This window comes from Vibrio sp. 1180_3 (assembly GCF_029478545.1).
Classification (GTDB): domain Bacteria; phylum Pseudomonadota; class Gammaproteobacteria; order Enterobacterales; family Vibrionaceae; genus Vibrio; species Vibrio aestuarianus.
This window is the reverse complement of sequence record NZ_SJFM01000005.1, coordinates 57672-115342: the sequence shown is the minus strand read 5'-3', so window position 1 is coordinate 115342 and position 57671 is coordinate 57672. Positions and strand designations below refer to the sequence as shown.

Below are 57671 nucleotides of genomic sequence, written 5' to 3'. Positions count from 1 at the left end.
TAGTTAACAGCCACGTTAAACTTTCGACCTTGCGCCACTAACCGCTTACCACGAATATAACGTGCCAGCTTATCTCCTTCAATCGTTGCTGAAGTTAAAACAATACGATGTGTTTGCTGCTGATTAAGCAATGCAACTAATAGATCGGTATCCCAGCGGCGTTCATGAAATTCATCAACCATGACCACCTTGAAATCATGCAATTTATTTTCAGCAAACCAACGTAAAGCCACACCAGGTGTTACGAATACAACTTGTGTATTGGCATCGAAATACTGCTCTAACTTGATCGCATAACCTATCGTTTTACCTACAGGTTCATTATGTTCATTGGCCAGAAAACTTGCCAACGAGGTACAAGCGATACGCCTTGGTTCAATCACTAGTACCCTGCCTACATGTAATGACCACAAAGGCAAACGGGTCGACTTCCCTGATCCCGTTTCTGCTTCAACGACTAAATGCTGAATGAGTAGCTCAGATTTGAATGACTTTTCTAGCGTATCAATAGGTAAAAATTGCATGTAAATAAGAGTCTGAAGACATTTGTTGAGGATTATATACTCAAACAACTTGAAGTAGGTGCAAGATAACGTTTTGTCCCCTTTAGTTCAGTATTCTGCGTTATGTATCATGGCCCATCTATTTACAATATCATGAGTAAACCGTTATCATTTTCGAGTCTCCTCTCCACCCTATAATAGGCTTACAATGAATAACGACAAACGCCCTCTTTATATTCCCTATGCTGGCCCTGCTCTACTCAGTACCCCACTGCTCAATAAAGGCAGTGCATTTAGTGCTTCAGAGCGCAGATCGTTCAATTTAGAAGGGCTGCTTCCTGAAACAACGGAAACCATTCAAGAACAGGTGGTACGTGCCTATCAGCAGTACTGCAGTTTCGAAAGTGATATGGACAAGCATATCTACCTACGCAATATCCAAGATACCAATGAGACACTTTTCTACCGTTTGGTACAAAATCACATTACTGAGATGATGCCTATCATCTATACACCGACGGTTGGTGCCGCATGTGAAAATTTCTCGAATATTTATCGCCGTGGACGCGGTTTGTTCATCTCATTCCCAAATAGAGATCGTATCGATGACTTATTAAATAATGCCGCTAACCATAACGTGAAAGTCATCGTAGTGACCGATGGTGAACGCATTCTAGGTTTAGGTGACCAAGGCATTGGCGGCATGGGAATTCCGATCGGCAAACTGGCACTTTATACAGCATGTGGCGGTATTAGCCCAGCTTACACACTGCCGATTGTTCTTGATGCTGGCACCAACAACCCACAACGACTTGCAGATCCTATGTACATGGGGTGGCGTCATCCGCGAATTACTGGTGCAGAATATGACGCTTTTGTGGAGGAGTTCATTCAAGCGGTACAACGTCGTTGGCCTGATGCTTTGATCCAATTCGAAGATTTTGCACAGAAAAATGCCATGCCACTGCTTGAACGTTATAAAAACCGCATTTGTTGTTTCAATGATGATATCCAAGGCACCGCTGCAGTTACCGTCGGTTCATTATTGGCAGCTTGTAAAGCGGCAGGCAGTCAGCTATCAGAACAACGTATCGCCTTCTTAGGCGCAGGTTCTGCTGGTTGTGGTATTGCGGAAGCGATCATCGCGCAAATGGTTTCTGAAGGCATTTCAGATGCACAAGCGCGCTCTCAAGTTTACATGGTGGATCGCTGGGGTCTATTACAGGAAGGGATGCCTAACTTACTCGACTTCCAACAACGTCTAGTACAAAAAAATACCGATACAAAAGATTGGGTGACTGAAGGCAGCGGCTTCTCACTTCACGATGTAATGCGTAATGGTAAACCAACCGTTTTGGTTGGCGTCTCTGGTGCCCCTGGTTTGTTCAGTGAAGAAGTGATCACTGAAATGCACAAACATTGCCCACGCCCGATCATTTTCCCATTGTCCAACCCAACCAGTCGCGTAGAAGCAACACCGAACGACATTATTCGTTGGACAAATGGCGAAGCCTTAGTTGCTACTGGCAGTCCGTTTGATCCTGTTCAGCACAATGGTAAAACCTACCCGATTGCGCAGTGCAATAATAGCTACATCTTCCCAGGCATCGGCTTAGGTGTGCTAGCGGTTAACGCTAGCCGCGTCACCGATGAAATGCTGATGGAATCCAGTCGTGCACTAGCCTTGTGCTCACCACTGGCACTAAACGGCCACGGCGCATTGCTTCCACCACTAGAAGCAATCCACTCAGTTTCTAAAAAAATCGCTTTCGCTGTCGCTAAAAAGGCAATTGAACAGGGTGTTGCTCTTGAAATCTCTGACGATGTATTAGAAAGTGCCATCGAGCAGCATTTCTGGCAACCGACCTATCGCCGTTATAAACGCACAGCGTTCTAACTGATAAGCAATTCGTTGCATTATCCAGTTGCAGGTTAGCGACAAGTAAACTACTGCCCCAATCACTAAACCAACGCTGTGATTGGGGTTAGCAAGCGCAACATGCCTCGCTACAACTTCAATGAGTAAGGGAAACGCACTGCCGAGCAAAACGCTAGCGGCTTTATTTGTGAATCAATATGATGAATTTTTTGGCCCCTGCAGGGCACTATATTGCTCCCTATCTGGGTGAGATTTCTACAGCCTTCATCGCCTGTTTATTGGTGATGCTAGGCTCGGATATCAACGCTTTTATACGTCGATTAATGCGCAATCAGCACTTTGTTGTACGTACATTGGCATTTATATTGATTAACGCCTTTGGTTACGGTTTGATCATTATCAAAGCAAGCCCTTACCTTGCTCAGACACTTTCAAAGTTAGAACAAGGCATGATGTTTAGCATTGTTATGTTATCTTTTACTGTTATCGGAATATGGGCGCAAAGGAACCGTCAAATTTAGTGTTAAACTCTTCCCTCTCACATAAACTCCAGCATTTTTGGAAAAAATATCTTTCCAAACCACTTCGTTATGCATCTGTTTTATTGATTTTGCTATGTGTAGGCGTTGTTGGTATCGATCGCTGGGTAAGCTGGCAAGCGTCTGAGCAAATTTTGACTGACCAGTCGCAAGTTGGTGAGTTCCAAGTCGCGGTTGTACTTGGAACCAGCAAATATTTGGGGAAAATACTCAATGAATATTATACCCACCGCGTAGAGGCGGCAATTTCTCTCTATGATCAAGGAAAAGTTAAAAACTTCTTACTGAGTGGCGACAATGCCCACCGTTCATACAATGAACCTTGGACAATGAAACGTGACTTATTACGAGCGGGAGTTCCAACTGAAAATATCTACTTGGACTATGCTGGTTTTCGAACCTTAGATTCCATCATACGAGCGAAGCGTATTTTTGAAACCGATAACTTCTTAATCATTTCTCAGCAATTTCATTGTGAGCGCGCGCTATTCATTTCGAACCACCATAACATTAACGCCCAATGTTTAGCCGTGTCTGGCCCGACCAATAGCTCTGGTTTTAAAGTGAGATTACGCGAGGTTTTTGCTCGAACAAAAGCTTTCTTAGATCTCTATATCATCCATACACAGCCAAGGTTTCTGGGGCCTAAAGAACCAATCATTATTGATGATTCCCACGCTGACGGAGCGCAATTCATCGATAACAACTAACTCGCTTCTCGTTGTACAAGCCCGTAGTTAATCTCAACACGATTACGCCCTTTGTTTTTTGCTTGATACAAAGCATCATCAGCTCTGGCAATCATTTCAGTGATACGTTCGTCCCCCATCATCGCAACACCAATACTGCACGTTAACTTATCACCATGAACCCAAAGGTGTGCTTCAACTCTGCGCCTTAATTTTTCAGCTCTAGCACAAGCTTCTTGGAGCGAAGTGTCAACGCAAAATACAATAAATTCTTCCCCACCCCACCGAACTAAGCGATCTTTTTCCGGAAGAATACTCATTGTTACCATGGCAAACTCTCGCAAAATATCGTCTCCGGTCGTGTGGCCATAGCTATCATTGACACGTTTAAAATGGTCAATATCGATGTACAACATACAAAATTGAGTATCAGACCAACGCACCTTGTGTGCGTACTCATTTAACCACTCTCGAATCCCATTGCGGTTTAACGCACCGGTCAAAGAGTCGCGATGGGCCATTTCGGCAAACTTAATATTTTGAGAACGAAGTGTACGGTTAATAATTTTTAAATGCTCTTGGCGCTGTAGTGCAAGTTGGGCCTCATGCCGACTTTTTCGCATCTCATTGAGTGAAATAGATAAACCAACCAACATCCAAAAGCTCAATAAAAATAGAAATAGATGCTCGCCGTTAACATAAGCGCCGATAAACTCCACACTATTGACGTGCATCTCATAATGGCCGAGTTCACTTCCAGACCCTGTAGCAAACTCAATTTTATTCACATTACTAAATTCGGGCGCAGAATGTTCAATACCAATGCGGTTATCCACCAACCACCACGTCATGACTTGAAGGTTTTCCATCGGAATTTCAATCTCACCTTTATCCCCAAGTGAAAACTCTAACCCATTGTATTTATGTGTATATTCATTCTCAACGGTTGAATATTCATGATTAAAATTTCGCAGATAAAAACGTATCGCAGGAGGAGAGGCAGATTGACTGTACGTAAAATCAATACTCAACCTAACGGTGTGATAATCAGACAAATCCAAACCGACCCGAGGATCATCATTAGCGTGAATAGAAATCCCACAATAAGGCCACTGGTAGCTACTTGGTAACAAATCACAACTAAGATGTGCTTGCCCATTTTGAATACTTAGCTCAGATGTCGATAGCCCCCCATCAAACTGATCATTTGTTGGATGAAAAGAGTATTGAGAGGGTGTGATTTTTAGTATCTTTTGATCACCAATAGCAAGATATGTCACTACCATAATGACCGTTAAGAGCATCAATCCGACCAGAAACCTGGGGAAAGCCGTCATGTAATTACCCCCTAACAATGTTTACGCCACCTTCATTCCTTGAAGGTTAAACATTGTCTTTACTTTTTTTGCTCAATGAAAAAACAGTAACAATGTCTTGTTTTTAATACATTGGTGCCAAAATTTCTATGTTTAATTGACTTTTATCATTCCATTTTACGACCAACTTCAACAAACACTTATTTAGTTAACGCTTAATTAAAATCAATCATGGTGTAAAACAGCCCCGCCAAAGCCAACTATTTTTCTGTTAGAATGACTCAAACTAACAATAATGAGTATATGTCATGTCTCTCTTAGCGACAGGTACACTGAAGAAATTACATTCTAGCCTCAATGATCATGTTTATTATCAACTACCAGTGGGCGATAAACTGATTGGCCTCAATCAATTCATCGGCCAGTCATTAACACTCACTCACACGGGTAATATTTATTGTTGTTCATGCGGCAAAAAAACCAAGAAAAGTTATTCTCAAGGGCATTGTTTTGTCTGCATGAGAAAACTCGCTAGTTGCGATATGTGCATCATGAAACCTGAAACCTGTCACTATAATCAAGGAACTTGTCGTGAACCTGAATGGGCAGACAAAAACTGCATGGTTGACCACTATGTTTACCTATCTAATACCTCCAGTTTGAAAGTAGGGATCACCCGCCACACGCAAATTCCAACACGTTGGATTGATCAAGGTGCAACGCAAGGGTTACCAATATTCAAAGTGAAAACGCGTTATCTTTCAGGTTTGATTGAGGTAGAGCTTGCAAAACATATTGCTGATAAAACAAATTGGCGTGAATTACTGAAAGGTGATGGTGAGCCCATGACTCTTGAAACTAAATTTGCCCAGTTACTTCCTTTGATTGAGGACAAAATTGCGCAACTAAAAGTGCAATTCGGTGAAGATGCGATCCAAACTTTGGATGAGAATATAACTGCTATCAAATACCCGGTAGAACAACATCCGAAAAAAATAGCCTCACATAATTTTGATAAAAACCCTGTCGTATCCGGCGTTTTACAAGGCATCAAAGGTCAGTATTTGCTGTTTGACACCGGCGTAATCAACATTCGTAAATTCACCTCATATGAAGTTGAGGTTTCAAACTAACATTGCTTCTATTTAAAGAAAACCTCATTCGCTGAATGAGGTTTTTGACTCTCTTTAATCAAACGTTGATAACACAGCAAATAGTCGGTCTATTTCCTCTCGTGTGTTGTAATGCATAAAACCAATACGCACAACACCACCGCTTTCTTCCAGACCAAGCTGACGTACTAAACCTAGCGCATAAAAGTGCCCATTCCATACACAAATATTATGCTCACCCAAGGTTTTCGCTATGATCTCAGGATGATGATGTGCAAAGCGAATAGCAAAAGTTGGTGTGCGTAATTGGCTGTCAGCTTTATCAAAACCGTATAACGTAACTGACGTTAATGCCCGCAGTTTATATAAAAAATACTCGCTTAATTGACGCTCATGCTGATTATATTGCGCAAAACTCTCGACTAAACGCTGTCTGAGAGTACGGCGTGGATCGCCCCATTGAGCCAAATATTCCACCGCAGCAATAACGCCAGCTAACCCTTCAAAACTCTGCGTCCCGGTTTCAAAACGGCCAGGACCAATATTAGTGGCAGGCTCTACTTTGTAAGGTTTCAGCGCGTGTAACCAATGTGAGGAAATGTAGGCGATCCCTACATGTGGTCCAAAAAACTTATATGCTGAACATGCAAGAAAATCGCAGCCTAAAGCCTGAACATCAATCAAATGGTGAGGAGCGTAATGAACGGCGTCAACATAAACCATTGCTCCCACTTGATGCGCAGCGTCAATAACGCGCTTTACATCGACTATCGAGCCTGTCGTGTTTGATGCATAAGTGATCGCAACTAATTTAGTTTTACTATTTAGCAGCGAAAGTAGATGGTCGATATCCAGCGAGCAATCACCTTCATCAACTTTGGCCTGATGAACGATAACTTGTTTATCTTGCGCGGCTTGTTGCCAACTAGAGACATTCGAGTAATGGTCTAAAGCGGTCACTATCACTTCATCATTAGGTTGCCAATCACGGCTAATGGCGCGGCTAAGCTGAAATGTCAGAGAGGTCATATTCGCACCAAAGACAATATTCCCCGATGATTCAGCATTAAGCAAAGCTTGTGCAGATTCACGTGCTTGCTGCATTAAATCTGTCGTGTTTCTACTAGAAAAAAAATGCCCACCTAAATTGGAATTAAAGTACCCCAAATATTGAGTCATTGATCTTAATACAGTGCGAGGAACTTGAGATCCACCGGGTCCATCTAAAAAACAGACTGGCTTGCCGTTATATTCTTGAGACAATGCATCAAACTGTGATCGAACCTTTTCAGGAGTGAAGGTCATTTTTACCACCCTTTGCCGTTAATACAAACACATCCATGTGACCTTCCTCACCATGTTCAATAGAACGAATTGGGCTGGCGTTGTGCCACAATTTACTGTCAGCAAGCATCGCAACTTCACCATTATCTAAAATCTTACGAAAGAAAGGAGCCTCATGACTGTCGTTATACAGCATGATTTCACCGCCCACGATGTTATGGCGATTTATGCCAACCAAAGCGATATGATCAAAACCATCTTGATGAACCCCTTCTGGAGCAACTTGTGTTTCATCATAAACCGCTGAAATGCGAATTTGGTGAATTTCAATTTCTTGCCCATTGGGCAATCCATTAGATTGAACGAACAGAGTACACACTTCATTCATTGCTGGGCTTTGTAGTGTTGAGGGCAAAATAGGATCAAAATGGCGAATCACGTTGCCTTGAAAATGATTGATTTGATCCGTTTGCATAAAATCGTGCTTATCCAGTGCTTCAACTTTTCCATCAATCAATCGAACCACCGAATAACGACGTAAACGGTATTGTCCGTCCGCATGTTCTGTATGAGGCAGTTGAGCAAACGATGGCGCTAATTGTTGAATCGCCTCTTGGCTCAATCGAGTAATATGTAGGGTGTTTTCGTGTGCGTTTAACATCATCGACTCCTTAATGAAAGCACATACTTCCAATCTTTATTTAACAATAAATTTACATAAAGGATACGTTGAAATATTACAAATTCAAGATATAGCGAACATTAACTCCGACAACTTAGTCAAATAAAAAATATAAAACCAAAAAACCACTATATATTGGCCATAAAAACCAAAAAGACAGTATTCACTATTGATTATTTAGACAAGGTCACTAGATTAAGATTTAAATAGATAAAAATCAGTCGGTTAATAACCATTTTAAATATGGAAAGTCTAAAACTAAAATGAAGAAGGCATGGTGCAGAGCATTGACACGGAAACAGTATAATGAACAGAAACGCTCCCTAGCAACTTGACGTTACCAGAGTACGGACTGAGCGTTCATTGCCCATCAACACAATATATCTATGTTGATGGGGATTCACTCATTCAAATAAATTAAAAACCTAAAGATTGGTAAGCTTGATGGATTCCTTCGATCAACATTTGAGTACCAATAACAGCCAGTATCAAACCCATCATTCGTGTTACTACGTTGAGTGCACTTGGTCCAATCGCTTTAACAAAGCGTTCACCAAACAAGAAAAGTATACAGGTTAATGCACACAATAATCCGAAAGCGATAATAGTGACAACGGTTTCAGCAACGCCTCCTTCAGTTGCGAAGTTCATCGCTGTCGCAATAGTGCCAGGGCCTGCCAAAATAGGCATAGCCAAAGGTGAAACGGCGATCCCTAGTGCGACATCTTTATCTTTCTGCACCGCTTCTCCGGCCTTTTATTCATCATGATTTGGTGAAGATTCACCTTGTAGCATACGATAGCCGATCAAAAATACGATCGCTCCACCAGTAATGCGCAACGCATACAAAGTGATACCAAACATATCAAAAATGATTTTTCCTGATATCGCAAAAATCGACACAATAATGAATGCAATAAACACCGATCTAAATGCTATCGATTTAACGGTACCTCTATCGTCGCCACTGGTTAGCCCAAGAAATATCGGTGTATTTGCTATCGGATTCATGATGGCAAAAAAGCCCATGAACACTGTAATAATGTGGATAATTAGCTCTTTCATTGGCAACCTTTTAAATAAGCGTTAAAAGTTAATTTGATGTGCCAAACTAGAAAGCCGAACATTTCAGAACAAATTCTAATTTTTAGTATCAAATACAAATAAGAAAAGACAAGTATAAGCGCCACCATGCATATGTCTACCGAATACCCTTAGTCTAGGTACGAAGACCACTGTGTAAGTTCTTTCCCTAAGATTAGTTTGTACAATACCTTGAGCTTTTTGGTAAATCATTGCATCAGTAAGGTCATTAGACATTCCAAATGTCTCTAGGCATATAACTATTTATTTCTAAAAACCCTCTTGTTAATTCTTTTATTACCCATACATATTCCCTACAATCGAATCAAATTTTTCGAGCATCTTCGATACTGGAGCGCACATGAGCGACGTAAAACATTGCAAACTTCTTATTCTTGGTTCTGGTCCTGCAGGCTATACCGCAGCCGTTTATGCGGCTCGCGCTAACCTTAATCCAGTTCTCGTTACCGGTATGCAGCAAGGTGGCCAGTTAACGACCACTACAGAAGTTGAAAATTGGCCAGGAGACGCCGAAGGCCTCACGGGCCCTGCTTTAATGGAACGAATGAAAGAGCATGCCGAGCGCTTCGAAACTGAAATCATATTTGACCACATCAATGAAGTGAACTTATCACAACGCCCATTTCAGCTAAAAGGTGATAGCGCACAATACAGTTGTGATGCTCTTATTATCTCAACCGGTGCATCGGCGCGTTACCTAGGTTTAGACTCTGAGGAAGCCTTTAAAGGACGTGGCGTTTCAGCGTGTGCAACCTGTGATGGTTTCTTTTACCGTAACCAAAAGGTAGCGGTTATCGGTGGCGGTAATACTGCCGTAGAAGAAGCACTGTATCTGTCAAATATTGCAGCTGAAGTACATCTTATCCATCGTCGTGATTCATTCCGCGCAGAAAAGATCCTAATCAACCGCCTGATGGATAAGGTTGAAAACGGCAATATCATCCTTCATACCGACCGAACACTAGATGAAGTATTAGGCGATGATATGGGTGTAACTGGTGTTCGTTTGAAGCATACACAATCTGATGAAACGGAACAGCTTGATGTAATGGGGGCATTTATTGCTATTGGCCACCAACCAAATACTGAAATATTCAAAGGCCAACTTGAAATGAAAGATGGCTATATCGTTGTAAAATCAGGTCTTAACGGCAACGCCACACAAACCAGCATCGAAGGTGTTTTCGCCGCTGGTGATGTAATGGACCATAATTATCGTCAAGCCATTACCTCTGCAGGTACTGGCTGTATGGCCGCTCTTGATGCAGAACGTTATTTAGATGGCCTAAACAATAAGTAAACAAAAGGTTATTTTCCAGTTTTATAACAAAACCCTACAGCCCAGTGGTATATCCACTGGGCTTTCTTTTGTATACTAGCGTCCTTCCGTTTACATAATAATTATCATTAAGCCTTCGAAATGGATAAGAAAAAACAACGTAGCTTGAATAATTGGCTCAAACAGCAGAGTAAACTAGCAAAACGCTGGTTAATGATCGCTGTCAGCCTTGGCGTACTATCAAGTGTGTTTTTGCTGGCTCAGGCCGCACTCCTCGCCTCCATTCTGCATCAACTGATTATTGAACATGTCGATAAAGCAGATCTCATTCCCTATTTCCTTGGCTTAGTTGCTACTATCGCGATCCGAGCCGCTTGTGCTTGGGGACGTGAAATTGCCGGTTTTCGCTGCGGAGAACAGATCCGCATTTATATCCGTCAACTCATTTTAGATAAACTACGCGAACTTGGCCCTGCCTATATAAAAGGAAAGCCTGCTGGCTCATGGGCAACGTTATTGCTCGAACAAGTAGAGGATATGCAAGATTTCTTTGCTCGATATCTTCCGCAAATGTCACTGTCAGTACTGATTCCGTTCATTATCCTTATTGTGGTATTTCCCGTTAACTGGGCTGCTGGTTTAATTTTCCTCATCACCGCACCATTAGTGCCGATGTTTATGGCATTGGTTGGCATGAAAGCGGCGGACGCCAACCGCAAAAACTTTAAAGCACTGCAACGTTTGTCTGGGCATTTTTATGATCGCCTACAGTCAATGACAACGATCCGCTTGTTTGATCGCACCCAAGCAGAAACCGAGCAGCTCAGAGGTGCATCCGAAGTATTTCGTACTCGCACCATGGATGTCTTGAAGATTGCTTTTCTATCCTCAGCGGTATTGGAGTTTTTTACCTCAATTTCCATTGCTATTACTGCGGTCTATTTTGGCTTCAGCTTTATTGGTGAATTGAATTTCGGCTACTACGGAACCAGTATTACGCTCTTTTCGGGGCTATTTATCTTGATACTCGCACCAGAATTTTACCAACCACTGCGCGACTTAGGTACCTTCTACCATGCAAAACAACAAGCCGTTGGTGCTGCGGAAAGTATTGTCGAGTTTTTAGAAACCGACGTGAGTAAAGTAAAATCAGGCGATCACATTTTAGACGATGTAAAACATATAGAAATCACAGCTCGAGATCTCGAAGTGTTCAGCCCTGAAGGCAAAAGGCTGGTTGGCCCGCTTTCATTTACCCTTGATGACCAAACAACCACGGCGCTAGTTGGCCCAAGCGGTGCAGGAAAAACCAGCTTAATCAATGCAATTCTTGGCTTTATGCCCTATCAAGGAAGTTTAACTATCAATGGCATTGAACTGAGTCAAATTAATCACAGCAGTTGGCGTAAACAGATCAGTTGGGTCGGACAAAATCCGCTTCTATTACATGGGACCATTTACGAAAATATCACACTCGGTCAAAACGACTTAAGTGATGATAAGGTTCGAGCGGCCTTAGAGAATGCTTTCGCTGCTGAATTTGTAGATAAACACGGTCTTGAATACGCTATTACCGATCGCTCTGGCGGCTTGTCTGTCGGGCAAGCTCAACGTATAGCACTCACACGCGCTATGCTGCAAAACGGTAACTTTTGGTTGCTTGATGAACCGACAGCCAGTTTAGATGCGCGCAGTGAACAGTTAGTGATGAAAGGTTTAAATAGCCAAATTATCGATAAAACCGCATTGATGGTGACACACCAACTTGCACCGCTAAAGTCGGTACAACAAATCTTGGTGATGGATGATGGAAAGATTGTTCAAAGCGGTGATTACACCTCGCTCAGTCAACAAGCCGGGTTATTTGCCGATATGCTGTCAGCTAACCAAGCCTTAGATGAAAACAATAAGGGGAACCTTGATGCGTGAACTAATCCCTTATCTAAAACTGTATAAAAAACACTGGTTCGGCTTATCGCTGGGAATGCTTCTTGCCTTCTTAACCTTGTTTGCTTCTATTGGTCTATTAACTCTTTCGGGTTGGTTCTTATCCGCAGCAGCAATTGCAGGCTTAACCATTGCCCGAGAAACCTTTAATTACATGCTACCCGGCGCGTTTGTGCGAGGGTTCGCGATGGGCCGAACCGCAGGGCGTTGGGGAGAGCGAGTCGTAAGTCATAATGCAACTTTCAAACTGCTAACCGATCTACGTATTTTCTTTTTCCAAAAGCTTGCTCCACTTATCCCTGGGAAAGTATCTAATTTAAGAGATGCCGACCTACTCAACCGCTTAGTGGCAGATATTGATGCCATGGATCATGTCTATTTACGCTTGATCAGCCCCGTCACCGTCGGCATTTTTGGTATTACAGCCCTCACCGCTTTCCTATGTTGGTTTGACCTACAGTTAGGTTTAATACTCGGAGCAATTTTACTGACGCTGTTATTAGTCTGGCCTGTATTATTCTATAAATTGGGTAAACGCAATGGTGCAGAGTTAACGCAGCATAAAGCAGAACTACGCATTACGACATTGGATTGGCTGCAAGGTTATAGTGAGCTGACCTTATTTGGTGCAGAAAACCGTTACCGTGAAGCGATTCTTTCAGCACAGAATAAATTACTCGCCAACCAGTTTGCCAACGCCCATTTCTCGGGGCTTGCACAAGCTTTATTGATGCTGGCCAATGGCTGGACGTTAGTATTGATCATTTGGCTCGCCGCAGATGGCGTCGCAGGAAACCAACCCGATCCAATGATCGCTTTAGTCGCTTTTGCAACCATGGCAAGCTTTGAGCTGCTAATGCCAATAGCCGGTGCTTTCCAGCATTTAGGTCAGACTTTAACTTCAGCACGTCGTCTAAATGATGTCACTTTGGCAGATCCAGAAGTTCAATTTCCAACTAAAACTACTTCTCATAGCGGCCAATTTGATATTGAGTTTTCAAACCTAAACTTTCACTACCCTGATGGTGACCAAAGAGTATTAAACAATGTGAATTTGCATATTCCCGCAGGTCATCGTGTGGCAATTGTTGGCCAGACCGGTTCTGGGAAATCAACATTAATGCAACTGCTTTCTCGCTACTGGGATCCTCAGCAAGGTGAGATTGCGATTGCAGGTACACCACTTAAAAATTGGAATGAAAGTGATCTGAGAAAAGCCATCAGTGTCGTTAGCCAACGGGTTGACGTGCTTAATGGTACCTTGCGTGACAATTTAGCGATGGCCGATCCAACAGCCAATGATGAGCAACTAGCACATGCATTAACACAAGTCGGATTAACCAAACTACTTGAAGACCAGGGTTTAGATGCTTGGCTTGGTGAAGGTGGTCGTCAACTTTCTGGTGGTGAGAAGCGTCGTATCGGTATTGCTCGTGCATTTTTGCATAATGGTTCGATTCTGTTATTGGATGAACCGACAGAAGGTTTAGACAAACAAACGGAACAGCAAATCACCGCGTTATTTAAAAAATACTTTGCCAACAAGACCGTCATTTTCATTACCCATCGCTTAGTCGAGTTAGAATCAATGGATGCGATCTGTTTGATTGAACAAGGGGAGATTGTTGAATATGGCAGCCACCAAGCTTTATTAGCTCAGCAAGGTCGTTACTATCAACTCAATCAAAGTTTGTAAGGGTGAAGGCTTGGTGATCCAACAATCACCAAGTTCTGAAATAAGAAGACTTACGCTTTAATCAACAATCCCAAAGCTACCAATAAAAATCCCGAGCAAAGCTCGGGATTTTTAAAACTTCATTATCTCAATGTAAATATTAAGACTGGCGACGAGGTGCTTTCGCCTTACCTGCTGGGCTGCGACCATTGGGTTTGCGTCCACCTTGCTCTGCACCGCTATTGCGCGTGCTTGATGCAGGTTTACGACGACCTGTTGTGGTCCCATTGGTTGTACGAGTACTTTTCGGCTTACCTGTTGTCGTTGTCACGCGCTCTTCATGACGTTTAACAGCACGACGAATCTTCTGGCTACGTGAGCGTTCACGTTTACGCGACGTGTTGTCTTTACTTAGATCAAGCATCGTTTCTTTTTCAGGACGCAGTTCGACCAGTTCACGCAAGTAGTTGACATCTTTAAGATCAAGCTCTTTCCAACCACCACGAGGTAATTTCTTATCAAGGTAGATATCACCATAGCGAACACGTTTCAAACGGCTGACGGTTGTTTCTTGAGATTCCCATAAACGACGAACTTCACGGTTACGACCTTCGTTGATAACCACATAAAAAGTATGGTTCATACCTTCACCACCGGCATAAACAATATCTTCGAAGCGAGCCATACCATCTTCAAGTTGTACGCCCTTTACAAGGTTACGTACTTTTTGCTCGTTCACTTCACCGAAAACTCGCACCAAGTATTCACGCTCAACCTGACGGCTTGGGTGCATCAAACGGTTAGCCAATTCACCATCGGTAGTAAACAGCAATAGGCCAGAAGTATTGGCATCAAGGCGGCCAACAGAGATCCAACGAGAACCACGAATTTTTGGTAGGCGATCAAACACCGTACGTCGGCCTTCTGGATCATGGCGGGTACACAGTTCACCTTCAGGTTTGTAATAAGCTAGAACACGACACACCACTTCTTCTGGCGCTTTGACTGACACAACATGCCCATCAACTCGCACTACAGCGCTGTCATCTTCTAGGCGTTCGCCTAACGTAGCTACCTTGCCATTAACACTTACGCGCCCTGTTCTAATCAACGCTTCTAACTCTCGACGAGAACCATGACCTGCTCGTGCTAAAACTTTTTGTAACTTTTCGCTCATTTATTTACCTTTGTGTCGTCTTCACAGACGTCGAATGAAAAAATGCGACCCCAAAATCGCGGCCGCATAGTATCTCAAATTCTACGTCAAAAAGCACCCGTTTTGATTATCTACTCAAATGGTGTTGGATCACCAGCCCCAACACGAGTAATTACCATTTCATCATCGCTAAAATCAATTACTGTCGTCGGTTGTTCGCCTAAGTAACCACCGTTTAATATTACATCGACAGCATGTTCTAGACGATCGCGAATTTCTTCAGGATCAGACTCTGTATGTGTGTTCCCAGGCAGAATGAGTGATGTCGACATCAGTGGCTCACCCAATGCTTCCAATAAATCTAAAGCAATACGGTTATCCGGAACACGGATACCGATAGTTTTACGCTTCGCGTTCATAAGACGACGCGGGACTTCTTTGGTTCCTTTGAAAATAAAGGTATACGCGCCCGGTGTATTGTTTTTTAACAGACGAAAAGCGGTGTTATCGACACGAGCATAAAAAGAGAGCTCAGATAAGTCGCGGCACAATAGGGTGAAATTATGCTTATCATCAAGGCGACGAATTTGGCAGATACGCTCTAAAGCTTGCTTATTCTCTAGCTGACAGCCTAGTGCATAACCTGAATCCGTTGGGTATACGACAACACCGCCATTACGGATAATAGCAACCGCTTGGGTGATCAAGCGCGCCTGTGGGTTTTCTGGATGAACGTAAAAAAACTGGCTCATTGTAATTCCTCATTATCGAGTCTCTCGACTCTATCTATAGGGTTTAAACCCCAATCTTTCCAGACAGGTTCGACTCCAGAAGGCAACCAAAGGTTTCGCCCCAATTCCATCCACGGTGAGGGGTAATGAAAATCACTGCCTTGAGAAGCTAATAGTTTGTATTGTATAGCATAATCCGCCAAATTGCGTCGTTCTTGTTGCGCTTGTTGTGGTTGTGCCACTTCCATTGCATCACCGCCGGCTTCAACGAATGCGGTAATTAGGCGCTTGAGCCACTTGGTCGTCAAGTCATATCGCCCCGGGTGAGCCAACACTGCCAGCCCTCCGGCACCGTGGATCGCTTGGATCGCATCATTCATTGAACACCAGTTAGGCGGTACATAGCCTGGCTTGTCACGGGTAAGAAACTTTTTAAACACTTGCTGCATGTTTTTGGCAAACCCTTGCTCTACCAACCATTTGGCGAAATGAGCGCGGGTTATCGGAGCTTCCCCAGCAATCATTTGTACTTCTTCGAGTACCCCTTCACGAGTTGATTTTTGTAAGCGGTGTGCAATCAGTTCAGCACGTTTAACACGGTGGTTCTGCTGCTGCTCTATTAAAGCCACCAGCGGGGCAGATTTAGGATCGACATTTAACCCTACAATGTGGATGTCTTTATTCTGCCAAACGGTCGAAACTTCAATACCATCGATAAGTTGAATAGGTAGCTGATTCTGTTCGATATAGTCATGAGCCATGGCTAACGCATTGATGGTATCGTGGTCAGTAATGGCGAGTACTTCGATATCAAAGCTCAACGCCCTATCAATCAACGCTTGCGGAGAAAGTCTTCCATCAGAAAAAGTAGTGTGACTATGTAAATCAATTCTCATAATTTCAATTTGCCGTTTTTAAGGCTTGACTTTTCATCTCGGTACTAGTTAACTAGTACACAAATGCAAAGTACATATCTAAGGTTGACTATGTTACAAGAATTTAACCAAAACCATAATCACAATTTAAGCGCAGTTTCTGCTGAGCTCGATTGGTGGCGCACTTGGTCAAGTTCTTGGTGGGCTCACGTGTACTTTTAAAAGTAAACCACATATTCACGAAGCCCGCTTACATCAGCGGGCTTTTTATTTTGTCGGACAACTCACATTCAACTGAACAATAAAACAGCAAATCGCCTAAAACGTCGATTGGGTCATGAAAAGGATTGTGCGAGTATGAACGACAGGAACTTAAAAAATCATGAAGGATGTCTTGTGAACAAGGCCATTGAAATTAAAAAGTTAGGACGTATTGAATTGCTGAATACTTCAGTTCAATACACGCAGGATCCAACACGTCTTTTCCATTCACTTTGTGAATCAAAAACAGATTGTTTATTGCTTGAATCAGCAGAAATCGATTCAAAACAAGATTTAAAAAGCCTACTGCTGATTGATGCCGCTGTACGTATTATATGCTTTGGTCACGTTGTCACCTTTCAGGCATTAAGTGATAACGGGCAACATCTTATTGAGCACTTGCACCGTAATATCAAAGCGGACATTACACATCGTCTTCAAGGAGATACATTAACTCTCGAATTTCATGCTGCGTGCGATACGTTAGATGAAGATTCGCGCTTACGTGAAGCCTCTTCTTTTGATGCGTTGCGCCTTGTTCAGCACAGCTTTGACCTCACCAACCAAGATAAACACGCTCTTTTTCTTGGCGGCTTATTTGCCTACGATTTGGTGGCAAACTTTGAGCCACTTGGTGATGCAGCAGCGACAAACCAATGCCCTGACTATGTGTTTTATGTAGCTGAAACTCTGATGGTCATTGACCACCAAACCGAAGTTTGTCAGTTACAAGCCAGTTTATTTGAACCCACAGATGAAGTTCGTGTCGCTCTGAAAGCACGTTTAGCGGCTATTGCTGAGCAAAGCCTTGCACCAAAGCCGCTGCCTAAAGCAAAAACAATTGCCAACCTTGATGTCGTGCCTAGTGTCACTGATGAAGCCTTTTGTAATACCGTTCGTGATTTAAAAGAATACGTGGTGAAAGGCGATATCTTCCAAGTAGTGCCGTCACGCCGTTTCACGCTGGCTTGCCCTTCCCCGCTTGCCGCTTATAAGCAATTAAAAGAGAGTAACCCAAGCCCGTACATGTTCTACATGCAAGACGAACGCTTTACTCTCTTCGGAGCCTCTCCTGAAAGTGCATTAAAATACGCAACAGAAACCAACCAAATTGAAATCTATCCCATCGCAGGCACTCGCCGCCGCGGAAAACGCCCTGATGGCAGCATTGATTTTGATCTAGATAGCCGCATTGAACTTGAATTGCGCTGCGATAAAAAAGAGAACGCTGAACATATGATGCTGGTCGACCTTGCACGTAATGATGTCGCACGCATTTCTCAAGCAGGGACAAGGCACGTGGCCGATCTATTAAAGGTCGATCGCTACAGTCATGTAATGCATCTTGTGTCACGCGTAGTCGGTCAATTAAGAGACGATCTCGATGCACTGCACGCCTACCAAGCTTGCATGAATATGGGCACGCTGACTGGTGCACCAAAAATTCGAGCCATGCAACTGATTCGTGATGTAGAAAAAGCTCGTCGTGGCAGTTATGGCGGTGCAGTTGGCTACCTGACTGGTGAAGGCGATCTCGATACCTGTATTGTCATTCGTGCCGCTTATGTCGAAGATGGCATTGCGCAAGTTCAAGCTGGTGCGGGGGTTGTTTATGATTCAGACCCACAAGCAGAGGCTGATGAAACACGTGGTAAAGCTCAAGCCGTTATTTCCGCGATTCAAGCGGCACATAAGGAGTAGTCAAAATGGCTAATATTATTTTTATCGACAATTTTGACTCATTTACCTACAACCTTGTAGACCAGTTTCGCTCTTTGGGCCATAACGTGACCATTTATCGTAACAATATTGCTGCGCAAAACATTGAACATGCGGTTAATCAACTTGAAAATCCGGTTGTTTTACTCTCTCCAGGACCAGGAGCGCCCTCGGAAGCTGGTTGCATGCCAGAGCTTATCCAACGTTTAAAAGGAAAAGTACCGATGATTGGCATATGCCTTGGTCACCAAGCGATTGTCGAAGCGTACGGCGGTACCGTTGCAGGAGCCGGTGAAATCATCCACGGAAAAGTATCGATGATGGCACATCAAAACCATGCTATTTATCAACAGCTTCCATCACCACTAGCCATTGCACGCTATCACTCATTGGTTGCAACTCATGTTCCTAGCTCACTGACAGTAACCGCAGAAGTTGATGGACTAGTGATGTCTGTTGTACAAGAACAAGACAAAGTGTGCGGATTTCAATTCCATCCCGAATCTATTATGACAACACATGGCGCAACTTTGCTCGCCAATGCCATCGATTGGGCTTTAGCAGAACAGACAATTTAACCGGATTGAAAAGGACTTTTTATGGAACAGATCATTAATAAACTGTATGCCCAGCAGTCACTATCTCAAGCAGAAAGCCAACAGCTATTTGACGTCATCATCCGTGGTGAGCTTGATCCGATCTTAATGGCCGCAGTACTAACGGCATTAAAAATTAAAGGTGAAACACCACAAGAAATAGCTGGTGCAGCCAAAGCCCTGTTGGCAAATGCCTCACCATTCCCAAGACCAGATTACGATTTTGCCGATATCGTCGGAACTGGTGGTGATGGCTCAAATACTTTCAATATCTCTACCACTGCCGCTTTTGTCGCTGCTGGTTGTGGAGTGAAAGTCGCGAAACATGGTAACCGAGGTGTATCGAGTAAATCTGGATCTTCTGACCTTCTTGACTCATTCGGTATTAACCTTGCGATGAGCACGGAAGATACCCGCAAAGCAATCGATGATTTAGGCGTGGCTTTCTTATTCGCACCGCAATATCACGGTGGCGTTCGCTATGCGATGCCAGTACGTCAGACGATGAAAACACGCACCATCTTCAATATATTAGGACCACTGATCAACCCAGCACGGCCCAATATTGAATTGATGGGTGTTTATAGCAAAGAACTGGTTCGCCCCATCGCAGAAACCATGTTACAAATGGGTTTAAAACGTGCAGCAGTTGTGCACGGCAGTGGTTTAGATGAAGTCGCTATTCATGGCGAAACGCTAGTAGCAGAAATACGTGACGGTGAAATCATCGAATACACCCTTCGCCCAGAAGATTTTGGGGTCGACAGCTACCCACTTGAAGCAATTAAAGGCGGTGAGCCTGCGGAAAATAGAACCATTATTACCAACCTACTGACAGGAAAAGGCACTCCAGCTCAATTGGCTGCGGTTGCTGTCAATGTAGCTCTACTGCTTCGACTTTTTGGTCAAGAAGACCTTAAGGCCAATACAGAACAAGCTATAAAGGTGATGAATTCGGGCAAAGCCTATGAGCTTGTCCAACAATTAGCGCAACGAGGTTAAGCCAAATGTCTGAGCAACTCTCTGAACATATTTCAACGCAACATACTCAGATGGCTGAAGTGTTGGCAAAAATCGTCAATGATAAATACCAGTGGGTGGCACAACGTAAAGCAGTACAACCACTGGCAAGCTTTGAACACTTACTGACTCCTTCAGATCGCTCTTTTTATCAAGCACTCGATACAGGAAAAACCGCATTTATTTTAGAATGTAAAAAAGCATCACCATCTAAGGGATTGATTCGTGAAGATTTTGATTTAGATTACATCGCTTCCGTTTATAACGAGTATGCCAACGCGATTTCTGTTCTAACCGATGAAAAGTACTTCCAAGGTGATTTTGAGTTTTTACCGCGTGTTCGCTCACAAGTAAGCCAACCTGTTATCTGCAAAGATTTCATGGTTGATACGTATCAAGTCAATTTAGCTCGCCATTATGGCGCTGATGCTATCCTATTGATGCTTTCGGTGCTCGACGATAGTCAGTATCAAGAGCTTGCAAACCTAGCTCATGCTCTTGGGATGGGCATTCTTACCGAAGTCAGCAATGAGGAAGAACTTCACCGCGCGGTCGCATTAAAAGCGAAAGTGATTGGTATCAATAACCGTAACTTGCGTGATCTTTCTACCGATCTCAATCGCACTAAGCAACTCGCACCTTTATTGCCCAAAGAAACCATCATCATTTCTGAATCGGGAATTTATACCCACCAACAGGTGCGCGACCTCGCCCAATATGCCAATGGCTTTTTAATCGGTAGTTCGCTAATGGCTGAAGACAATTTGGAACGAGCTGTTCGTAAAGTCACATTGGGTGAAAATAAAGTGTGTGGCTTAACTCACCCAGACGATGCAGCTAAAGCCTACCAAGCAGGGGCTGTATTTGGCGGATTAATTTTTGTGCCACAGTCAAAGCGGTGTATCGATGTTGAAACGGCCAGTTCAATCATCAACAGTGCCCCTTTGCATTATGTGGGTGTTTTCCAGAATCATCAATTTGAATACGTCGCACATACTGCATCAACACTCGCACTGCATGCGGTACAGTTACATGGCGATGAAGATCAAACTTATATTGATTCATTAAGAACGGCCTTACCAGACAACATCGAGATTTGGAAAGCTTATGGCGTAAGTGATCATTTACCGACTTTCATTGAGCATAACGTTGATCGCCACTTACTCGATGCCAAAGTTGGCATGCAGTCTGGCGGAACTGGAACCAGTTTCAATTGGCAACTGTTGACCAATATCAGAGATGTCATGTTAGCGGGTGGGATATCTGCAGACAATGCCCAGCACGCGGCCAGTTTTGGCTGCTTAGGGTTAGACCTAAATTCCGGAGTAGAAAGTGAGCCTGGAAAAAAAGACCTGCACAAGCTGACCCAAGCTTTCAGCGAGATTAGAAATTATTAATAACACATTTATTACCGTTGAATCGCTCAGCGGTAAAATAGAATAAGGAATACAATTATGGCTAAGCTCGATGCTTATTTTGGTGAGTATGGTGGTCAATATGTGCCACAGATTTTAGTACCCGCTCTCGATCAATTGGAACAGGCTTTTATTGATGCACAAGAAGATGAGCAATTTCGCTCAGAATTTATGTCTCTGCTTCAAGAATACGCAGGCCGCCCAACTGCACTAACCCTGACTCGCAACTTGGTTAAAGGGACTAAAACGAAACTGTACCTCAAACGTGAAGATCTACTGCACGGCGGCGCACACAAAACCAACCAAGTACTAGGCCAAGCACTGTTAGCTATGCGTATGGGCAAGAAAGAGATCATTGCTGAAACCGGTGCAGGTCAACATGGTGTAGCAACAGCACTAGCATGCGCATTACTCGGTTTAAAATGTCGTGTCTACATGGGAGCAAAAGACGTGGAGCGCCAAAGTCCCAACGTGTTTCGTATGAAACTCATGGGGGCAGAGGTCATCCCTGTTCACTCCGGTTCTGCCACCCTAAAAGATGCATGTAATGAAGCTTTACGTGATTGGTCTGCCAGTTATGAAACAGCTCACTATTTATTAGGCACTGCCGCAGGCCCTCACCCGTTTCCTACCATTGTTCGTGAATTTCAACGTATGATCGGCGAAGAAACTAAGCTGCAAATTTTAGCACGTGAAGGTCGACTACCAGATGCAGTGATTGCCTGTGTTGGTGGTGGTTCTAACGCCATCGGTATGTTTGCTGACTTTATTGAAGAAAAGGAAGTACGTTTGATTGGTATTGAACCTGCGGGTAAAGGCATTGACACCGACCAACATGGCGCACCACTAAAGCATGGCAAGACTGGTATTTTCTTTGGAATGAAATCTCCACTAATGCAGGACGAGAATGGCCAAGTTGAGGAATCTTATTCTGTATCCGCAGGCCTTGATTTCCCATCGGTCGGTCCACAGCACGCATATCTCCATTCAATTGGTCGTGCTGAATACGACAGTATTACCGATGACGAAGCATTAGAGGCATTCCAAGCCATTGCACGTAACGAAGGTATTATCCCTGCGTTAGAATCGTCACACGCTGTCGCTCACGCAATTAAGATGGCTTACGCTGAACCAGACAAAGAGCAGCTATTGGTTGTCAACCTATCCGGTCGTGGTGACAAAGACATATTCACTGTTCATAAATTGCTAGAAGAAAAAGGAGCGTTGTAATGGATCGCTATCAAACTCTATTTCAGCGCTTAGCTGATAAAAATCAAGGTGCTTTTGTTCCATTCGTTACCATTGGTGATCCAAACCCTGAGCTGTCTTTGCAAATAATGCAAACCTTAGTCGATGCTGGTGCCGATGCGTTAGAGCTCGGGATGCCATTCTCAGACCCACAAGCTGATGGGCCAACAATACAAGGGGCAAACATTCGAGCGCTCGAAGCAAATACAACACCGGATATCTGTTTCGAGCTGATCCGTAAAATTCGTGAACAGCACCCAGACTTGCCAATTGGTCTGCTGATGTACGCCAACCTAGTGTACTCAAGAGGTATCGATAATTTCTATCAGCGTTGTCAAAGTGCAGGCGTTGATTCCGTACTCATCGCTGATGTTCCAACTAACGAAAGCCGAGATTTTGTCGCCGCAGCCGAGAAGTATGGGATTCACCCAATCTTTATTGCACCGCCAACAGCCAGTGACGAGACACTAGAATCGGTTGCGAAGCTTAGCGGTGGTTATACCTACTTACTTTCTCGATCAGGTGTAACTGGCACTGAAACCAAAGCGAACATGCCAGTTCATGCACTACTTGACCGATTAAATCAATTTGACGCACCACCGGCTCTACTGGGTTTTGGCATCTCGGAACCAGCTCAAGTTAAGCAAGCCATTGAAGCTGGCGCTGCGGGGGCAATATCAGGCTCTGCTGTAGTCAAGATTATTGAACAGAACATTGCTCAACCACACGAAATGTTAACTGGTCTTAGCAAATTTGTATCCAGCATGAAAGCGGCGACTATCCGATAATTATTCATCCAAACTTCGCTATGAGATCGATTTCTTACTCCAAAGTGGAAATCGATCTTTTTATTAACATGTAAACCCGACAGATAAAGCATTCACCAGCTCAGCAAAACAAAAGCCCACATTCACCACGACGATGGCAATCGTTTACCCGCGCGTTAAATACCATTTTAAATCAACTTACTATCAATATTATTGTCAATTCACTTTCATGCAATGTTGCTAAATGTGAAATATCCGTGTAAAAAGCTATACGAGATATTTATCCTACATTTGTTATTTATATAGTGGGTAATACTGGGATTTTACAATTAATTAGCACAGAGGTTATGGAAGTGTTAAAAGAGAAGAGTTTACTAAGCAACATTGGCGTTCAAGTCGTCATTGCTATGATCGTTGGTACCGCCGTTGGAGCCATGATGGGGCACGAGGCGGCGATGTTTGCCCCACTCGGCGTGATTTTTATCAACCTAATTAAAATGCTAGTCATTCCATTGGTTGCTGTTGCATTAATTTCTGGTGCTGCAGGCCTTGGTGATAGTCAATCAGCAGGAAAAGTTGGGGCGGTAACTTTAGGCTACTTTGCTGTAACTTCAGCACTAGCAGTTGCTCTAGCACTATTGATGGGTGAAGTGTTCCAACCAGGTATTGGTATCGATGTGTCCGGTGTAGAGGGGATGTTTTCTGCCGAATACGCATCAAAAGGTGAATTACCTACTTTTTGGGCGACCATCACAGGTATGATTCCAACCAATGTTTTCCAATCACTGAACAATGCAAACATTCTACAGATTCTTGTCTTCTGTCTATTTTTCGGTGTTGCCATCTCTAAGCAAAGCAAAGAAAAACGTGATCCAATCATCAATGGCGTAAACGTTATTGTTGATGCGATGGTTTGGATGATCAACAAAGTAATGATCATTGCACCGATTGGTGTCTTTGGCCTGATGGCAGAAGCCGTAGGTACTTTTGGCTTTGGTGCGTTGATGGTGGTATTTAAACTATTTGTTGTTTACGTTGCTGCAATTTTGATTTTTGGATTTATCGTTTACCCATTGATGATCCAAATATTCACAAAAACATCAGCAAAAAAATTCATCCTTGCGATGAAAAAACCACAAGCCGTTGCCTTATCAACCGCCTCTTCCATGGCTACGCTACCAGTAACGATGGATACGGTAGAACATGAACTTGGTGTACGTAATTCAACCGCCTCTTTTGTGTTGCCATTAGGTGCAACAATTAATATGAGTGGTAATGCAATTTACTACGGCCTAGTTGCCATTTTCTTTGCTCAACTATTTAATATTGACCTTTCAATGGGTGCCTATATTGCAATTATTGTTACCGCTACTTTAGGCGCAGTAGGCCAAGCCGGTGTACCTGGTCCTTCATTCCTTGTGGTTGCCGTTCTATTAGCGGCAGGTATTCCAATTGAAGGCTTACCATTATTGTTTGCGCTTGACCGTATCTTCGATATGATCCGCACAGCCCTAAATATAACGGGTGATGCTGCTTGTGCTGTCATCGTAGATTCTCTTGTAGAAGAAGAAATAGAAACTGAATTTCAAAAACAACAAGCTTAAATCCACCTTGCTAATAAATATCGATGGGCTACCGAAAGGTAGCCCTTTTTTTTATTTAAAATGAGAGAGCCTGTAATAAACAGATAGAATTATAATTGAATATAAAAAACACCACTGATATTTTCCACTATATAGATATGGCACTAATTATTAAAATAGCCATTCTTACATAAAAACAAAAAACGTCAGTAGCGAGAACAACATCAATGAATATAATTAAATCCATAAAAAAAGAGCTTTCTATCAATAAAAAAATCAACATCGAAAATGTATTCAATATAACCAAACAAGTAGAAAAAAACATATCCAATTCTATTTGTCATGATTTGTTATTTAGCAGACTATCCATCACTCATCAAATTGATCCATCTACTAAAAAACTTAATATTGCAGGTTGTGTTAAATCTCCCGCTTATAAGCAGTCACTTACTCATAAAGTAGCTAATTGGCCAGAAGAATATCACTTGTTAGAAAAACTAATTCATCGAGAATTTCTAAACCTGGCTCAATTTTGGTGCGAATTCGAAATATACAAGATTAAATCTAAATATCCAGAGAGTGAGAATAATGAATATAAAAAATTACCATTATTGGAAGAAGCGTATCACTCTAAGATAGTTGAGGATATACAATCATCTCAGGAATTATACTACACGCTGCATCATACACAGCCCATGTCATTATCCGATGCTGTATTGTTAATGAATCTTTCAACTCTTATTGCAGATAAGGGGTGGTATGAAATGTTAGAAAGTTTAACAATATCATCTACAGGAAGGCATTTTATACTACTGGAAAAAACTAGCGAACCAATTTGCACAATTGTTGGTTCCGCTAGAATTCAGCTGTGGAATGAACGCCATAACTGGCTTTCATTTTCTCCTTTTTTTACCAATGAAGGTTGGCAGCCATGCATCCCTGATAGTATTAAAAACAGCCCCATTCATGCCAAAATTTTCAAGACTAGTTGTATACCAAAATTAGATTCTATTCATTCATTCGAAAAATATTTCGATGAAACTATTCTCAAAAAAAATCATATATGTGAGGTTATTAGACTTAGTGTAAGTGGAACAGTCCAAGAATGTATATTTTATTTATTCCTTACACAAAAACACCTTATAAGAGAATTAGATGCAATGGGTTTCTATATGGCTTACGTCATAATAGAGCAGCCTTGGTTGATGAATTTTTATCAAGAATTAGAACTTGACTGTTATTTTAGCATTAGTTATAAAAACTTAAATGACACCGAAAGAAACACATACAAAGGGTTTTGGATTATCCCAAATTTAAAAACTGAGCTTAACAATACATCGTTTAAAAATTACAAAAAAATTGTCATTCAAAACAAGAAAAAAAGTAACTACAGGAACTTGTAATGTTAGAAAACATCACGTATCCAAAAGGTTTTTTTTTAATATCATCGTCTCTCATTGTTCTAGCATGGCTACTGTATTTCTGTAGATCTCTGAGAAAGAATTTGTCAAAAAATAAAATAGAGAGTTGGAAATACAACAAGTATGCAATGACACATTTATTTTATATTATTTACGCTTCAGGTTTATTTATATGGATTCTAATGAATTCGTATTTCCACACTAATTATTTAATGATATATCCACCTGGGAATGCAATATACATAGCGACATTAGCAAATCTAGCTGCGTTTAGCTCCTTCGCTTCTGCATTTCTATTTTCATGCAGTCTGCGCTCGACCATTTCCTCGGTCCCTACTCCGGCTTGGAAGTATGCATTGCTAGCTGTTGTTTCATTATATGCTTACATTGTGAATATCGTTCCAGGGTTAGTAATTAAATCTATCGATATTGTTGCCCCAAGTGATTTCATAATAAAATTTGGCCCCTGCACTAGTGGTTTTTTTACTGGATTTATCTTAATTGTTTATATGACCTTCAGCAATCTATTACACTTAAGAAAAGCAACGAACAGGCTTGGTAAGACCAAGATGAATTATATGCTTTGTGGTATAGTAATTTTTATGGCCTCAACGGCAGTTCTAAATATTGGTTTTACTTATTTACTTAACGATTTTTCACTCACTTGGCTGCCACCAGTGCTCTCAATCAGTGAAACATTATTTTTTGGTTATGCTTTACTTACCGTTAGGTTTTATAGCTGTCGATATCTCATGTATGTATTAGCATTAGTATTCTTGCTTATTATTATATACATAATTCCTTTTGTTTTTATAATTATATTTACATCGAAAATTTCAATTAAATTACTTTGCATAATCGCAACAATGTGGATTCTCTTATCTGCAGCAAGTTGGAATAACATTCATAAGCTCGTTAAGATGACTTCATCTAAACTTATTTATGGTTCAACTGTCACGCCTATTGATAAAATTCTAAATCTTGAACACGACTTCCAAAATTCTGTAGAAGCATCTATCCATAAATTGGCCGAAGTCCTCGACATTCCAAAAGAAAAACTACAACTGGTCACCAATGATTATAATAATGATAACTACTCTGAATATCTTTCTACTCATCGTTCGATATTAATCGCAGATGAAATAAGTGATGAACTGGTGCTGACAGAAAAATTACATAAATTACAAGAGAGAATGGGCTCAAACAATACTGCTTTAATCTTGCCTCTTTTTGATCAAGATTACAAAGTTTCACATTTATTGGTATCTCAGTATAAAACTGATGGTTCGCTGTTCTCAAATGAAGAAATAAAAGCTCTACAATTTCTCATTAGTAAAGTTCAAGGTTATATCAATGCTCATAGAAAAATAACTCAGTATCAATCACTTGCCCACTCCATTGCCCATGAAATGCGAACCCCATTAGCTATGGTTCAGCTTCAATTTGAAGAGTTGAAAAATAAAATTGATGCTAATCAACCAGTCTCAGAATTGTTCGCTTCAATAAACAAGGGGAAAACAGCCATACTAAACGGAAGGCAAATAATTGACATTATATTACATGAAGTACGAAATTCATCTACGAAACCGGAATCAACATCTTTTTATCGAATATCTTACGTTATTTCACAGGCTCTAAGCCGATACTGTTTTGAAAATGATGCTATTCGTCAACGAGTTGTTTTTCATAACAATCAGGATTTTTTAGTTAATTTGAATGATACAATGTTTAGCTTTGTTATTTTCAATCTAATAAGAAATGCTACTTACTATTTTGACTCTCATCCTAATAGTAAAGTGGATATTATTATTGATACTGGCCAACAAGAAAATTGTGTCATATTTAGAGATACTGGGCCAGGTATAGATACCCGTATAAGTAAAAAGATATTTGATGACTTTTTTACATACAATAAGAATGGAGGTAGTGGGTTAGGATTGAGCTACTGTAGGCGTGTGATGGAAACCTTTAGTGGACGTATAGAATGCCATTCCATTCCAGGTGAGTTCACGGAATTTAAGCTTTACTTCCCTACTGTAAACATTACTAATAAACAGTACCCTTTTTGCTTATCAGCACTAACTACACAAGATTTATATACTATCAAAGATAGCGTGAAAGCATTCAATGTAGATAATATGACACCCATCAAGAAAACCATATTAGTTGTTGATGATCAGCCAGTTCAAAGAGCGTTAGTCAAAGTTTATTTAGAACAGCTTGGCATGAATGTTATTCAAGCTCATAACGGAGAATCTGCTATTAACCATTTTTTAAATAGTCACATAGATTTAATATTAATGGATATTCAAATGCCTAAAATGAATGGTTTTGATGCAAGTAGGCGAATTAAGCAACTAAAGCCATCCATACCCATTATTGCCCTTTCCGGAGAGTCTTCTGAATACGACTTAAGTTTAATCGATAAACTGATGGATGGGAGATTGGTGAAACCAACGACTAAAGCGGAGTTACAAGCCGCCGTTTATAGATACACAGCTAATCCCAAGCATGAAGCCTCCCTATGTCTAAACAACTTAGAATTGCAGGTAGACGGCAAGTAAGTGAATCCCCTTAAGCGGAGATAAACGATGTGATTGAGGTAAGCTACGCTGCCAACGTCGCTGCAACTTCAAATAGGAAGTATATACATAGCTTAAGTATGGTTGCTTGTATGTGATTATTTTGCATTGCAATTTGCAAAATCACATCATGTACGCCTAAAGTTAAGTTGTAGATTCATGTAATAGACGAGTACATCATTGGCATTAATATTGCAAAGAGCAAATATCCCCCTTCATGTGTTTATACCTAAATAACTTGAAGTTTCAGGTCGGCGGCAAGTAAGTTCATTCCAATGAGCATAGATAAACGGTGTGATTAGGGTTAGCGGACATAGCCAACACTGCTACAGTTTCAAAAATGCAAAGTATGTGATTTTTAACAAGAGTGAAGGATGAACTTGGAGTCTCAGTAATGGATATACACAGAAATGCTTATTACAGTTTAATTCACGATGGAATCAAAGAACTGATGATTGACCGTATTGGTCATTTTAATGAAGTCGAGTACCGTCAATATCTTGGCTTCATTACAGGTAAAGATTCTTGTTTTTCAATGACAAATGAAGAACTTGTAATTACCGTCGCTAACCTTAAAAGCGAAGGTTATTTAGAAGATATGAAGCGTGGCATCTCACAATTAGAACCTAGCGGTTGGGAAAGGTAATTTGTGTCGAATTGCCTCTTCCTATTTAGCTATAGCGTACTTTTCGTTAGACTGTCGTCAACATTCCAACCAAAGTGTTCATACTGATGAAACAACTTATTGATTTTATTCCACTGATTATCTTTTTTGCTCTATTTAAAATGTACGATATTTACGTAGCGACAGGTGCATTAATTGTCGCTAGTGCGGTACAAATTGCCCTAACTTATGCGCTCTACAAGAAAGTAGAAAAAATGCAACTCATCACTTTTTTGATGGTGGCTGTATTTGGTGGGATGACGATATTCCTACACGATGATAACTTCATTAAATGGAAAGTCACCATTGTCTACGTTGTCTTTGCCTTAGGTCTCACTATCACCCACATTATGGGTAAATCGGCAATCAAAGGGATGCTTGGCAAGGAGCTATCTTTACCTGATCATGTTTGGGCCAAAATTAATTGGGCTTGGGTACTGTTTTTCTGCGTCTGTGCTGTTTTAAATATCTATATCGCGTACCGATTGCCTTTAGACGTCTGGGTAAACTTCAAGGTATTCGGTTTACTAGCCGCAACGTTTGCCTACACTCTACTCACTGGGGTGTTTATTTATAAACATTTACCTAAAGAAGATAAAGCGACAGAAACCAATCAATCTAAGGACAGCTAACTACTCATCCGAGGACTCTGAGGGTGTAAATCATGTCTTGTTTCGCTATAATCGACAGTCATTTCACAGCGACCATTTGGTCGCTGTTTCGTTTGTTGCGGATGTCTAAAAATGAATCAGGAAAATAACGCTCCTAGAGGTCAACTATTGCTGCGCACCCTTGCAATGCCAGCAGATACAAATGCCAATGGTGATATTTTTGGCGGATGGATCATGTCTCAGCTTGATTTGGCTGGCGCCATTCTAGCTAAAGAGATATCGAGTGGACGGGTGGTCACAGTTTCTGTATCCAGTATTACTTTTAAAAAGCCAGTAAAAGTCGGTGATGTTGTCTGCTGCTACGGTGAGTGCACAAAAATTGGACGAACGTCGATGTCAGTAAACCTTGAAGTGTGGGTGAAACCTATCAAGCAAGATAGTGTCGGCGATCGATTCCAAGTGTGTGAAGCCACTTTTAACTATGTCGCCATCGATGCAAATGGACGTCCACGAGCTATTAACCCGGGTAGCTGATCAAAAAATTGAGTTTGATTACTTTCAATCTCTATCGGTTTGAGTACATTAAGGCTTCGACTGAAAAATCAATCAATAAGGACATCAATATGTGGTACGTCATCTTCTCACAAGACGTGGAAAACTCTTTGGAAAAACGCATGAGTGTCCGACCGCAACATTTGGAGCGCTTACAAAAACTGCAAAATGAAGGCCGGTTGCTTACAGCTGGACCTATGCCTGCCATTGATTCTGATAATCCCGGAGAAGCAGGGTTTACTGGCTCAACCGTTATCGCTGATTTTACGTCTTTACAGCAAGCGCAAGCATGGGCTGACGCTGATCCCTATGTTGAGGCTGGAGTTTATCAACACGTTATCGTTAAGCCGTTTAAGAAAGTGTTTTAAAATGAAAAAATTCGCCTTTGTCGCCGCTATTATTACGTTAATGGTTGGCTGTAGTTCAAATGCTGACCAACAAGAACACCTAGAATTGTTAGCAAGTAACCGAGCCAGTGCCATCAGTAGTGAATTACCTTTAGAATTCGGTCCTCTTTCGGTTATGAGAGCCATTTCAAAAGGCAGCACCGTTGAAATTATGATGCTTTACAATTCTGATCACCAAGGTGCCAAGCCTATTGATCAGGTAGTGAAAACAAGTATTAATGTCTACTGTTCTGACGCTTTAACAAAGTCAAACCTTGATATCGGTTTAACTTACCGTATTCAGATTCGTAATAATCGTGGTCAGTTGATGATCGACCAGTTAGTGACTAAAGAAAGCTGTACTGTCCAATAGAGATTATTTAACTGCGCTCTTATTGTATAAGGCCTCATCCTGAGGCCTTAATTAGATCAAAGAACCTAGCGGTCAAAGGTTAGCTCTTTACGTAGTGCTTTGGCTGCCAGAACTAAATTGGTCAACGCTGCTTCAGTCTCAGGCCAGTTACGTGTTTTCAAACCACAATCTGGATTAACCCACAGACGCTCCGCTGGGATCTTCTCGGCCGCTTTTCGGACTAAACCCTCAATCCATTGCTGTGATGGAATATTCGGAGAGTGAATATCGTACACTCCTGGTCCTATTTCATTCGGGTAATTGAATTCTTCAAACGCTTTCAGCAGTTCCATATTAGAACGCGATGTTTCAATAGTAATCACATCGGCATCCAATGCTGCTACAGAGTCAATAATTTCATTAAATTCGCTGTAGCACATATGAGTGTGGATCTGTGTCTCTGGCTTCGCACTGGCGGCTGAGATTTTAAAGGCCTCCACCGCCCATTGTAAATACGCCTCATGATCACGCTTTTTCAGCGGCAAACCTTCTCGAATAGCAGGTTCATCAATTTGGATTATATTAATGCCTGCCTGTTGTAAATCTGCGACTTCGTCACGCAACGCAAACGCCAATTGTTGAGTAATTTCCTTACGAGAAATATCTTCACGAGGGAATGTCCAGCATAAGATCGTTACTGGCCCTGTTAGCATGCCTTTCATCTGTTTAGACGTTAGCGACTGAGCATAAGTTGACCACTTAACGGTTATTGGCTTCTCTCGCTCTATATCTGTCACCACGATGGCTGGTTTAACACAACGAGAACCGTAACTTTGAACCCACCCAAACTGAGTGGTTTGAAAGCCCGCAAGATTTTCAGCAAAATATTCCACCATATCGTTACGTTCAGCTTCACCGTGCACCAATACGTCCAAATCTAATGCCTCTTGGCGTTTTACAGCATCGGCAATGTGGCCTTTTAATGCCGCTACATATTCGCTTTCAGAAAGTTGACCTTGGCGATAAGCACTACGTTGGGTGCGAATTTCCGCTGTTTGAGGAAAAGAACCTATCGTTGTTGTTGGCAAAAATGGCAAACCAAGAACTTCCGCTTGGTGATGCGCACGCTCTGCATAAGGTGCGCTTCGCTCCGACAATGCAGAAGTAATACTATTTACGCGAGCTTGGACCTGAGGTTTATTCACATGAGTTGCACTCTGACGCGCTACAATCGGCAAACTATAGGTATCACAAGATAAAATAGCGGCTGGATCGCCATCTAATGCCTTGCCCAATAAAGCCACTTCCGTCACTTTTTGCTTAGCAAATGCGAACCAACTTTGAACCTCAGTTGATAAACTTTGCTCAAGATCTAAATCTATCGGGCTATGCAGTAGTGAGCATGAACTCGCAATCCATAATCGCTCACCCAACTGATTTTTCACCGGCTGTAAACGAGCTAATAACGCAGCAAGATTGGCTCGCCACACATTTCGCCCATTTACGACCCCCAACGAGAGTACCCAATCACTTGGCAACTTTTCGACTACAGCTTCAAGCTGTTCTGGAGCGGCGGAAAGGTCGATATGTAAGCCGTGAACCGGCAGCTCAACAATCTTATCGAGCGTATCAACCACCGAATCAAAATAGGTAGTTAATAACAATTTCACATCACCACTGATCACTTGGTAAGCCAGTTTTAGTGCATCTTGCCACTCTTTTTCTAACTCTAACGATAAAATCGGTTCGTCGATTTGCACCCATTCAACGCCTTGTTTAGCTAACTTGGCAAGAATGGTTTGGTATGCGGTTAACAAACGAGGTAATAAAGTGAGGCGATCAAACCCTTCTTCTATTTCTTTACCTAAATAAAGATAACTAAGTGGACCAAGCAGTACCGGTTTCACTTGATGCCCAGCCTTCAACGCTTGATTAGTTTCTTCAAATAACTGTGGCCAACTGACACTAAACGTATCATCTTGGCTAAATTCGGGCACAATGTAGTGGTAATTCGTATTAAACCACTTAGTCATATCTGACGCTGCACTACCAGCACAGCCACAGCTTGCTTGTGATTGACCACGGCCAACGCGAAACAAAGTGTCTAAATCAGGAAAACCATTATTGTGGCGCTTAGGAACATGTCCGAGTAGCAATGTGGTGGTGAGCACATGATCATACCAAGCAAAATCCCCTACTGTTGTAAAACTAAGCCCAGCTTGCTGCTGTAGAGCCCAATTGTGCTGACGAATGGTGCTACCCACTTGTTTTAATTGATCTTGTGTACTTTCTCCACGCCAATATTTTTCAAGCGCAAACTTGAGTTCACGTTTTTCACCAATACGCGGATAACCTAAAATGTGTGTGGTTGTCGTCATCTTCCTAGCCCTTATTCTGTTGGTAGTGTTGAACTTTTATCTTGATAATTAAGAAGTCTAGATGGCTAAACTATCCACTTGAATGGGCCAGCGAACAACATCCAATTATTCAACATGTTCATTAAATAAATTCATGTTGTTTTCGACAACGTTAGGTTACCTCAAAATAAATAGCCATCTAGATGTTTACAGCTCCCTACATACAGCGTAAGTTAGTGCAATTAAAGCCATCTATTTCAAGAGATAATGAGGAAATAGTCACGATGATCGAACTTAAGCATTTGCGAACGTTAGCTTCGCTAAGAGATTCGGGTTCATTGACCTCGACCGCAACGTCTCTCCACTTAACACAATCAGCGCTTTCACATCAAATTAAAGATTTAGAGGCAAGAATTGGCGGGCAGTTGTTTTTACGCAAAACTCGTCCTGTAAAATTCACCTCAGAGGGAGAAATTTTACTCAAGCTTGCCGATGAAATTTTACCCAGAATGGCAAGAGCTGAAAATGAATTAGCGAGTCTGAAAGAAGACGTGAATGGGCGTTTGCACATGGCAATTGAGTGTCACTCTTGTTTCCAGTGGTTAATGCCAGCATTAAAGGAATATCAATTGGCTTGGCCAAGTGTCACGTTAGACTTTTCATCCGGCTTCGGTTTTGAACCCTTACCCGCTCTGCTAGCAGGAGAACTTGATCTTGTCATTACTTCCGATATTTTGCCTCGATCCGAAGTCCACTACGAGCCTCTATTCGACTTTGAAATGCGTCTTATCACCTCAACCGCTCACCCTCTTGCAGAAAAAACGATCATCGAACCTAGCGATTTAGCCTCGCAAACCATGTTGACTTATCCGGTCCAAAAAAACCGCTTGGACGTCGTAAAACACTTTCTGCAACCCGCAGGCATTGAGCCAGCAAAATGGAAACAAGCTGATAACACATTGATGTTGGTACAAATGGTATCTGCAGGTTTAGGGGTAGCCGCACTGCCTAATTGGGCAATCAGTGAATTTTCTAGGCAAGGACTGATCACCAGTAAGCCATTAGGTAACGGTTTATGGCGGCGGTTGTTTGCAGCCACCCGTCATAGCGAAAAGGATAAACATTATCTGCAAGCTTTTTTCGTCACCGCTCGACAACAATGCAAAAGCCACCTTGATGGCATCAAGATGGCTTGATAGTTAAACAAAAATATTAACGGGTATAGGATTTGAATTGGTTAGTCAGTGGATCGTATTGGTAACCTAAGACATCTAGTTTACCAATAACACCTTCCACATCCATTTCGTACATACTGGCAAGTTCTTCAAAGCTGTTGCACTCTAAGCGCAGTTTTTCATTCACAATGCCCAGTAAAATAACACTATCAAAGCGGCTGACGTTACTTAGGTCCATCACAAGCTCCTTTACCAACGAGGTAATGAAAGCCTAGTCGCAAAATCATCTGCAAAAAGTGACCAATATCTAGAGAATAAATAAACCTTGGAAACTTGTGCTTGCCGCTAACATAAACAGTAGGGCAATACCTAACTGGATTTTTTCTGCACTTTTTGAAAATAAAATATGCCAACACCAGGCGATAATTCCTGCGATCATCAAACCAAAACTGGTTAGCAAAGCCAATGTCGCTTGTGTTAACGCTTGATCATCTAAGCCATAAGCTTTCGGTACAACACAAAGTGCAACCCCCATCGCACATAAAATGCCGATGATAGGAAGTAGTCGGTGAAATGCTTGCAGACGCGTACGTGCAATCGTCAACAGTAGATGAGAAAAACATGATCCAAGTAAACCCACTAATATCACATTGGCAACGGATGCTGGCCAATTCGCCTGCTCAGACACCAGAATGGCAACATAAGCTAATGACAACCCGTTAGCTAGATAAAGTACCCATAATGGGCCTTCATCACGTGTTTTCTTGGTTTGTACTTGAGAGTAAAAATAGAAAATGGCAAATACGACCATGAACGCTTCAATTTTAAGAGAAGCCACCGCGAGCCACAAAACGCCAATCGCTGGCAATAAGCGGTGAATACGCCCACGTTGTCCCGGACAAATCTCCCCTCTAACTAATACGAGAGTCAAGATAATTTGTGCACCCAGTAACATCGGAGCAAAAACAGAAAGTAACGATTGAATCATGCTATAAGGCCATTTAAATATGTCTGGGCGCGATGATAGCAAATTTATTCAGCTTAATAGAAGTCAGTTCGTACTCAGATGCATCAGAACATCATCTGATGTTATCATCCCAACATATTTATTCTCTCGCACAAGAACCCAAGGAAAAGGGATTTTTTTCTTAATTAGGTGAGTAACCGTTGATAGTTCCGTCATGACATCTAATTGAGTGAAGGTTGTGCTCATTAGCTGATTGACAGGGCGTTTCCAAATAATACTTTCTTTTGCATTCTCAAGTTCCGTACCCATTGAGGGACTCAAGTGTAAGTTCAATGCTGCTTTATGCACTAAGCCCACACACCGACCACTATTGATAACAGGCAGAGAGTCGAGATCCGTTGCTTGAATGTACTGATTAGCCAAGAGAATGGAATCACCAGGGTCTAGCCTAGGTACGTTTGAGCGAACCAAGAGTAATAATGTATTGGCCTTATCGCTTTCATCTTCGGTTGTATTAATCACATTCAAATGCGCTTTGTAGCGATTCGCATGAGCAATATTTTCTAATGGTAACGGTTTAGAAAATAAATACCCTTGTAAGTAGTCAACACCGAGCATTCTTAACACTTTCATTTCTTGTTCGGTTTCCACACCTTCGGCAACCACCTTAACGCCTAGAGTATGAGAAAGGTCTGTAACCATTTTGACAATACTGTACTTACGAGTACCAACCGCAATATCCGTCACAAATTCCTTATCAATTTTTAATAAATCGAATTGACGATCACTTAAATAAGTGAAGGAAGAGTAACCCGTGCCAAAGTCATCAATCGCAACAGATACACCTAACTTACGCAATTCATTCATTGCGTCATAAGATTTCCCGCCCGTTTCCTGGCTCGAAAAATAGGCACTTTCCGTCAATTCAATCGTGATGTGTTTGGGGTTACAACCACTACTTTTAATAATAGCTGCGGTGTTGTTTAGTATTACATCTGAGCTTAGTGATGTATTCAAAGATCGATTGATGGTAATTCCTGTCTCTGAACCAAATATTTTTTGTAAAGTAGCCAAACTTCGCAGAGAGATCAAAGCTACTTGCTTATCAAGCAGAGGAATGATGTTCAGCTCTTCAGCAATGGTGATCATTTCTTGAGTGTCGACCAGTTCACCAGCTTCATTAGTGAAACGGCACAACGCTTCAAATTTAGCTATCTTGAATGTTTTTGCATCAACAATCGCTTGGTAATAGACGGTAATATCACCAGTGGCTATTTTTTTGGTCACTAAGTCCTCTAACGCCTTTCGACGTTGGAGCTGTTCATGAATACTACTTTGATAGAAGTTAACCGATTTACCCTGACCGCCATGCATCTCTAGCATTGCTTGTATCGCATGGGAAACCATATTTCTTGGGCTATTTGCATCTTGCCCAAAAACAGAGACCCCAATTCGACACCTTGAAATCATCTTAAATACCTGTGGTGGCATTTCATTTTTAATTTCATAGATAAACGCCTTAATTTCTGACGAAATCAGAGCACTTTGATTGGTATTCGCTTCACAGGTTGTTGCCAAGCAGACACCAAAAATATCAGCGCCTAAGTAGCCTGAAATACGCGCAGTCGCACTTCTGATCAGCATATCTGAAAATAATTTGCGATCAGAATAAGCAGAATCTCCATCAAAAATGGGGTTTAAGGCCATCAAAATAATTAAACGATTGTGATTACCCACTTCGCAGATTTGATCGAGTAGAGAGATAAGCTTGCTCTTAGTAGGTAACTGGGTGTGGACATCGACCTCATCAATTTCGACTTGCGCCGTTACTTCTCTTTTTTGGGAAACATCCAACATTAAACCAAGATAATAGCTATCCCCATTTTCTAGTTGTATTTTCTGAACCGTTAGATCTCGTGGCGAAGCGTGACCCTTTGCGTGGCGGCTTAAAACCACACCATTCCAATAACCTTTGGTTTCAATATCACTCCACATTTGTTTAAAAAAACTTGGCGAGTGTTTTCCAGCATTAAAAATATTGGTTTTACAACCGAGCAACTCTTGCTGCAAATAACCAGTTTGTTTTTCAAATAAAGTGTTACAAGCCAAAATACGTGTTTGGCTGTCAGAGATCACAATACCATGGTGTTGGTTATTGATAATACTTTGGAATAACCCCGCCACGCTGACTCGCGTTTTCTCACATAACAAGACGGTCATCAGTCCACTTAGTACACCCCGCTGCTCAAGGGATACAGAAAAACTGACAAAGCAAAATGCATAAGACTGGGTGACTAGGCAACAAGAGAACTGCTCACTTTTCCCTGTTTTCAATACGTTAGTAAAGAGTTCTTTGGCATGGGCAGCGATATCTTGCGTCATATAGCTCAAAATATCGTTGACCTTTTGTGGTGCTGAATCATCAGGGAAAAGAGTGGTAAACATGTGTTTATCACAATCAAAATCTGAGGTGTTAATGTTGAAAGACCACCACATTTGTCTATTCTGTAAACTACCTTCTACCACGGTCTATATCCTTTCTGCATTTGCTATTTTCCGTAATAAACTCTGCCACTTAATGACAAGTATAGAACGTTATTATTCATATAATCTCATAATTTTAGTGTTTCGAATGTGAGGTAGGTAGAACTGGCTACTCTTGATCTTAATCGCTATAATGCCCGGCTAATAAATCAGAGGTCAAAATATGCACAGCAACATCACTCCTATTCATCAATATAAAAAATACTGGGCAGAGTGTTTTGGAATTGCGCCATTCTTGCCAACCAGTAGAAAAGAGATGGATGCCCTAGGATGGGACAGCTGTGACATCGTGATAGTCACTGGTGACGCATACGTTGATCATCCAAGTTTTGGCATGGCGATCATTGGCCGCCTATTGGAAGCGCAAGGTTTCCGTGTCGGTATCATCGCGCAGCCACAATGGCACAACAAAGACGCCTTTATGGCTCTGGGGAAACCAAACCTATTTTTTGGTATTACCGCCGGCAATATGGACTCGATGATCAACCGCTATACCTCTGACAAAAAATTACGTCATGATGATGCGTACACACCGAATAACGAGGGTGGTAAACGTCCAGACCGAGCAACGCTTGTCTATTCGCAGCGCTGCCGCGAAGCCTACAAAGAAGTACCGATTGTGCTTGGTGGGATTGAAGCGAGCTTACGACGCGTTGCGCATTACGACTACTGGTCGGATAAAGTGCGCCGTTCCGTCTTGTTTGACGCCAAAGCTGACATTCTGCTGTTTGGTAATGCAGAACGTGCATTAGTTGAAGTGGCACACCGCCTAGCCGATGGCGAGAACATCGCTAGCATGACTAATATTCGCGGCACGGCGGTTAACCTTGCCTCCGAGCCAGAAAATTACACCATTATTGATTCATCTCGTATTGAGAAACCGGGCAAAGCATTTGTACCGATAAACCCATACGCGGTGGAAACACAATGCGAAACCAATCAAGAAAAAGAAGCCGAAGCAAAACCAATCACGATTCGTCCTTCTCGTCATGATGCCGCCACGACCGCTGTGCGTATACCTGCATTTGAAAAACTCAATAATGACCGCATTCTTTATGCCCACGCCAGCCGTGTACTGCATTTAGAAACCAATCCGTATTCAGGTCGCGCATTGATTCAGCGCCATGGCGACCGGGAACTGTGGGTTAACCAAGCGCCTATTCCACTCACCACTGAAGAGATGGATTACGTATTTGGTTTAACCTATGCCCGCGTACCTCACCCTATGTATGGAAAGGCGAAAATTCCGGCTTACGATATGATCAAAACCTCGGTCAATATCATGCGTGGCTGTTTTGGCGGTTGTTCATTCTGTTCTATCACCGAACATGAAGGGCGTATTATTCAAAACCGTTCTAAAGAATCAATTTTGAATGAAATGGAAGAGATACGCGATAAAGTGCCTGGCTTTACTGGGACCATTTCTGATTTGGGTGGACCAACGGCTAACATGTATCGTTTAGGTTGTAGTGACCCAAAAGCCGAGATGAACTGTCGCCGTCCGTCTTGTGTCTTCCCGGGGATCTGTAACAAACTTAATACCGACCACAAGCACACTATCGATTTATATCGCGAAGCGCGTAAAGTAAAAGGCATCAAAAAAGTGATGATTGCTTCTGGCGTACGCTATGACTTGGCAATTGAATCACCAGAATATGTCCGTGAGCTAGTGACGCATCACGTGGGTGGCTATCTAAAAATCGCTCCAGAACACACCGAAAAGAACCCACTTGATCTAATGATGAAACCAGGTATGGGCACTTATGATCGCTTTAAAGAGATGTTTGAAAAATACAGCGCTGAAGCAGGTAAGAAGCAGTATTTGATCCCTTACTTTATCTCGGCTCACCCGGGCACTGAAGATGAAGATATGCTGAACTTAGCGTTATGGCTGAAATCTAATGACTTCGAATGTGACCAGGTTCAGAACTTCTACCCGTCACCTATGTGTAACGCGACGGCGATGTATTATTCAGAAACCAACCCACTGAAACGCGTGAAGTATAAAAAACGCGAAGAAGTGCCTGTGGCGAAAGGTGAACGTCAGCGCCGCTTGCATAAAGCACTATTACGCTACCATGACCCACTAAACTGGCCAATCATTCGTGAAGCTTTGATCAATATGGGTAAAAAACATTTGATTGGTGACCGACCTAACTGCCTAGTACCTGCTGAAGATCTGGATGCACGTACACCAGCACAACGTCGTAAATCAGGCCGTCATGGTGCAAACCGTTTTGCCACCAAACATACTAAAACTCAGCCTGGCTTTGATGCACTAAATCCGCGTAAAGAAGCAGCAACTTCATCGAATCAACCACGCTCTAGTAGCACGGCAAACAACAAGAACAGTGCAGGGAAACGAGGTGGGAATAGCCAGATTTCGCGCCCGGGCTCTAAGAGCAAGCCGCAAAGAGCTAGGTAATATTCTCACAAGCTAAGCTAATAATAAGGCTCCGACTGGAGCCTTATTGCTTTTCAAAAAACAGCGTTAACGTACCCACTTCGATGCCAAGCTTTTTAATCTTGGTTAAATTAAACACTCGCTTTTCATCTTGGCGGTATAACCAATCATCAAAGCTCACGGTCACCGTTGAATCACCATATGGCAGCGCAAAATCATACTTCCATTGCAATGCGTTACCTTGTTCTTTGCCTTTGGCCTGACCAATAACATCATCGGCATTGCCAATGTATTGATTAGTATCAGTACGCTGTATCGTCCAGACTCGCTGGCTATTTTCACCATCATCAAACACAAAATCCTCTATCAAGGTTAAGGTATCTCCCTCAACTTGACCTTGGATTTTGACCTCAAAACGCCGAGTTTGCTGACCAGTGTAATCTTGCACCATTCCCCACGCTAAAGTAGTCCCCGAGAAATACTCAAATAGATTAAATGTTGGTGTCTGATTGCGGTAATCATCTAAATCCGCAGAACAGCCCGTCAGCAAAAGCAGTATGAAATACAAAGTGTGCTTTAGTTGTTTCATCGATTCATTCCTATCAACTGATTTCGAAGCTTCGGATATTCACTATTAGGAGATAACCAAATAGATAAAAATGCGTCATTAAGCGCTTCATCATCGATTTCACCAATCTGCTGCTCAGCACCTGTAACGGGGATGAAAACAAATTGTCCTAACCGCCCATCCGATATATAGACCAAGCGTTGACCATCCGAAACATCGGGAAAAATAGTTTGTAACTGCGTTATCCAACCTTGTACCTGACTATCTGAGTACCCTAGTTTTGTCCATTGCTCAGCGGTTGCTTTCAGCAATTGCGGTTGACTGATGTCTCTTTGATAACGGATTTCAAGCGCAATGGGGTGTGGCGATACATCATCAGACTGCTGATAGACACCGAGCGGAGAGCGTAGCTGTGAAGAATAGATATCCAGCCACAACCAAGAGAGGGTCGCTTGGCCAACCACTGGCCAAGAATTCCAACTAGGTGTGGATGCTTGCGAGGTCGCTGCACTAGCGCTTGTGATTATGCATTGCAGAGTGATGGCGACTAGACAACTCTTTGTTTTTAAGCTGAACATCTCTGAATATCCTTAGCATCAATGTGCAAATCATGGTCCATTCGAGCCACAGAATCAGCAAAACTGGCAATGTCGGCAATCCAAATTGAGCCGCTCCAAGCCTTTGCGCAGCCCAGTAACAGAGGCACCCAGAAATACCTCCAATCATTGATACGAGAGCAGAAGGGAAACGGTTCACATATTGAACGATATAATAAGCGTACCAAGAGAACGCGAACCATAGTGCCATTAGCCATATAGGAAACTGAGAGCTTGGGAATACGATAACGTCGAACTTCATATTCAACAAATCGACGGCGACACCCACAAAAGCTAAAATAATCACTCTTTCTAACGCGATACGCTGCTTGATAACGGTGTATATCAAAGTGGCTAGTACCAGACAAACCGTGACCCATTGCCATGCGTCTGTTCCTAACACAGCGACCAGCCAAATAATTTGAAACCAAACCGATACTAACCACAGTTTTTTCATCATAGCGGCCTTTGTAATGTCATATGCACCGTACTAATACTCTTAGCCAGAAAGCCACCTTCGCAGTAGCAAAAATAGTAGCGCCACATACGAATAAATTTTTCATCGTAACCCAGTTGTCGAACTTGTTGCTCCGCTGCGTCAAATCGCTTACGCCATTCTTCTAAGGTTCTTGCGTAATCTAAACCAATATCGAACAGATCACGCATCACCAAGTCACTGTGTTTGGTCGCTGCTTGAGCAAGCACGGTTACCGATGGCAAGAATCCTCCTGGGAAAATATATTTTTGGATAAAGTCGACGTTGTTGCTGTAATAGTCATAACGCTGATCAGTGATGGTTATCGCTTGAATTGCCATTAAACCTTGTGGTTTGAGTAACGACTGACATTTTTTAATATAAGACGGTAAATACTCTTTACCGACCGCTTCAATCATTTCGATAGAGACCAACTTATCGTATTGACCTTCTAGTAGGCGGTAGTCTTGTTTGAGTAAAGTAATTTGATTCTCTAAACCATTCAAAGCAACCTGCTGTGCAGCATATTGGTATTGTTCTTCGGAAATAGTCGTCGTTGTCACGCGGCAACCGTAGGTCTTAGCCATGTAAATAGCCATAGCACCCCATCCGGTGCCAATTTCAATTACATGATCACGGCTAGTGAGTTGCAATTGCTGGCAAAGTCGTTCCATTTTATTGACCTGAGCTTGCTCTAAGCTCTCATCCTTAGATAAAAATAACGCGCTTGAATAAAGCATCTTTTCATCAAGAAAGGTGTGATAAAGCGAATTTCCCAAGTCGTAGTGGGCGTGGATATTTTCCCTCGCTTTATCAATCGAGTTGCGGTTAAACCAATGGGTTATTTTATAAAGCAACTTTGTGAAGATGCTGCTTTTCGCTTCAATGCCATCTAACGCGGAAAGGTTTCGCGCCATTAATTCCATCAACGTGGTCAAGTTTGGACTTTCCCACCAACCATCCATATACGCTTCACCAGCAGCAATACTGCCCCCCTTTAGAAGACGAGCATAAAAATGAGGATCTCGGACTTCAATACTAGCATTAGGTTCACCCTCTCTTGGCGTACCGAATGTTTCTCTTGATGTCGCAGAACCATCAGTAAACGATTCAACGATGGTCAGTGTTCCAACTTCTAAACGTTGCAGACATTTTAAAGTGATGCTGCGTGCACTCTTTTGCAAACTCGTTAGTTGCTTGGGCAACTCTAAAGATTCTGAATTCTGCATTGAGCGTTCTCCTTATTGTTCTTTCTGTTTTGACGACGATTCAGATGCTGATGATTGATTCGCTTCAACTGACGGTGGGTGAGAATAAAAAGGTGCACCTTTCAGCCAAAGTTTTAAAGCATGCCAATAAATACCTATAGTCACTTTTACTGCCATTACCGGTGTTTTGATCAATAACTTAAGTAAATTTTTTGAATTAAAACTTTGCTCTTTCATCGCCAGCGTTGCATCGAATTCTTTATCATTACGATGACACTCTAAATGCACCATTAGTGAAGAAGTTAACGGCTTCAGTTTCCATACATATTGTTGCTCAATCGGGTTAAATGGAGAGACATGGAAGGCTTTGTCATGCTGCCAATTACAACCTTGCTCACCGGCTTCTGCTTGAATTGCGTAGTAATGACGTTCATTCCATGGGGTATTACTCACTTCGGCCAATAAGTAGCGCCACTGGCCGTCATTATCATAAAGATAGTAGAAATTGACCGGGCTGAAATAAATGCCTAGATAACGCAGATGACAAACCGCCAGCACTTTACCGCAGACTCTTTCACCGGTGAGCTCAAAGACTTTATCTTGCACGCTTTGCTTTAACTCACCGCTTCCCAAATAGTCTTGACGATGAAATCGTGCCCAATGCCACCACTTATCACCAAAACCCCAGACGTTTTTAGTCAGTTGTGGCAACTCATCGAGATCAATACAAGCCATAAATAACGGGTAATTGAGCGCATGCTCCACAGGGGTAAAGCGTCGATGGCGAACCGTTCCCACCATTAAGCGACTTTGCATAGCTTCATCTTCCATCACCATCGTTATGCGGCACCCTTGATTTGAGCGATTTGCGATTCAAGCTTAGTAACAACATCTAACGCACTTTTTACGCCATCTTCATGGAATCCGTTATGCCAATAGGCCCCACAGTACCACGTGTTATTGACACCGCTTACTTCGGCTTTTCTCTGTTGTGCTGCTATCGACTCGGTAGTGAAAACGGGGTGATGATACGTAAATTGGCGCAGTATTTTGCTCGGCTCAATCCGATTGGTACTATTTAATGAAACACAAAAAGTATGTTTACTATCAATATGTTGTAAGATGTTCATGTTGTACGTCAGTGCCGGCAAACGGGATTCTTCACCTTCACTGCCATCCAACCAGTAATTCCAAGAAGCCCATGCGGCCTTGCGCTTCGGCAATAGGTTTGCATCGGTATGTAAAACAACCTCATTAGCTTGGTACTGCATTGCCCCTAGCACTGACAGTTCGGCTTCAGATGGCTGCGCCAACAGACACAATGCTTGATCACTGTGACAAGCAAAAATAACGTGGTCGAACAGTTCAACGCTGCCATTAACCGTAATCTCAACACCTGATGGCGTGCGATTTACCAAAGTGACTGGACTATCAAGGCGAATTTTATCTTTAAAACCTTGGGTAAGCGGATCAATATAAGCACGAGATCCGCCTGCAATCACATACCACTGTGGGCGATTAGTGATGTCCAATAAACCATGATTAAGGAAGAAACGTAAGAAGAAGCTCAATGGAAATGCACGCATATCCGCTAATGACGACGACCAAATTGCCGCGCCCATAGGCAGGATATAGTTCTCACAAAAATAGTCAGAAAACTGATATTGATTAAGAAAATCGCCCAAGGTTTGCATCGATTGGTGCGCATTTTCAGCTTGCTCTTTAGCCAGACCATTGAAGCGGATTATCTCAAAAATAAAGCGATAGAACTTAGGATTAACCCAATTACGCTTTTGCGCGAATAAGCTTGTTGCCGTGTGCCCATTATATTCCAGACCATTATCATCATTGCGCACACTAAAACTCATTTGAGTCGGTAGGCCTTGCACTCCAATGTCGTTCATCATCTGAATAAAATTAGGATAGGTTCTGTCATTGTAAACAATAAAACCAGTGTCTATCGCGTAATGCTGACCTTCTACCTCAACGTCAACCGTTGCGGTATGGCCACCAATATAGTGGTTTGCCTCAAACAGGGTGACATCGTGTTGTTGATATAAATGGTAGCCGCAGGTTAATCCTGAAATTCCTGTACCAATAATGGCTATTTTCATAACTAAACTCCTTTGTTACGGCCCATTACGAATGATTCAATAATGCCGAGACTAACTTACCTTGCCATGCATATGGCAATGAACCGATGACGCGCAAAATTGACGTAAAACGCGCCGGAAAATAGATGTTGGATTTGCCTTTCGCTAAACCTTGGCGAATCGCCTGAGACGCATATTCAGTGGAAACCATCATCGGCATAGAAAATGTGTTTTTATCGGTCAATGGGGTTGAAACGAAACCGGGAAATATTGTGCTGACAGCGATACCTTTAGCCTGCCAATCTAGTGCTAAAGTTCGAGCTAAATAACTCACAGCGGCTTTGGAAGCACCATAAGCCTCTGCTCTAGGTAGCGCGATTTCACTCGCGATAGAACCGACAATGGCAAGGCGGTGACCTTGTACTAGGTGATGCTGAAGACCTTCAATACAGTTAGCTAAACCAATAACATTGATGTTAATGACTCTAGCAAACAATGCTGCATCCATCTTGCCATCGTCTATATACTCACAGTCTCCGGCGTTTAACACCCATAGCGAAGGTACAAAGGGTAATTCATCCAATACTGTTTTGGTCTGAGCTGCATCGGTAATATCAAACGCTAATGGGAAAATTTGTTGCGGATGAGCATGTTGTAGCGCTTGTAATGTTTGGTGGTTGCGTCCACAAGCAATGACCTGCCACCCACCTTTGGCATAATCAACGGCAAGTTGATAACCAATTCCTGACGTCGCCCCTGTAATCAATACCGCGTTCATTGCCCTAGCCTCTGTTTTACCGCACGAATAACACTTCCGAGTAGTGGTAAGTTTTCGTAAAGCATTTCTCCAAGATCAAAATAGTCTCGATGGTAAATTACTTTGCCATCTTGAAATTTTAGATGACTCATTCCTTGAACATGAATAAGAGAGCCTTTTCCTAACTTGGGGTGCTGCAAGGCCATAGTCCATGTGAGAAAACCAGAATTTCCCATTTGTTGCTGCTCATGGATGGTAAAATCACAACGAGTCACATTTTGGTAAAGGTTATTGAAATATTCGGAAAGCGAAACCTTACCTTCAAGGCGATGAGCAGCATCTTCAAACACAACATCATTGTGATAGACCTCATCAAGTAAATGAAGATTCGCTTTATTGAGTTTCTGATAAACCTCACTGACAGACTGAACATCCATTTGTCTTACACCTCAAAAGTTATACAAAAAGATAACATGTACAAAATAGTACAACCTGCAAAGTTATACAAAAAATACTTTGTATAACTGAGCTTCTGTTCGGTAAATACGTAAACAGTTGCGAATTAGATCAAAAATATCATTTAAAAACCAAACTGTTACTTATCGGTAATGCTTTGGGATAGGCATAAAAAAGGCCAACGTCGAAACATTGGCCTTTATCATTATTCGTTGATTACACTAACTATTAAGAGTTTCGTAGCGCTGCAATACGCTTATCAAGCGGTGGGTGGCTCATCAACAACTCGGTCATTGAACGCTTACCGTTAATTCCAAATGCCATCATTGAGCCTTCTAACTGCGACTCCTGACCCATTTTCAAACGCTCCAACGCCGCGATCATTTTGTGCTTACCCACGAGGCTTGCAGCACCGGCATCAGCATGAAACTCACGATGACGGCTGTACCACATGGTAATAAAGCTTGCTAGGAAACCAAAGACTAGCTCTAAAACCATCGATACCCCGAAATAAATCATCATATTGCTGCCACCTTCGCCTTCCTCTGAATCACGAGAAGCAACAATATTAGCAATAAAACGTGACAAGAAAATCACAAAGGTATTCACGACACCTTGCATTAGCGTCATGGTTACCATGTCACCATTAGCAATGTGGCTAACTTCATGGGCCAATACCGCTTCAGCTTCATCTCGCGTCATGCTATGCAATAAGCCTGTTGAAACCGCCACCAGCGAGTCATCACGCTTTGCCCCCGTTGCAAAAGCGTTAATATCTGGTGAGTCATAAATCGCAACCGTCGGCATACCAATACCCGCTTGTGAGGCTTGACGACTTACGGTTGCAAGCAACCAATGTTCTGTTTCATTACGTGGGCTCTCAATCACCATTCCGCCAACAGAACGTAATGCCATGCTCTTTGACATCAATAATGAAATGAATGAACCACCGAAACCAAACACGGCCGCCATGATGAGTAAGCCAGATAGGCTTCCAGGCTGCATACCTGTGACAGCATAAACAATATTTAACACAACGCTAAGAACCAGCACCACCGCAAGGTTGGTCGCTAGAAATAACATGACTCGCTTCATTACTTTTCTCCGAATGGAACGCTTATTATGTGGCTCAGACAGTCAGCGACGCTAACATTCACCTCAGCCGTTTTTCATACATATATAGTCTAGGATTTGGAAAACAAGGTTAAGTGATAAATTGAAACATTTAATGTCCAACTCATTCGCCCGATAAATACTACCAACCTTATTGATATCAAGTATAGAAATAAGAGTGGGCAAGTTACGACAAAGATTTTGTTTTCATTAAGACTTTGGTCGTATTGAGCGCAGAGATTAAAACGACTACATTGCTGGCAGAATCTTGATTTCCCCCATGCATAAGGAATTCATCATGGCTGAAACTAACAACTATCAAATGGCGATTGATTTACTGTGCTGCCACCTAGGTATTTCAGAAGAAGAAGCTAAGCAACAATTGGGACTTGGCAGTGCTTCAACTGTGCAGCAACACATTACCGACACTTACCAGGCTTTGATGGGATTGTCGCAAGAAAAATAATAAGAAGATTAAAAACAAAGGGCTGCGAATCTGCAGCCCTTTTGTATTACCTGTTTATTTAGATAGCAACGGCTCAACATTAATGTACTTACCAAGATCTTGACGTTTAGCACTTGGTACATAAGGAATTTCACCCAGCTTAGGAGCGTCGATACGCCCTTGCAACATCTCAATAATATCAGCGTAATGCTCTGTCCCTGGGTTGACTCGGTTTGCTATCCATCCGACTAAATTCAAACCGTCAGCTTTGATACTTTCAACCGTGAGCAATGCGTGACTCAAGCAACCAAGTTTAATACCCACCACCAATACGACGGGTAGTTGTTCTTGCTTAACCCATGTCGAGAGGCAGTCAGTGTCTGACACTGGCACTCGCCAGCCACCCGCACCTTCAACCAAAACGATATCCGCATGTGCTTTGTGCTTGGCTAGTTTTTCACTCAGAAGTGCATAGTCAATCTCGAGGTTTTCATGCTTTGCCGCGATATGCGGTGATGCTGGTAACTCAAGAGGGTATGGGTTCACATCCCCATATGCCATTTCTTCAGTAGCCGCTTTCATCAAATGCAATGCATCTGAATTACGAAAACCAAATTCTGTTTTATCGCTGCCTGCGGCAACGGGTTTGTAACCAATAGTCGCTAAGTCCTTGGCGGCTAATGCTTGTAATACCGCTTTTGAAGCGACTGTTTTTCCAACGTCGGTGTCCGTACCCGCAATAAAAAATGCATCAATCATCGATGTATAACCCCTAAACAAACCTGATAAGTTGCAGGTAGAAGACCTTGATGGTTTTGAAATGCTTGGTATGCCTGTTCCACTTGGAGCAAAATGTATCGACTCTTTAGGCCTGGTGAGCGTCCACTTACGTGATTCGCACCAATACCTTTGAGATCTTTCATTAAAGAAAATGCTTTGTCATACCAAACTGTGATCGAGGGCAAGTCTAATTGATACTGATGACAGTGAGATTGCGCTAACGCAATTTTTACCTGATTGAAGGTAATGAAATCATTGACGTGTTGATGTGTATCAATTTTCATCCACGCTTGCTTAAGCTCAAACAGCGAACCATCAAGCAACGTAGAAAAATACGCCACTCCTGACGCCTTAAGTACTCTGCGGATTTCACCTAACGGCTTTGATAAGTCATCACACCACTGTAAGGCTAAACTTGAGAAAACATAATCAATGCTCTTGGTCTTAAAGGGCAAGCATTCAGCGTCGACTTGAGAGTATGTCACCTCGTCATCACCACATCGCTTTTTGGCTTGAGCCAACATCTCTACAGAAAGGTCAGCGCAAATAAGATTTGCCCCTCTTTGGCGTAATTGCTCAGAAAAATAGCCCGTACCACACCCCAAGTCCAAAACCGTTTTACCCGTTAAGTCTTGAGGCATTTTATCCAATAAATGCTGACCAACATCGCGTTGAAAAGCGGCATGTGCATCGTAGTATTTAGCGGCTTTACCAAACGCCTGAGCGACTGCCAGTTTGTCTGTCGCCAGATGGTTTTTTGGTTGTGAGCAAGCTTCTAATCGTAGATAGCTTTCCAATTGCATATCGTTTGCTAGGTAATTTACTTGTGACATTACCGATGTTCCTCTAACGCGCGCTGAAGCTGAGTCGTTAATTGTTCAACTTGCTGTATTGAATGGTTAGCGGTTAATGTAATCCGTAGCCTTGCACTTCCTTGAGGCACTGTCGGTGGACGAATGGCGGTTAACCAACACCCGGCATGGCGCAATTTTTCTGCGACATTAACCGCCTTGAGCGCATCACCAATCACAAACGGTTTAATCGGTGTCTGTGTATCAACATAACCACTAAAACCCTTCATGCGGCTCGCATAATGCGCTTGCAGCTCTGATAATTTTTTTCGGCGCCACTCTTGTTGCCTAACCATCGAAATAGCATGAGTAAGAGCATAAGCTTGCGCAGGAGGCATCGCGGTAGAGTAAACATGATGACGAGCAAACTGAGTAAGAAAGTCTCCTACCGCTTGGTTGCATAAAATAGCGGCCCCCGACAAACCAAAAGCTTTGCCAAAAGTGACCACTAACAACTGTGGCTTGATTCCAGCTGCATTACAACTGCCCGCCCCACCATCACCAAGCACTCCAATTCCATGAGCATCATCCACTGCCAACCAAGCTTTGCCTTGCAAAGCGGTATCGATGTCACCAAGCGGTGCGCGATCACCATCCATACTAAACACCCCCTCAGTGACAACTAAGGTGTCGCTATCATTATCAAGCAATTGGCGCAGGTGATTAAGATCATTGTGTTTAAAGCGCTTCATCGTGGCACCACAAAGCATGCCCGCTTCCATTAATGACGCATGGTTTAGCTTATCTTGCAACAGCAAATCACCTTGCTCGAGCAAACTGAACAACATGGCTTGGTTGGCACTAAAACCTGAACCAAACAAAATGGCGCGTTCATAACCGAGCCATTCACACAGTTTGGCTTCCAGATTTTGATGTGCAGAGCTAAACCCAGTCACCAACGGAGAAGCCGCACTTCCGCAGCCATATAAAGTAAGCCCATGCTGCCAGGCTTGAATCAGCTCAGCATCACTCGCAAGACCAAGATAATCATTACTGGAAAAATTAAGGTAATTGACCCCATCCTTGATTAATTGCGCTTGGTTGCCCGCTTCAACAGTAACGAGACTTCGAGACAGTCCCATTTCACGGCGCTGAGTAAGAGCGGCTGAAACGCGAGAGTTAAACGCTAGCATCGTAAAAAAGGTCGTCTTTGGTTGGACGAGAGGCAACCTGCTCTACCACGCGATCAAGCAATTCACTTTCTTCAATTTCATCAGGTTTTTGACTGACTTGTTGGCTATTAATGCCAAGCTTTTTGAACAGTTGCATATCACTGTCTTCATCCGGATTTGGCGTAGTTAGCAGCTTACAACCATAGAAAATAGAGTTAGCGCCGGCCATAAAACACAGAGCTTGCATCTGTTCATTCATATTTTCTCGACCCGCAGAAAGGCGCACTGCCGATTGAGGCATCATAATACGAGCCACAGCGATCAAACGGATAAAATCAAACGCTTCCACATCTTCGGCTTGTTCAAGCGGTGTGCCTTTAACTTTCACCAACATATTGATCGGCACACTTTCAGGCTGAGTCGGTAAGTTCGCTAATTCCACCAATAATCCAGCGCGATCATTAGCACTTTCACCCATGCCAATAATGCCGCCAGAGCAAATTTTCATGCCCGCATCACGAACATGTGACAAGGTATCTAAACGGTCTTGGTAAGTACGCGTGGTAATAATGTTGCCGTAATATTCTGGCGAGGTATCAAGATTGTGGTTGTAGTAGTCAAGCCCTGCACTTGCCAACTCTTGTGCTTGATCTGGCGTTAACATTCCCAAAGTCATACACGTCTCTAAACCCATCTCTTTTACGCCACCAATCATCTCTTTTAGCAATGGCATGTCACGTGTTTTCGGGTTTTTCCACGCCGCTCCCATACAAAAACGGGTAGAACCAGAGTTCTTTGCTTTTTGCGCGGCATCTAAGACGCGCTCAACTTCCATCAAACGTTCTTTGTCGACATCGGTACGGTAGTGGGCACTTTGTGGACAATATTTACAGTCTTCAGGGCATGCGCCAGTTTTAATCGAAAGCAGCGTACTGACTTGCACATAATTATGCGGGTGGTATTGACGATGAACGAGCTGTGCTTCAAACAGCAAATCCATAAAAGGTTTTTTGAGCAGTTCGTTGACTTCAGCAACTGTCCAGTTATGACGAGCTTCCACGTGTATTCCTTAATCCGTTTTATTATTTTGATGCTTGGCTAGTTTAGCTACAAGCGATAGACTGTCAACAACAAGAAAACACCATGGTTTACATGTGGTTACTTTATAAACACCAATATCATATGGATTTGCAATGGATTTAGCCTTCGACCGCCAGCATATCTGGCATCCGTACACTTCGACCTTAACACCTCTGACCTGCTACCCGGTGACCCATGCCCAAGGTGTAAACCTCTATTTGGAAGATGGCACATGCTTAATTGATGGCATGTCGTCTTGGTGGTCAACGATTCATGGTTACAACCACCCATACCTCAATCAAGCCGCACATCAACAAATTGATAAGATGTCGCATGTGATGTTTGGCGGTATTACTCATCAACCCGCCATTGATGTGTGTAAAAAATTGCTCGCATTGGCACCCAGTAACCTAGCACACGTATTTTTGGCTGATTCTGGTTCTGTGGCGGTAGAAGTGAGTTTAAAAATGGCGCTGCAATATTGGCATGCTAAGGGAGAGCAGCGACCAAAATTTCTCACACTACGTCATGGCTATCACGGTGACACTTTTGCAGCGATGTCAGTCACTGACCCTGATAATTCAATGCATAGCCTTTATAAAGGATTTTTGCCAGAACATATTTTCGCTCAGTCACCCACTTCAGGTTATTGGCAAGAGTGGGATGAGAATGACATTGCCGACTTTAAGCACAAGCTTTTGGATAATCATCAACAGATTGCCGCTGTGATCCTAGAACCTATCGTCCAAGGTGCCGGAGGAATGCGAATTTATCACCCAGAATTTCTGCGCCAAGTTCGCCAATTATGCGATGAAACGGGTGTGCTTTTAATTCTCGATGAAATTGCTACTGGTTTTGGCCGTACAGGGAAATTGTTCGCTTGTGAACACGCTGCCGTTAAGCCCGATATTTTATGCGTCGGTAAAGCCTTAACGGGTGGGTATATGACGCTTTCCGCAACGCTGACCACACAAGTAGTTGCAGACACGGTATGCGGTGGTGAGGCCGGCTGCTTTATGCATGGCCCTACTTTTATGGGCAACCCACTTGCTTGTGCTGTCGCAACCGCCAGTTTAGAGCTGATTGAACGAGGAGATTGGCAACAGCAAACCCGACGCATTGAAGCGCAATTTGCTAATTTGCTACCAAAACTGAACGGCTTTGACCTAGTGAAAGAAACCCGCTGGCTAGGCGCTATTGGTGTGGTTGAAACTCACTATCCTGTCAATATGGAAGTGATTCAGAAACTGTTTGTTGAACACGGGGTCTGGATTCGACCTTTTGGTCGCTTAATTTACATGATGCCACCGTTTATATCTCAGCCTAACGAGGTAGAAAAATTGGTCAAAGCCGTTGAGGTCGCGCTAAAAAATTCGCAGTGCTTTCAGTTTGATAACCTTTAAACATGACGATTATGCATAAAAAAACCGACTCTAAAGTCGGTTTTTGCATTGGGTCAACAGCATCGTTAACCGATGTGTGTTGCGCCACCCATATAAGATTGCAGCGCTGTAGGGATAGCAATTCGACCATCCGCTTGTTGGTTGTTTTCCAAAATAGCAACCATTGTACGACCAACCGCAAGACCAGAACCGTTAAGCGTGTGCACCAGTTCAGGTTTGCTCGCTCCTTTGCGACGAAAACGCGCTTGCATACGACGTGCTTGGAAATCCCACATATTTGAACAAGATGAGATCTCACGATAAGTACCTTGTGCCGGAACCCACACTTCCAAGTCATAGGTTTTACGTGCGCCAAAACCCATATCGCCAGTACAAAGCACAACTTTACGGTATGGAAGCTCAAGTAATTGCAGTACTTTTTCAGCATGGCCAGTTAGTTCTTCTAGCGCAGCCATTGAATCTTCAGGGCGCGTAATTTGTACTAACTCGACTTTATCAAATTGGTGCATACGAATAAGGCCACGGGTATCACGACCGTAAGAACCCGCTTCTGAACGGAAACATGGTGTGTGCGCCGTCATTTTAAGTGGTAGATCCGCTTCATCTGAAATGGTGTCACGCACCAAGTTCGTTACCGGTACTTCAGCCGTTGGGATAAGAGACAGTTTGCGTGGCTCTTCATCATTCACTTTTTCAGTTAGTGGCTCAGTGTGGAATAGGTCTTGACCAAATTTAGGTAGTTGACCAGTACCGAATAGGCTGTCTGAGTTCACAAGGTAAGGCACGTACATTTCTGTGTAGCCATGTTCTTGAGTGTGAAGATCCAACATAAATTGTGCAATGGCGCGATGTAAGCGAGCAAATTGGCCTTTCATCACGATAAAACGTGCACCAGTGATTTTAGTAGCGCTTGCGAAATCTAGGCCATCAGCCATCTCGCCTAAATCAACGTGATCTTTCAATTCGAAATCGTAACTTTTTGGCTCACCCCAACGAGAAATTTCTACGTTGTCATTTTCATCTTTACCATCTGGTACAGAGTCATCTGGCAGGTTCGGTACCGACAAAGTCACCATATCTAATTTTGCTTGGACATCAGCCAACTCAATTTTTTTCGCGTCAAGATCACTCCCTAGAGAACCAATTTGTTTTTTGATCTCTTCTGCGCCAGCTTTATCACCAGCTGCCATTTTTTGGCCAATTTCTTTGGAGATGGAGTTGCGCGTGGATTGTAAATTTTCAACTTCTACTTGAATGGATTTACGTTGTTCTTCAAGTTGACGAATTGTCTCAACGTCGAGTTTGAAACCGCGACGCGCTAATTTTGCAGCTGTTTCATCCAGCTCAGTGCGAAGTAATTTAGAATCCAGCATTGCTAATCCTATGCTTTTAGTTATGAAAAAACGCGCCTGCATCCCTTTTTAGTAAGAGCAGCACGTATAGAAAATTGAACCAGACAAAGATAACGAAAAGACACTATTTTTCATAGCGCTTTTGTGGGCTTTTTGCGTCTAAACTAGCCAAGTAATCTAACTTTTCGCCAATTTTGGTTTCTAAACCTCGATTTGTTGGCAAATAGTAGCGAGTTTCGATCATCTCAGGAGGCAGATAACGCTCCCCCGCCGCATAAGCACCGAGTTCATCATGGGCATAACGATATTCAGCACCATAACCAAGATCTTTCATCAAACTGGTCGGGGCATTACGCAAATGAGGCGGCACCTCGTATTCTGGTAAATTATGAGCGTCAGCTAAAGCTTGCTTCCATGCGGTATAAACTGCATTACTTTTTGGTGCGCAAGCTAGATAGACTATTGCTTGTGCAATAGCGCGCTCACCTTCAGCAGGACCAACACGGGTAAAGCAATCCCAAGCCGCTAATGCCACTTGCATCGCGCGCGGATCAGCATTACCAACATCTTCTGAAGCGATAGCTAGCAAACGGCGAGCAATGTAAAGCGGGTCACACCCGGCGGCAATCATTCTCGCAGACCAATACAGCGCTGCGTCAGGGTTTGAACCACGAATCGATTTATGCACGGCAGAAATCAAGTCGTACCAAATGTCCCCTTTATTATCAAAACGAGAAACTTTTTCACCAGCTACTTCCGCTAGCAGCTTCAACGTAATTAACTTTTCTCCTTGCGCATTTTCATCCGCCATATCGAACAAAAGTTCAAGGTAATTCAGTGACATACGTGCATCACCATTGACTAATTCAGCCAAGCGTTCGAGCACGTTATCCATAAACTGCGCGGCAATCTTGCCCAAACCTCGGTCTTGATCTGCAATGGCTTGATTGAGTGCGAGTAAGATTTCGTCTCTATTAAGTGAAGTAAGCTTATAAACACGAGCACGAGAAAGCAGTGCGTTATTGAGTTCAAATGAAGGGTTTTCGGTCGTGGCACCGATAAAAGTAACCGTGCCATCCTCGATATGCGGTAAAAAAGCATCTTGCTGAGATTTATTAAAACGGTGCACCTCGTCCACAAATAAAATAGTGCGACGCCCAGCCATTTTGTTTTCACGTGCTTTCTCTATCGCGGCGCGAATTTCTTTGACACCGGATGTGACCGCTGAAACCCGCTCAACCTCAGCATTGGCATAATTCGCCGCAACTTCAGCTAGTGTGGTTTTTCCTGTGCCAGGAGGCCCCCACAGAATCATCGAGTGAATATGGCCCGCTTCTAATGCTCGGCGCAATGGTTTCCCCACCCCGAGAATGTGTTGCTGACCAATATATTGTTCGACAGTTTGTGGGCGCATTCGCGCTGCCAGTGGACGAAAATCTTCATCCCCTGAGAAATCTAAGCTGTAGTTACTCACTCTAACCCTTCTTGATCAATTAATTACGCTGGTCGTCGACCTCAACCCCTTGTGGGATCTTAAAGGTGAATGAAGCTGCATTGGGTTTATCTAATTTAACATTGCTAAACGTAAACATACTTTTTTGGCCATCTTGCTCAATGACGTTAAACCCTTTGACGATACCTTTACTGCCAATATCAATTTGAAATTGGCCTTGATTGGAATCGGCAGCTGTCGGCGTTAATGTGAAACGATCATCCGCTTGGTCAACCTGGTAGTTATCCCAATCGCTTGCGCGGTTACGTGTGAGTAATACAAAAGGAGTTTGTTCGGTAGCTTGATCTTGATTGTAAATACTGACCTGTTCAATAAACGGACTGTAATACCAAAGGCTTTTGCCATCTGACACCAAAAGGTTTTCATCAGGCGCGGTGGTTTCCCAACGGAAAAGGCTTGGACGAGCAATATCAACTTTACCCTGGCCTTCCATTACAATATCACCATCAGGGCTAATAACTTGTTGTGTGAAAG

The 57671-nt window shown here is 42.7% G+C and carries 53 protein-coding genes, 1 pseudogene and 1 other annotated feature (2 of these 55 cut by a window edge); of the genes and pseudogenes, 26 read left to right on the top strand and 28 right to left on the bottom strand.

The features are described from left to right. Nucleotides 1–524, bottom strand: partial view of a helicase-related protein gene (locus tag EYW48_RS05085; protein ID WP_277431961.1) — the start only. It extends 1825 nt beyond the left edge of the window; 524 of the gene's 2349 nt are visible here — the first part of the coding sequence; its start codon is at nucleotides 522–524; its stop codon lies beyond the left edge, outside the window. A 187-nt stretch (nucleotides 525–711) separates the two neighbouring features. On the opposite strand from EYW48_RS05085, the gene EYW48_RS05080 reads away from it, so the two are divergent. The 3 genes from EYW48_RS05080 (at nucleotide 712) to EYW48_RS05070 (ending at nucleotide 3631) form a co-directional block, all read left to right on the top strand. Next, the gene (locus EYW48_RS05080; protein WP_053309335.1) at nucleotides 712–2400 is read left to right on the top strand and encodes an NAD-dependent malic enzyme; all 1689 of its coding nucleotides are present in this window, start codon (nucleotides 712–714) and stop codon (nucleotides 2398–2400) included. Between the two features lie 173 nt (nucleotides 2401–2573). Continuing rightward, nucleotides 2574–2903 carry a DUF3392 domain-containing protein gene (locus EYW48_RS05075; RefSeq protein ID WP_171979661.1) on the top strand — a complete coding sequence of 110 codons (330 nt, stop codon included), beginning with the start codon at nucleotides 2574–2576 and terminating at the stop codon, nucleotides 2901–2903. Beyond that, nucleotides 2876–3631 carry an ElyC/SanA/YdcF family protein gene (locus tag EYW48_RS05070; RefSeq protein WP_277431960.1) on the top strand — a complete coding sequence of 252 codons (756 nt, stop codon included), beginning with the start codon at nucleotides 2876–2878 and terminating at the stop codon, nucleotides 3629–3631. Before EYW48_RS05075 ends, EYW48_RS05070 begins: the two co-directional genes overlap by 28 nt. Here EYW48_RS05070 and EYW48_RS05065 read toward each other — a convergent pair. Then, nucleotides 3628–4947, bottom strand: a complete 1320-nt coding sequence (locus EYW48_RS05065) for a GGDEF domain-containing protein (RefSeq protein WP_274681440.1) — start codon at nucleotides 4945–4947, stop codon at nucleotides 3628–3630. The genes EYW48_RS05070 and EYW48_RS05065 overlap by 4 nt on opposite strands. A 287-nt stretch (nucleotides 4948–5234) precedes the next feature. Here EYW48_RS05065 and EYW48_RS05060 point away from each other — a divergent pair, with 287 nt between their 5' ends. Further along, nucleotides 5235–6059 (top strand): DUF2797 domain-containing protein, encoded by an 825-nt coding sequence (locus EYW48_RS05060; protein ID WP_277431959.1) that lies wholly within the window; start codon nucleotides 5235–5237, stop codon nucleotides 6057–6059. Nucleotides 6060–6113: 54 nt separating this feature from the next. Here EYW48_RS05060 and EYW48_RS05055 read toward each other — a convergent pair whose 3' ends face one another. The 3 genes and pseudogenes from EYW48_RS05055 to EYW48_RS05045 form a co-directional block, all read right to left on the bottom strand. After that, nucleotides 6114–7343, bottom strand: a complete 1230-nt coding sequence (locus tag EYW48_RS05055; protein ID WP_176312144.1) for a cysteine desulfurase-like protein — start codon at nucleotides 7341–7343, stop codon at nucleotides 6114–6116. Then, nucleotides 7327–7983, bottom strand: coding sequence for a 2OG-Fe dioxygenase family protein (locus EYW48_RS05050; RefSeq protein WP_171981248.1), 657 nt, complete (start codon nucleotides 7981–7983; stop codon nucleotides 7327–7329). The genes EYW48_RS05055 and EYW48_RS05050 overlap by 17 nt, the downstream gene beginning before the upstream one ends. A 438-nt stretch (nucleotides 7984–8421) precedes the next feature. Continuing rightward, nucleotides 8422–9069 (bottom strand): annotated as a pseudogene (locus EYW48_RS05045) (MarC family protein). A 379-nt stretch (nucleotides 9070–9448) separates the two neighbouring features. Here EYW48_RS05045 and trxB point away from each other — a divergent pair. From trxB to cydC, 3 genes are all read left to right on the top strand, one after another. Next, on the top strand, nucleotides 9449–10408 hold the full coding sequence (gene trxB, locus EYW48_RS05040; protein ID WP_053309327.1) for a thioredoxin-disulfide reductase: 960 nt from the start codon (nucleotides 9449–9451) through the stop codon (nucleotides 10406–10408). A 120-nt stretch (nucleotides 10409–10528) separates the two neighbouring features. Continuing rightward, nucleotides 10529–12316 carry a cysteine/glutathione ABC transporter permease/ATP-binding protein CydD gene (gene cydD / locus EYW48_RS05035; protein WP_277431958.1) on the top strand — a complete coding sequence of 596 codons (1788 nt, stop codon included), beginning with the start codon at nucleotides 10529–10531 and terminating at the stop codon, nucleotides 12314–12316. Further along, nucleotides 12309–14030 (top strand): cysteine/glutathione ABC transporter ATP-binding protein/permease CydC, encoded by a 1722-nt coding sequence (gene cydC, locus EYW48_RS05030; protein WP_277431957.1) that lies wholly within the window; start codon nucleotides 12309–12311, stop codon nucleotides 14028–14030. The genes cydD and cydC overlap by 8 nt, the downstream gene beginning before the upstream one ends. 139 nt (nucleotides 14031–14169) lie before the next feature. Here the strand turns inward: cydC and rluB are convergent, their stop codons facing one another. From rluB to EYW48_RS05015, 3 genes are all read right to left on the bottom strand, one after another. Beyond that, nucleotides 14170–15186 carry a 23S rRNA pseudouridine(2605) synthase RluB gene (rluB, locus tag EYW48_RS05025; RefSeq protein WP_053309324.1) on the bottom strand — a complete coding sequence of 339 codons (1017 nt, stop codon included), beginning with the start codon at nucleotides 15184–15186 and terminating at the stop codon, nucleotides 14170–14172. Nucleotides 15187–15296: 110 nt separating this feature from the next. Next, entirely contained in the window at nucleotides 15297–15917 is a 621-nt protein-coding gene (locus EYW48_RS05020; RefSeq protein WP_168521758.1) for an L-threonylcarbamoyladenylate synthase, read from the bottom strand. Next, nucleotides 15914–16792, bottom strand: coding sequence for a PHP domain-containing protein (locus EYW48_RS05015; protein ID WP_171981241.1), 879 nt, complete (start codon nucleotides 16790–16792; stop codon nucleotides 15914–15916). Before EYW48_RS05015 ends, EYW48_RS05020 begins: the two co-directional genes overlap by 4 nt. A 63-nt stretch (nucleotides 16793–16855) precedes the next feature. Between EYW48_RS05015 and EYW48_RS05010 the strand changes: the two genes are divergently transcribed. The 15 genes from EYW48_RS05010 (at nucleotide 16856) to EYW48_RS04940 (ending at nucleotide 31969) form a co-directional block, all read left to right on the top strand. Next, complete coding sequence (locus EYW48_RS05010) at nucleotides 16856–16993, top strand: Trp operon leader peptide (RefSeq protein WP_080996294.1); 138 nt, start codon at nucleotides 16856–16858, stop codon at nucleotides 16991–16993. Continuing rightward, nucleotides 16940–17043, top strand: a sequence feature (Trp leader region). Its footprint overlaps the gene before it by 54 nt. A gap of 124 nt (nucleotides 17044–17167) precedes the next feature. Continuing rightward, entirely contained in the window at nucleotides 17168–18733 is a 1566-nt protein-coding gene (locus EYW48_RS05005; protein ID WP_171981240.1) for an anthranilate synthase component 1, read from the top strand. A gap of 5 nt (nucleotides 18734–18738) precedes the next feature. Further along, nucleotides 18739–19329 (top strand): aminodeoxychorismate/anthranilate synthase component II, encoded by a 591-nt coding sequence (locus EYW48_RS05000; RefSeq protein ID WP_053309319.1) that lies wholly within the window; start codon nucleotides 18739–18741, stop codon nucleotides 19327–19329. Nucleotides 19330–19350: 21 nt separating this feature from the next. Continuing rightward, nucleotides 19351–20349, top strand: a complete 999-nt coding sequence (gene trpD / locus EYW48_RS04995) for an anthranilate phosphoribosyltransferase (protein ID WP_277431956.1) — start codon at nucleotides 19351–19353, stop codon at nucleotides 20347–20349. Nucleotides 20350–20354: 5 nt separating this feature from the next. Then, nucleotides 20355–21764 carry a bifunctional indole-3-glycerol-phosphate synthase TrpC/phosphoribosylanthranilate isomerase TrpF gene (gene trpCF / locus EYW48_RS04990; RefSeq protein WP_171981238.1) on the top strand — a complete coding sequence of 470 codons (1410 nt, stop codon included), beginning with the start codon at nucleotides 20355–20357 and terminating at the stop codon, nucleotides 21762–21764. A 57-nt stretch (nucleotides 21765–21821) separates the two neighbouring features. Beyond that, entirely contained in the window at nucleotides 21822–23012 is a 1191-nt protein-coding gene (trpB, locus tag EYW48_RS04985; protein ID WP_053309316.1) for a tryptophan synthase subunit beta, read from the top strand. After that, nucleotides 23012–23818: a tryptophan synthase subunit alpha gene (gene trpA, locus EYW48_RS04980; RefSeq protein ID WP_171981236.1), complete on the top strand. Its 807-nt coding sequence runs from the start codon at nucleotides 23012–23014 to the stop codon at nucleotides 23816–23818. Before trpB ends, trpA begins: the two co-directional genes overlap by 1 nt. A 326-nt stretch (nucleotides 23819–24144) precedes the next feature. Beyond that, on the top strand, nucleotides 24145–25401 hold the full coding sequence (locus tag EYW48_RS04975; protein ID WP_274693921.1) for a dicarboxylate/amino acid:cation symporter: 1257 nt from the start codon (nucleotides 24145–24147) through the stop codon (nucleotides 25399–25401). Between the two features lie 206 nt (nucleotides 25402–25607). Then, nucleotides 25608–26783, top strand: a complete 1176-nt coding sequence (locus EYW48_RS04970; RefSeq protein WP_277431955.1) for an acyl-homoserine-lactone synthase — start codon at nucleotides 25608–25610, stop codon at nucleotides 26781–26783. 374 nt (nucleotides 26784–27157) lie between these two features. Continuing rightward, nucleotides 27158–29365, top strand: coding sequence for a hybrid sensor histidine kinase/response regulator (locus tag EYW48_RS04965; RefSeq protein ID WP_277431954.1), 2208 nt, complete (start codon nucleotides 27158–27160; stop codon nucleotides 29363–29365). A 412-nt stretch (nucleotides 29366–29777) separates the two neighbouring features. Further along, on the top strand, nucleotides 29778–30029 hold the full coding sequence (locus tag EYW48_RS04960; protein WP_171980999.1) for a hypothetical protein: 252 nt from the start codon (nucleotides 29778–29780) through the stop codon (nucleotides 30027–30029). 86 nt (nucleotides 30030–30115) lie between these two features. Continuing rightward, nucleotides 30116–30679, top strand: a complete 564-nt coding sequence (locus EYW48_RS04955; RefSeq protein ID WP_053309310.1) for a septation protein A — start codon at nucleotides 30116–30118, stop codon at nucleotides 30677–30679. Between the two features lie 111 nt (nucleotides 30680–30790). Next, a complete protein-coding gene (gene yciA, locus EYW48_RS04950; RefSeq protein WP_053309309.1) occupies nucleotides 30791–31192 on the top strand; it encodes an acyl-CoA thioester hydrolase YciA in 402 nt (133 codons plus the stop codon). Between the two features lie 89 nt (nucleotides 31193–31281). Further along, entirely contained in the window at nucleotides 31282–31578 is a 297-nt protein-coding gene (locus EYW48_RS04945) for a YciI family protein (protein WP_053309308.1), read from the top strand. 1 nt (nucleotide 31579) lies between these two features. Then, nucleotides 31580–31969 (top strand): GspS/AspS pilotin family protein, encoded by a 390-nt coding sequence (locus tag EYW48_RS04940; RefSeq protein ID WP_171980998.1) that lies wholly within the window; start codon nucleotides 31580–31582, stop codon nucleotides 31967–31969. 65 nt (nucleotides 31970–32034) lie between these two features. Here EYW48_RS04940 and metE read toward each other — a convergent pair whose 3' ends face one another. After that, the gene (metE, locus tag EYW48_RS04935; protein WP_277431953.1) at nucleotides 32035–34326 is read right to left on the bottom strand and encodes a 5-methyltetrahydropteroyltriglutamate--homocysteine S-methyltransferase; all 2292 of its coding nucleotides are present in this window, start codon (nucleotides 34324–34326) and stop codon (nucleotides 32035–32037) included. A gap of 263 nt (nucleotides 34327–34589) precedes the next feature. Here metE and metR point away from each other — a divergent pair, with 263 nt between their 5' ends. After that, nucleotides 34590–35501: an HTH-type transcriptional regulator MetR gene (metR, locus tag EYW48_RS04930; RefSeq protein ID WP_171980996.1), complete on the top strand. Its 912-nt coding sequence runs from the start codon at nucleotides 34590–34592 to the stop codon at nucleotides 35499–35501. Between the two features lie 16 nt (nucleotides 35502–35517). Here metR and EYW48_RS04925 read toward each other — a convergent pair whose 3' ends face one another. The 3 genes from EYW48_RS04925 to EYW48_RS04915 form a co-directional block, all read right to left on the bottom strand. Beyond that, on the bottom strand, nucleotides 35518–35718 hold the full coding sequence (locus EYW48_RS04925; protein WP_277431952.1) for a DUF4250 domain-containing protein: 201 nt from the start codon (nucleotides 35716–35718) through the stop codon (nucleotides 35518–35520). A 69-nt stretch (nucleotides 35719–35787) separates the two neighbouring features. After that, nucleotides 35788–36468, bottom strand: a complete 681-nt coding sequence (locus EYW48_RS04920; RefSeq protein WP_053309303.1) for a hypothetical protein — start codon at nucleotides 36466–36468, stop codon at nucleotides 35788–35790. A gap of 63 nt (nucleotides 36469–36531) precedes the next feature. Then, nucleotides 36532–38892, bottom strand: a complete 2361-nt coding sequence (locus tag EYW48_RS04915) for an EAL domain-containing protein (protein ID WP_277431951.1) — start codon at nucleotides 38890–38892, stop codon at nucleotides 36532–36534. Nucleotides 38893–39154: 262 nt separating this feature from the next. Here EYW48_RS04915 and EYW48_RS04910 point away from each other — a divergent pair, with 262 nt between their 5' ends. Continuing rightward, complete coding sequence (locus EYW48_RS04910) at nucleotides 39155–41416, top strand: YgiQ family radical SAM protein (RefSeq protein WP_277431950.1); 2262 nt, start codon at nucleotides 39155–39157, stop codon at nucleotides 41414–41416. Between the two features lie 43 nt (nucleotides 41417–41459). Here EYW48_RS04910 and EYW48_RS04905 read toward each other — a convergent pair whose 3' ends face one another. The 9 genes from EYW48_RS04905 to htpX all read right to left on the bottom strand — a co-directional run bounded on the left by EYW48_RS04905 (nucleotide 41460) and on the right by htpX (nucleotide 48643). Beyond that, a complete protein-coding gene (locus EYW48_RS04905) occupies nucleotides 41460–41984 on the bottom strand; it encodes a DUF3833 domain-containing protein (protein ID WP_171980992.1) in 525 nt (174 codons plus the stop codon). Beyond that, nucleotides 41981–42541, bottom strand: a complete 561-nt coding sequence (locus EYW48_RS04900) for a chalcone isomerase family protein (protein WP_080996293.1) — start codon at nucleotides 42539–42541, stop codon at nucleotides 41981–41983. Before EYW48_RS04900 ends, EYW48_RS04905 begins: the two co-directional genes overlap by 4 nt. Beyond that, nucleotides 42474–43019, bottom strand: a complete 546-nt coding sequence (locus tag EYW48_RS04895; protein ID WP_253910151.1) for a DUF2878 domain-containing protein — start codon at nucleotides 43017–43019, stop codon at nucleotides 42474–42476. The genes EYW48_RS04900 and EYW48_RS04895 overlap by 68 nt, the downstream gene beginning before the upstream one ends. Continuing rightward, nucleotides 43016–44263, bottom strand: coding sequence for a cyclopropane-fatty-acyl-phospholipid synthase family protein (locus EYW48_RS04890; RefSeq protein ID WP_053309297.1), 1248 nt, complete (start codon nucleotides 44261–44263; stop codon nucleotides 43016–43018). Before EYW48_RS04890 ends, EYW48_RS04895 begins: the two co-directional genes overlap by 4 nt. Before the next feature lie 12 nt (nucleotides 44264–44275). Then, nucleotides 44276–45058 (bottom strand): DUF1365 domain-containing protein, encoded by a 783-nt coding sequence (locus EYW48_RS04885; protein WP_053309428.1) that lies wholly within the window; start codon nucleotides 45056–45058, stop codon nucleotides 44276–44278. A gap of 23 nt (nucleotides 45059–45081) precedes the next feature. Then, the gene (locus EYW48_RS04880) at nucleotides 45082–46356 is read right to left on the bottom strand and encodes an NAD(P)/FAD-dependent oxidoreductase (RefSeq protein WP_172533081.1); all 1275 of its coding nucleotides are present in this window, start codon (nucleotides 46354–46356) and stop codon (nucleotides 45082–45084) included. Between the two features lie 25 nt (nucleotides 46357–46381). Then, on the bottom strand, nucleotides 46382–47113 hold the full coding sequence (locus EYW48_RS04875; RefSeq protein WP_176246500.1) for an SDR family oxidoreductase: 732 nt from the start codon (nucleotides 47111–47113) through the stop codon (nucleotides 46382–46384). Then, entirely contained in the window at nucleotides 47110–47529 is a 420-nt protein-coding gene (locus tag EYW48_RS04870; protein WP_053309294.1) for a nuclear transport factor 2 family protein, read from the bottom strand. Before EYW48_RS04870 ends, EYW48_RS04875 begins: the two co-directional genes overlap by 4 nt. Nucleotides 47530–47776: 247 nt before the next feature. Continuing rightward, on the bottom strand, nucleotides 47777–48643 hold the full coding sequence (gene htpX / locus EYW48_RS04865) for a protease HtpX (protein ID WP_053309293.1): 867 nt from the start codon (nucleotides 48641–48643) through the stop codon (nucleotides 47777–47779). A gap of 316 nt (nucleotides 48644–48959) precedes the next feature. Here htpX and EYW48_RS04860 point away from each other — a divergent pair, with 316 nt between their 5' ends. Beyond that, nucleotides 48960–49127: a hypothetical protein gene (locus EYW48_RS04860; protein WP_168521717.1), complete on the top strand. Its 168-nt coding sequence runs from the start codon at nucleotides 48960–48962 to the stop codon at nucleotides 49125–49127. A 54-nt stretch (nucleotides 49128–49181) separates the two neighbouring features. Here the strand turns inward: EYW48_RS04860 and bioD are convergent, their stop codons facing one another. From bioD to bioB, 4 genes are read right to left on the bottom strand one after another with little or no spacing between them, the layout of a single operon-like run. Beyond that, nucleotides 49182–49865: a dethiobiotin synthase gene (gene bioD / locus EYW48_RS04855; protein WP_171980988.1), complete on the bottom strand. Its 684-nt coding sequence runs from the start codon at nucleotides 49863–49865 to the stop codon at nucleotides 49182–49184. After that, on the bottom strand, nucleotides 49862–50689 hold the full coding sequence (gene bioC / locus EYW48_RS04850) for a malonyl-ACP O-methyltransferase BioC (RefSeq protein WP_171981001.1): 828 nt from the start codon (nucleotides 50687–50689) through the stop codon (nucleotides 49862–49864). Before bioC ends, bioD begins: the two co-directional genes overlap by 4 nt. 29 nt (nucleotides 50690–50718) lie before the next feature. Then, nucleotides 50719–51870: an 8-amino-7-oxononanoate synthase gene (gene bioF, locus EYW48_RS04845; protein ID WP_277431949.1), complete on the bottom strand. Its 1152-nt coding sequence runs from the start codon at nucleotides 51868–51870 to the stop codon at nucleotides 50719–50721. After that, a complete protein-coding gene (gene bioB / locus EYW48_RS04840; protein WP_277431948.1) occupies nucleotides 51857–52909 on the bottom strand; it encodes a biotin synthase BioB in 1053 nt (350 codons plus the stop codon). Before bioB ends, bioF begins: the two co-directional genes overlap by 14 nt. 133 nt (nucleotides 52910–53042) lie before the next feature. Between bioB and bioA the strand changes: the two genes are divergently transcribed. Further along, nucleotides 53043–54332, top strand: a complete 1290-nt coding sequence (bioA, locus tag EYW48_RS04835; RefSeq protein ID WP_277431947.1) for an adenosylmethionine--8-amino-7-oxononanoate transaminase — start codon at nucleotides 53043–53045, stop codon at nucleotides 54330–54332. A gap of 65 nt (nucleotides 54333–54397) precedes the next feature. On the opposite strand, the gene serS is transcribed toward bioA, so the two are convergent. The 3 genes from serS to lolA all read right to left on the bottom strand — a co-directional run. Continuing rightward, nucleotides 54398–55705 (bottom strand): serine--tRNA ligase, encoded by a 1308-nt coding sequence (gene serS, locus EYW48_RS04830; protein ID WP_168786648.1) that lies wholly within the window; start codon nucleotides 55703–55705, stop codon nucleotides 54398–54400. A gap of 103 nt (nucleotides 55706–55808) precedes the next feature. Continuing rightward, nucleotides 55809–57158 carry a replication-associated recombination protein A gene (locus EYW48_RS04825; protein WP_171980984.1) on the bottom strand — a complete coding sequence of 450 codons (1350 nt, stop codon included), beginning with the start codon at nucleotides 57156–57158 and terminating at the stop codon, nucleotides 55809–55811. Nucleotides 57159–57177: 19 nt separating this feature from the next. Next, nucleotides 57178–57671: the 3' portion of an outer membrane lipoprotein chaperone LolA gene (lolA, locus tag EYW48_RS04820; RefSeq protein WP_176313028.1), read on the bottom strand. The gene runs 109 nt beyond the window's last position; the window shows 494 of its 603 coding nt (coding positions 110–603); its start codon lies beyond the right edge, outside the window — the gene reads right to left on this strand; it ends in the stop codon at nucleotides 57178–57180.

What these genes read in the sequence shown, in the direction of transcription:
- EYW48_RS04915 (WP_277431951.1), bottom strand. Translation starts at nt 38,892, where the DNA reads ATGTTTACCACTCTTTTCCCTGATGATTCAGCACCACAAAAGGTCAAC.
- EYW48_RS04860 (WP_168521717.1), top strand. Translation starts at nt 48,960, where the DNA reads ATGGCTGAAACTAACAACTATCAAATGGCGATTGATTTACTGTGCTGC.
- EYW48_RS04955 (WP_053309310.1), top strand. Translation starts at nt 30,116, where the DNA reads ATGAAACAACTTATTGATTTTATTCCACTGATTATCTTTTTTGCTCTA.
- EYW48_RS05000 (WP_053309319.1), top strand. Translation starts at nt 18,739, where the DNA reads ATGGCTAATATTATTTTTATCGACAATTTTGACTCATTTACCTACAAC.
- htpX (WP_053309293.1), bottom strand. Translation starts at nt 48,643, where the DNA reads ATGAAGCGAGTCATGTTATTTCTAGCGACCAACCTTGCGGTGGTGCTG.
- EYW48_RS04975 (WP_274693921.1), top strand. Translation starts at nt 24,145, where the DNA reads ATGGAAGTGTTAAAAGAGAAGAGTTTACTAAGCAACATTGGCGTTCAA.
- EYW48_RS04890 (WP_053309297.1), bottom strand. Translation starts at nt 44,263, where the DNA reads ATGCAGAATTCAGAATCTTTAGAGTTGCCCAAGCAACTAACGAGTTTG.
- EYW48_RS05060 (WP_277431959.1), top strand. Translation starts at nt 5,235, where the DNA reads ATGTCTCTCTTAGCGACAGGTACACTGAAGAAATTACATTCTAGCCTC.
- EYW48_RS04885 (WP_053309428.1), bottom strand. Translation starts at nt 45,058, where the DNA reads ATGCAAAGTCGCTTAATGGTGGGAACGGTTCGCCATCGACGCTTTACC.
- EYW48_RS04945 (WP_053309308.1), top strand. Translation starts at nt 31,282, where the DNA reads ATGTGGTACGTCATCTTCTCACAAGACGTGGAAAACTCTTTGGAAAAA.
- cydD (WP_277431958.1), top strand. Translation starts at nt 10,529, where the DNA reads ATGGATAAGAAAAAACAACGTAGCTTGAATAATTGGCTCAAACAGCAG.
- EYW48_RS04870 (WP_053309294.1), bottom strand. Translation starts at nt 47,529, where the DNA reads ATGGATGTTCAGTCTGTCAGTGAGGTTTATCAGAAACTCAATAAAGCG.
- EYW48_RS04925 (WP_277431952.1), bottom strand. Translation starts at nt 35,718, where the DNA reads ATGGACCTAAGTAACGTCAGCCGCTTTGATAGTGTTATTTTACTGGGC.
- EYW48_RS05010 (WP_080996294.1), top strand. Translation starts at nt 16,856, where the DNA reads ATGCAAAGTACATATCTAAGGTTGACTATGTTACAAGAATTTAACCAA.
- trpA (WP_171981236.1), top strand. Translation starts at nt 23,012, where the DNA reads ATGGATCGCTATCAAACTCTATTTCAGCGCTTAGCTGATAAAAATCAA.
- EYW48_RS04875 (WP_176246500.1), bottom strand. Translation starts at nt 47,113, where the DNA reads ATGAACGCGGTATTGATTACAGGGGCGACGTCAGGAATTGGTTATCAA.
- bioA (WP_277431947.1), top strand. Translation starts at nt 53,043, where the DNA reads ATGGATTTAGCCTTCGACCGCCAGCATATCTGGCATCCGTACACTTCG.
- trpCF (WP_171981238.1), top strand. Translation starts at nt 20,355, where the DNA reads ATGTCTGAGCAACTCTCTGAACATATTTCAACGCAACATACTCAGATG.
- bioF (WP_277431949.1), bottom strand. Translation starts at nt 51,870, where the DNA reads ATGCTAGCGTTTAACTCTCGCGTTTCAGCCGCTCTTACTCAGCGCCGT.
- EYW48_RS04895 (WP_253910151.1), bottom strand. Translation starts at nt 43,019, where the DNA reads ATGATGAAAAAACTGTGGTTAGTATCGGTTTGGTTTCAAATTATTTGG.
- EYW48_RS04970 (WP_277431955.1), top strand. Translation starts at nt 25,608, where the DNA reads ATGAATATAATTAAATCCATAAAAAAAGAGCTTTCTATCAATAAAAAA.
- trxB (WP_053309327.1), top strand. Translation starts at nt 9,449, where the DNA reads ATGAGCGACGTAAAACATTGCAAACTTCTTATTCTTGGTTCTGGTCCT.
- yciA (WP_053309309.1), top strand. Translation starts at nt 30,791, where the DNA reads ATGAATCAGGAAAATAACGCTCCTAGAGGTCAACTATTGCTGCGCACC.
- EYW48_RS05080 (WP_053309335.1), top strand. Translation starts at nt 712, where the DNA reads ATGAATAACGACAAACGCCCTCTTTATATTCCCTATGCTGGCCCTGCT.
- bioD (WP_171980988.1), bottom strand. Translation starts at nt 49,865, where the DNA reads ATGATTGATGCATTTTTTATTGCGGGTACGGACACCGACGTTGGAAAA.
- EYW48_RS04900 (WP_080996293.1), bottom strand. Translation starts at nt 42,541, where the DNA reads ATGTTCAGCTTAAAAACAAAGAGTTGTCTAGTCGCCATCACTCTGCAA.
- metE (WP_277431953.1), bottom strand. Translation starts at nt 34,326, where the DNA reads ATGACGACAACCACACACATTTTAGGTTATCCGCGTATTGGTGAAAAA.
- EYW48_RS04880 (WP_172533081.1), bottom strand. Translation starts at nt 46,356, where the DNA reads ATGAAAATAGCCATTATTGGTACAGGAATTTCAGGATTAACCTGCGGC.
- rluB (WP_053309324.1), bottom strand. Translation starts at nt 15,186, where the DNA reads ATGAGCGAAAAGTTACAAAAAGTTTTAGCACGAGCAGGTCATGGTTCT.
- trpB (WP_053309316.1), top strand. Translation starts at nt 21,822, where the DNA reads ATGGCTAAGCTCGATGCTTATTTTGGTGAGTATGGTGGTCAATATGTG.
- EYW48_RS05050 (WP_171981248.1), bottom strand. Translation starts at nt 7,983, where the DNA reads ATGTTAAACGCACACGAAAACACCCTACATATTACTCGATTGAGCCAA.
- EYW48_RS04910 (WP_277431950.1), top strand. Translation starts at nt 39,155, where the DNA reads ATGCACAGCAACATCACTCCTATTCATCAATATAAAAAATACTGGGCA.
- EYW48_RS05070 (WP_277431960.1), top strand. Translation starts at nt 2,876, where the DNA reads ATGGGCGCAAAGGAACCGTCAAATTTAGTGTTAAACTCTTCCCTCTCA.
- serS (WP_168786648.1), bottom strand. Translation starts at nt 55,705, where the DNA reads ATGCTGGATTCTAAATTACTTCGCACTGAGCTGGATGAAACAGCTGCA.
- EYW48_RS04920 (WP_053309303.1), bottom strand. Translation starts at nt 36,468, where the DNA reads ATGATTCAATCGTTACTTTCTGTTTTTGCTCCGATGTTACTGGGTGCA.
- EYW48_RS04960 (WP_171980999.1), top strand. Translation starts at nt 29,778, where the DNA reads ATGGATATACACAGAAATGCTTATTACAGTTTAATTCACGATGGAATC.
- EYW48_RS05020 (WP_168521758.1), bottom strand. Translation starts at nt 15,917, where the DNA reads ATGAGCCAGTTTTTTTACGTTCATCCAGAAAACCCACAGGCGCGCTTG.
- EYW48_RS04905 (WP_171980992.1), bottom strand. Translation starts at nt 41,984, where the DNA reads ATGAAACAACTAAAGCACACTTTGTATTTCATACTGCTTTTGCTGACG.
- trpD (WP_277431956.1), top strand. Translation starts at nt 19,351, where the DNA reads ATGGAACAGATCATTAATAAACTGTATGCCCAGCAGTCACTATCTCAA.
- cydC (WP_277431957.1), top strand. Translation starts at nt 12,309, where the DNA reads ATGCGTGAACTAATCCCTTATCTAAAACTGTATAAAAAACACTGGTTC.
- EYW48_RS05015 (WP_171981241.1), bottom strand. Translation starts at nt 16,792, where the DNA reads ATGAGAATTGATTTACATAGTCACACTACTTTTTCTGATGGAAGACTT.
- bioC (WP_171981001.1), bottom strand. Translation starts at nt 50,689, where the DNA reads ATGCAATTGGAAAGCTATCTACGATTAGAAGCTTGCTCACAACCAAAA.
- metR (WP_171980996.1), top strand. Translation starts at nt 34,590, where the DNA reads ATGATCGAACTTAAGCATTTGCGAACGTTAGCTTCGCTAAGAGATTCG.
- EYW48_RS05065 (WP_274681440.1), bottom strand. Translation starts at nt 4,947, where the DNA reads ATGACGGCTTTCCCCAGGTTTCTGGTCGGATTGATGCTCTTAACGGTC.
- EYW48_RS04940 (WP_171980998.1), top strand. Translation starts at nt 31,580, where the DNA reads ATGAAAAAATTCGCCTTTGTCGCCGCTATTATTACGTTAATGGTTGGC.
- EYW48_RS05055 (WP_176312144.1), bottom strand. Translation starts at nt 7,343, where the DNA reads ATGACCTTCACTCCTGAAAAGGTTCGATCACAGTTTGATGCATTGTCT.